This window comes from Variovorax sp. YR750 (assembly GCF_900109805.1).
Classification (GTDB): domain Bacteria; phylum Pseudomonadota; class Gammaproteobacteria; order Burkholderiales; family Burkholderiaceae_C; genus Variovorax; species Variovorax gossypii.
The window spans coordinates 506,698-561,597 of record NZ_FOBJ01000003.1 but is presented as its reverse complement, the minus strand read 5'-3'; the positions used below and the strand labels follow the sequence as shown (position 1 = coordinate 561,597).

The following is a 54,900-nucleotide window of genomic DNA, read 5'->3' as shown; positions in this document are numbered from 1 at the left end:
CCGAGCACCGAGAACATGGAGGCCAGCCGGTCGAGCCAGGAGCCGCGGAAGTAGCCAGCGACGAAGCCGAACAGGCTGCCCAGCACGAAGCCGATGAAGGTGGCCACCACCGCGAGCCGCAGCGTGTTGCCCACGGCGGTGAATACCTCCGAGGCCACCGCGCGGTTGCTGGCGATCGACACGCCCAGGTCACCGTGCAGCGCGCGCCACAGCCACATCGCGAACTGCTCGGGCAGCGAACGGTTGAAGCCGTACAGCTCGCGCAGCTGCGCCTGGAGCTCGGCGGAGGCGTCGGGCGGCAGTATCGACACCAGCGGATCGCCGGGTGCGATGTGCACGAGCAGGAAGCACACGAGGGCCACGCCGATCATGATCGGCACGGCGTAGATCACGCGGCGCAGGAGGTAGGCGAGCATGGATGGCTAGCTGGCTGATGGGCTGGCTGGGAGAACGGTCAGTCCATCGTCATGGTCGCGATGTCGATGAACCAGCTCTTGGGCTGCACCACGTTCTTGACCTTGGCCGACATGGCGCGCGGGCCCACGTCGTGCGCGATCCACACGAAGGGCGCGTCGTCCACGATGTGGGTGTGCAGCTTCGCGAGCGCGGCGTCGCGCGCCTTGTCGTCGAAGCTGGTGCGCGCATCGGCCACCAGCTTGTCGACCTCGGCGTTGCCGTAATAGCCCCAGTTGTTGGACACCGGCGGAACGGTCTTGGTGCTCACGAAGCGCACCATCGCGAAGAACGGGTCCATGGCCGCGAAGCTGATGTTGACAGCGTTCGCGCCGTTGGCCGACGGGTCTTTCGCGCCCTTGCGCCAGTTGGTGAACAGCGTGTTCCATTCGATCACGTCGAACTGCACGTCGAAGTAGCACTGCTTGAGCGACTGCTGCGCGAACTCGTTCATCGGCAGCGGCTGCATCTGGCCCGAGCCCGAGGCCGAGATCTGCACCTTCACCTTGATCGGCTTGGCGGCCGAGTAGCCGGCCTGCGTCATCAGCGCCTGCGCGGCCTTCACGTCGTAGCGGATGTCGAAGGTGGGCTTGCCGAACCACGGGTGGCCCGGCGGCACCGTGCCCTTGGGCTCGGCCATCATGCCGCCCAGCAGCTGCTTCATGCCGCCGCGGTCGATGCACAGGTTGGCGGCCTGGCGCACGCGCTTGTCGAGCCAGGGCGAGCCTTCGGCGAAGGAAAGCTGCCAGGGCCACACGTGCGGCTGCGCGTTCGAATAGATCTTGAAGCCGCGCTGCGTGATCTGCGCCATCGCGTCGGGCGCGGGCGCCTCGATCCAGTCGACCTGGCCGCCCAGCAGGGCGGCGGTGCGCGCGTTGGCCTCGGGCATCGGCAGCAGCACGACCTTGTCGATCTTCGGCACGCGCTTCGCGTCCCAGTAGCCCTTGTTGGCAGCCAGCTCGAGCCGCTCGCGCGCCACGAAGCGCGTGACCTTGAACGGGCCCGAGCCCGACGGGTCGGCGGCGAAGGCGGTCCAGGCGGCCTTGGCCTTGTCTGCGGGCGTGGCGCCGGCGGCCGCGTCGAACTTCTTCTGCCAGTGCGCGGGCGAGGCCATGAACAGGTTCGTGAGGTTGATCGGCAGGAAGGCGTCGGGCTCGCTGGTGGTGAGCTCGACCGTCGTGTCGTCGATCTTGCGCGCCGACTTGAGCGTGGGCATGCGCGAGGCCGTCACGCCGACCTGGCTGGGGTCGAACTGCACGGCGTCCTTGTCGAGCACCTTCTGCACGTTCCACACCACGGCGTCGGCGTTGAAGGCCGAGCCGTCGTGGAACTTCACGCCGGGGCGCAGCTTGAAGACCCACTTGGTCTTGTCCTTGGCGTCGACCGCCCACGAGGCGGCGAGGCCGGGAATCAGCACGCTCGGCGCATCGGCCTTGGACAGGTCCCACTGCGTGAGCGAGTCGTAGATCGGAATGCCGGTGAAGCGGTTGCCCTCGAAACCCTGGTCGGGCTGGCCCAGCGTGCGCGGAATGTCGGCCGCCGTCATGGCGATGCGCAGCGTTTTTTCCTGCGCCATCGCTTGGGGCGCGGCGAGCACCAGGGTGGCGAGCGCCGCGCAGGCGGCCAGGGGTTTCAGGAACAGGGCAGGGGCAGCACGCTTCACATGGAACTCCGTTAGGGTGGAATGGAGAAAAGGACGAAAAAACTGTCAAGCACGACACATGCCAGCGGTGGTGTCCCTTGTCGGGCTAGGGCCATGACAGCGCGAGCTCGCGTCGCGCGCAGCGCAGGTCCATCTCGACTTCCATGTCCACGATCGGCGGCCTTGCCATGTGCCACGTCAGGCCGGTGGTGAGGCCGCCGCGCTGCACGATCTCGTCGAACACCAGTGCGCCGATGTCGTGCACCGTGTAGGCCTGCACCGCCGCGGCATCGCGCCAGCCGAAGCCCAGCACCGCGAGGCGGCGCTCCATTTCCGTCATCACGTAGCCGAGCTTGGCGCGCAGGCCTTCGGGGCTGGTGTCGCCCAGGCGGACCATCACCTCGCGGTAGCTGGCATGGCCGTCGGGCGCCTCGCCGCCGCCGGAGACCACGAAGCTCGGCGGCGCTGCATCGTCGTCGGCCGGCACCGTGTACGAGAAGGCCTGGAAGGCCGGCGTGGCCGGGGCGCCGATGCGCGGGCACACGTTGGTGCGCGCCACCGGGTTGCGCTCGCCGCGCACCAGGCCCCAGCGCTCGAGCGTGCCGGCGTAGACGCGGTTGAAGTCGAGGAATCCGCGCTCGGAGAACGGCGCGGGCGAGCGCAGTTCGCAGGCGCACAGCGCGGCCAGCGGCCGGCCGATGGCGCCCAGGTGCGCCGCGATGACGTCGAAGCCTTCTTCCAGCGGAATGGGCTGCTGGAAACGCACCCGCTCGATGGCGAAGCCGGGCAGTGCCGCCACGCCCGCGGAATACTGGAACACGCCTCTCGCGTAGCGATAGCCGCCTTCGGGGAAGGCAATGGTCTGGTCGGTGCCTGTGGTTGTCATGCCGTGTTCTTTCCTCGTCGGCGCCCAATGTAGGGAGCGGCGAGGCCGGCGGGAAGGCTCATTTCCGCACGCGCGTGTTGCCGGAATCAGAACGCGGCGCCGCACCCGCGCCCGTGCTCGCACCGTATCGCCCCATGCTGGTGGCCAGCATCTCGAGCAGCGCGCGCGTCGCCGGCGACTGGCGCCGCCCCGGCATGGTGAGCAGGCTGGCCGCGGTGGCGGCGAAGTCGCGCTCCTGCAGCGGCACGGCGCACAGGTCGCCGTTCGACACCTCGTGCAGCGCCGCATAGCGCGGCAGGAAGGTGATGAGATCGCTGTTGCGCACCAGGCCCTTGGCCATGTCGAGCGTGCCGGTCTCGATCGCCAGCTCGAGCGACACCTGCGTCTTCGAGGCGATGCGGTCGACCAGGTGGCGGATCTGGAACGAGCGGTCGGGCAGCGCCACGCGGCGGCCTTCGAGCTCGCTGAAAGACACGCTGCGCCGCCGCGCGAGCGGATGCGTGGGCGCGACGATGGCGCACAGCGGCTGCTCCAGCCGCGCATGCTCGCGGAAGGCGTGGCGCTCGGGCAGGTTGAAGGCCAGCGCGATGTCGATGCGGCCTTCCTGCAGCGCATCGAGCACCGCGCGCGAGCCCACCACCGAGGCCTGCAGCTTCACCTGCGGATGCCTCTTCTGGAAGCGCGCCAGGTTGTTCGCGAGGAAGTGCCCGACCATGCCCTCGATGCTGCCGATGCGCACCGTGCCGGCGGGCTCGCCGCTCAGCTCCTGCAACGCGCCGCGAAGCGCCTCGCTGCTCTGCAGGGCCTGTTCGGCATGCGCCAGCACCAGCTCGCCGGCGGGCGTGAGGGTGGTGCGGTTGGCGCGGCGGTCGAGCAGGGCGGCCTGCAGCTCGCCTTCGAGCTTGGCGATCTGGCGGCTGATGGCGCTCGGCGCCACGCCGAGCTGCTCGGCGGCGCGGCGCAGCGAGCCGGCCCTGGCGGTCTCGCGAAAGTAAAGCATTGCCGTGGACAGCATGTCGGTTTCCGGTGTGTGCGGTGGTGTGTGGGGGTGGTTTGCGCGGGACCGGACCTTCGGCCGATCGGCGCGGCACGTCAAGCAACGGGCGTGCCCCCGGGGGGCGCGCGGCCCGCCATCCCGGCTATGCCGTCCGACAAATGGACGCGGCGACAAGGGCTTTCCACAATGCAGCCGGCTCATGCCGAGGGTCAGGGCATCTGTTGGCGAGGGACAGGAACCGATGACGACACTGACACAGGGTTCGCGCGGCGCCGACGTCCGCAGGCTGCAGGAGGCGCTGAACCACAAGCTCCAGCCCGGCCCCGAGCTCGCGCTGGATGGCGACTACGGCCCCGTCACCCGGATGGCGGTGCGCCGCCTGCAGGCCGCCCACTGGCTCGCCGAGGACGGCGAGGCCGGCCCCTGCACGCAGAACCTGGTGTTCGGCAACGAGTGCCATGCGCCGATCCTGCATCCCGTCGCGCTGATTCCCCAGCCCACGCCCGGCCTGTGCTGGGCCGCCTGCACGGCCATGATCACGCGCTCCAACGTGCAGGCGGTGGTGGCGCGCACGCCGCCCGGGCTCATCGCCGATGACGGTGGGTTGCGCAGCTTTCCGGACGGCGAGGAGGCCACGGCGGCCGATGCGCTCTTCGCGTCCGCGCACGGGCTGTCGGTGCGCCCGCCTGCGCCCTGGTCGGTTGCCCAGTTGCGTGCCGCGCTGCAGGGCGGGCCGCTGATCTTCGACCTGCCATGGGGCGCCAAGGGATACGCCGCGGGCGTCGGGCGTCCCGGCCACATGGTGCTGGTCGTGGGGATCCGCGGGGACGACGACCCCAGCGGGCGCGGCACCACGCTGCGCATCTTCGATCCGTGGCCGCCGGGCAAGGGCGCGCGCTGCTCCGTCAACTTCCACAAGTGGATGCAGGCGGCGGACCCGGGCAGTTGCCGCGTGCTCCTGCCGTAGCGGGCGTTTTCCGCCGGCGTGGAAAAATTTGCGGTTCCCGCGAACCGTCCGGCGGGTTCGACGCCTCTTGGTGTCCGAGGGTCTTCCTCATGCACCATCAAGAAGGATCGAAGGAACCGCCATGCTCTACGCAAAGAATCTTCCCGGCTGGGAGCGCGCACTGCGCATCGTCGTCGGCCTCGCGGCCCTGGCTTTCGCCGCCATCGGCTGGAGCACCGCCGGCCTCGGGCTGGGCGTGGCCGTCGCGCTCATGGGCGCGACGCTCGCGCTGACGGGCCTGTTCGGCTTCTGCCCGATGTGCGCGATGGTCGGGCGCAAGCTCGACGGAAAGGGGCGTTGAAGCGTGACCGCGGGCATCGACCGATCCAGCCTGATCCTCGCCGCGCAGACCGGCGACCCGGCCGCGATCGCGAGCCTGCTCGCGGCCTGCCAGTCCGATGCGCGCCGCTACGCCTGGCGGCACTGCCAGGCCAGCGACGTCGACGACGCCGTGCAGGAGTCGCTGCTGGTCGTCGCGCGCAAGCTCCGGGGGCTGAAGGCCGTGGCGGCCTTCTCGTCGTGGCTCTTCACCGTCATCAGGCGCGAATGCCTGCGGCTGCAGCGGGCGATGTTCAGGCACGAGCCGCTCGACGAAGAAACGGCCGAGCGCCAGCTGCTCGCCCGCGACGACGCTGCCCTGCGGCTGGACCTGACCCACGCGCTGGAGTCGCTGCCCGCGCACTACCTCGAAGTGGTGCTGCTGCGCGACTTCGAGGAGCTGACCATAGCGGAGATCGCCGAACGGCTCGGCGAACCGCCGGGCGCCGTCAAGAGCCGGCTGCACCGGGCGCGCTCGCTGGTGCGCGAGTACCTGCTGGGCTGAAAACCGGCTCGCTCCTTTCGGGGGACACCGCGGAACCGGCTCCGCCGGGCCGCCGGTGTCGGCTCCGGCGAGGGGGAGGGCGAAGCGACGCGAAGTGCGCGAAGCCCGGGGGAGTCCCGCTCCAGGGGGCGATGCGACAATCGGCCAGCCATGACAGACACCCTCACGATCACCCGCCCGGACGACTGGCACCTGCACGTGCGCGATGGCGCCGCCCTCGAAGCCGTCGTTCCCCACAGCGCCCGCCAGTTCGGCCGCGCGCTGATCATGCCCAACCTCCGTCCCCCCGTGACCACCGCCGCGCAGGCCGTGGCGTATCGCGACCGCATCCGCGCTGCCGTGCCCGAGGGCAGCGGCTTCGAGCCGGTGATGTCGCTCTATCTCACCGACAAGCTGCCGCCCGAGGAAATCGCGCTGGCCGCCGAGGCCGGCGTGCGCGCGCTCAAGCTCTATCCGGCCGGCGCCACCACCAACAGCGATGCCGGCGTGACCGACATCCGCAAGACTTACAAGACCCTGGAGGCCATGCAGAAGCACGGCCTGCTGCTGCTGGTGCACGGCGAGGTGACCGACCCGGCCATCGACCTGTTCGACCGCGAGGCCGTGTTCGTCGACCGCGTGATGATTCCGCTGCGCCGCGACTTCCCCGAACTGAAGGTGGTGTTCGAGCACCTGACCACCAAGGAAGGCGCCCACTACGTGCGCGACGCCGATCGTTTCACGGCAGCCACCATCACGGCGCACCACCTGCTCTACAACCGCAACGCCATCTTCACCGGCGGCATCCGCCCGCACTATTACTGCCTGCCCGTGCTCAAGCGCGAGACGCACCGCGTGGCGCTGGTCGAGGCGGCCACCAGCGGCAGCGACCGCTTCTTCCTGGGCACCGACAGCGCGCCGCACCCGGCGCACCTGAAGGAGCATGCGCTCGGCTGTGCCGGCTGCTACACCGCGCTCACCGCCATCGAGCTTTATGCCGAGGCCTTCGACAACGCGGGCGCACTCGACAAGCTCGAAGGCTTCGCGAGCTTCAACGGCCCCGACTTCTACGACCTGCCGCGCCACACCGACACCATCACGCTCAAGCGCGAGAGCTGGACGGTGCCGGAGACCGTGCCCTACGGCGATGCCACGCTCAAGCCGCTGCGCGGCGGCGAGACCGTCAACTGGAAGCTCGCATGACGGTCTCTTCGCTGCGCGTGATGCTGCTGATCGACGCCGACAACGTCTCGGCGGACGTGATCGAACAGGCCGTGCAGCGCACCATGGACGAATACGGCGCCATCCACGTGCGCCGCGCGTACTGCAACGCCGAGATGGCGGTGAACCGGCAGGCGCTCTTCAAGCGGCTGTCGGTGCGCCCGATGGTGAACCTGTCGGCCGGCAAGAACAGCACCGACATCGCGCTGTCGGTCGATGCGATCGACCTTGCCATTGCCGAGCGGCCCGACGTGGTGGTGCTGGTGTCCTCCGACTCCGACTTCGCGCCGCTCGTGATCCGGCTGCGCGAGAAGGGCTGCCGCGTCTGCGGCATCGGCCAGCAGGGCAAGACTGGCGAGGAGACGGTCGGCATCTACGACGCCTTCACGGACATCGCGCACAACGCCGTCACCAAGCCCGCGGCCCGCACCGCGCCGGCGAAGAAGACGGCCGCTGCGAAGACCACGCGTGCCAAGGCCGCGCCCGCCGCGAAGAAGACTGCGGCGAAGACGGCGGCGCGCAAGACGACGGCGAAGGCCGCCAGCAAGCCCGAGCCTCAGCAGCAACCGCAGCAGCCGCAGCAGCCGCAGCCTTCGGAAGCCGCCGAATTCATCCTGCAGGCCGCTCCGGCCCTGCGCGGCGGCAAGGACGTGCCGCTCAACGACGTGGCCAAGGCCCTGCGCACGGCCGGGCTGCTCGGCAAGAACAGCAGTTCGCTCAAGCTCTTCGAGAAGCTCACGGCGGAGTTCGTGCTGATGCAGCACCCGGACCGCATCCGCTGGACGGGCGCGCCCGCGCCTTGACCCTGCCGGCGATCGACTGGGCGCAGCCATGGCTCGCGCCCTATCGCGCCGATGGCGAAGCGGCAATGCAGGCCGTCGCGCATGGCGATGGCGGCGTGGCAGCCGCACTCAAGGGCATCAGGCACGCGTCGGCGCCCGATTTCGTGGGCCAGGACGCGCTGCCCGCCGGGCATGCCTACGAGGCTCACGTCTTCCGGACTCGCACGGTCCCGACCCGCGACAACCTCCACGACTTCTTCAACGGCCTGGTCTGGCTCGCCTTTCCGCGGACGAAGCGACGCCTGAACGAGCTGCAGGCCGGCGAGATCGCCCGAGACGGCGTTGGCGCCACGCGCGGGCCGCTGCGGGATGCGCTCACGCTGTTCGACGAGAACGGCGCCCTGCTCGATGCGCCGCCGGCGCTGTGGCACGCGCTGGTCGCGCGCGACTGGCACACGCTCTTCGTCAGCAGGCGTGGGTTGTGGAGCGAAGCGCGGCTGCTGCTCTTCGGCCATGCGCTGCTGGAGAAGCTGGTCACGCCGCGCAAGCCGATCACGGCGCACGTGTCGCTGCTGCCGGCGCAGGGCGAGAACGGGTCAGCGGCGCTCGACGACGCGCTGGTGGCGGGCTCGCTCGACCCGCAGCTGCTCGAACGCAAGCCCTTCGTGCCGCTGCCGGTGCTCGGCGTACCGGGCTGGTGGGGCGCCAACGAGGCCGCGGGCTTCTATGACGATCCGACGGTCTTCAGGCCCTCGCCGGGGCGGGGAATACCGGGGCCCTAGAACTTTTGCTCCTATCATGGCTCTACCGGCTGCCGCCGACCGGAGCGCCCAGAACACCTAAAACGCCCAGGGCTTCCAGGCCGCAAACTGCTCGAATACGGCTTGAAGAGGGCCCCGGGGCCCTCATCTGGGTGGCAGATTTCCCCACGGAGAATTCAACTTGAAACGTATCCTTCTGTTTGTCCTGACCAACGTGATGGTCGTCGCTGTGCTCGGCGTGGTCGCCAGCCTGCTCGGCGTCAATCGCTTCCTCACGGCCAACGGGCTCAACCTGACGGCGCTGCTCGGCTTCGCGCTGGTGATGGGTTTCGGCGGCGCGATCATCTCGCTGCTCATCAGCAAGCCGATGGCCAAGTGGACCACCGGCCTGCACATGATCGACAACCCCCAGACGCCCGACGAGGCCTGGATCGTCGGCACGGTGCGCAAGTTCGCCGACAAGGCCGGCATCGGCATGCCCGAGGTCGGCATCTTCGAAGGCGAGCCCAATGCCTTCGCGACGGGCGCGTTCAAGAACTCGTCGCTGGTGGCGGTGTCCACCGGCCTGCTGCAGAACATGACGCGCGAAGAAGTCGAGGCCGTCATCGGCCACGAGGTGGCGCACATCGCCAACGGCGACATGGTCACCATGACGCTGATCCAGGGCGTGATGAACACCTTCGTCGTGTTCCTGTCGCGCGTGATCGGCTACGCGGTCGACAGCTTCCTGCGCCGCGGCGACGACCGCAGCTCGGGCCCCGGCATCGGCTACTACGTGAGCACCATCGTGCTCGACATCGTTCTCGGCTTTGCCGCCGCGATGGTGGTGGCTTGGTTCTCGCGCCAGCGCGAGTTCCGCGCCGACGCCGGCGCCGCCGCGCTGATGGGCCAGAAGCAGCCGATGATCAACGCGCTCGCGCGCTTGGGCGGCCTGCCGGCCGGCGAACTGCCTAAGGCGGTGGAAGCCATGGGCATCACGGGCAGCATCGGCAAGCTGTTTGCCACGCACCCGCCGATCGAGGAGCGCATTGCCGCACTGCAGAGCGCACAGCGCTGAAGACGGGGCCAGCCTCGCCCATCAACAGAAAAGCCGCCACGTTGCCGTGGCGGCTTTTTTCTTTTCACCTTTCTCTTTTCACCTGTCGTCCGCCGGAGCCGATCCAGCATGCCCTCGACACCCACCAGGCTCATGTCCAGCGCCCTCAAGTCGGTGCTCGTGCCGGAACTGAAGGCAGCAGGTTTCGCGGGCAGCTTTCCCGATTTCCGCCGCGACCGGGCGGACGTGATCCATTTCGTGTCCGTGCAGTACGACAAGCCGGGCACGGCCTTCTTCCTGGAATGCGGTGCGCATCCGCCGGGCGAAAAAACTACCAGCTGGGGCGATGTGGTCGCGCAGGCCGATCTGCGGCTGGAGTACGTTCCGCTCACCGAGCGCGCGCGGCTGCAGGGCCGTGGCGGGGCGGGCGGATCCAGCCTGGCGGAGGACTGGTTCTCGTACGAGGGTTTCGGCGACAGCCCGGAGCCGTATCGGCTGCTCGCGGCTTCGGTTGCAAGCATGCTGCCGCAGATAGAGGGCTGGCTGGCCGCGCGCGAGCGCGGGCCGAATCTCTCGACGATGGCGGCATAGCTGCCGCCGCCGTCCCGGTCTATCAGTCGGCCGACGGGGCGGCGGGCGCTTCCGGCGTTTCGGTCGTCGCGACCGGAGCCGCGGCGGCCGCGGCACGGTCGGTACGCGCGCGTTGCAGCGTGCGCGCGACCTCGCCCTGCGCCATGCCGTACATCTCCGCAAACTCCTTCTCGCTGCGACCACTCGCCTCGAAGGCACGCAGCAGCGCCTCGCGCTTGGCGGCCTGCTCGGCCAGCTGGGCGAGGGCTTCGTCGAGCACGGCGTTGTTGTTCGCGTCGCGCGAGCGCACCAGCACGGCGTAAGCCTCGCGGTCGAGGCCGGAGGCTTCGACGGCGCGGGCCAGGCGCGCCACGAGTTGCGGGCGCAGGTCTTCGCCGGTGCGCTGCGAGCGGCGGCGGTGCAGTTCGAGGATGGCGTGGTGCACGTGCTCTGGCGCCACCGGCTCGGCGACGTTGCCGTCGAGGTCGTGGCGCGGATGGCCGGCGGCCACGCTTTCGAGGTAGCGCGTGGAGCGCGCGTGCAGGCCCATGGCCACCTTGAGGTCTTCGGCCTTGAAGTCGTCGGGGTGGCGGGCAATCAGCTCTTCGTACACGCCGAGCTTCAGCGGCAGGAAGCGCGCGCCGAAGAGGTTCGGGTACAGCTCGAACAGGCGCTCGAGCGCCGGGTGCACCTTGCGTTGCGGGCGCGCCGGCTGCTGCGGTTGCTGCTTCTGCTGCGATTGCTGCTGCTGGGACTGCGCCTGCTGCGGCCTCTTCGGCTTGCGCTGCTGATGCTGTTGCTGCGGCCGCTTCGCCTGCGCGGGAGCGGAGGGCGTGCCGGCCGTGGCTTCGGAAGCCGTCGTCGAGCCTTCCGTGCCGGCTCGCAGTGCCTGCAGCTGCTGGGCCATGTCCAGGCGCTCGCCACGGGGGCGGCGCGACTTGTTGTTCGGGTTGGCGGTGGTTGCTTCGGTCATTCTGGAAATTCGGCTCGGGGGCGCGAAGAAGGCAGGAAGGAATTCAGTAGTGGAGTGCGCTCGCGCATGCGGCGCGGCGGGCGGGATGTCGTATTGGGCGCATTGTCGTTTCTGTCGTCATCGTCATCGTCATCGTCGTCGCCGGTTCAGGTCAGGGCCGAAGCCTGCGCGGCCTGCCGGCCGATCAGCAGCCGGAACGGCAGCAGCATCAGCACGCCCACGGCGAGCTTCACGCCGAGGTCGCCCAACGCCCAGGTGAACCACGGGCCCTCGGTGCCTGCGAAGGCGATGCCCCAGAACACGATGCTGTCGAGCACCGCGGCGATCACGGTGGCCACCAGCGGCGCGCGCCACCAGAGGCCGCGGCGCAGGCGGTCGAAGACGCCGATGTCCAGCAGTTGCGAGGCGATGAAGGCAAGCCCCGAGGCCGCGGCGATGCGCACCGGCGCGAGCAGCAGCGACACGCCCACCGCCACCGCGAAGCCCACCCACGCCACGCGACGCGCCATGCCGGGGCCGAAGCGCCGGTTGACGAGATCGCTCACGAGGTAGGCCACCGGATAGGTGAAGGCGCCCCAGGTCAGCCAGTCGTTGATTGCGAACTGCACGAGGATGTTGGAGGCGAGCACCACGGCCGCCATCGCCAGCGTGGCGACGATCAGGTGGCCCAGGGTGGGGCGCTCGAAGAACGTGGCGGAATGCTGCATGGCCTGCATCAGACGTTCGCGGTGCGTTCGCGTTCCGACTCGGCCTGCACGCTGCGTGCCACGGCCTCGGCCACCTTGATGCCGTCCACGCCGGCCGACAGGATGCCGCCCGCGTAGCTCGCGCCTTCACCGGCCGGGTACAGGCCGCGCACGTTGAGGCTCTGGAAGTCGTCGCCGCGCGTGATCTTGATGGGCGAGGAGGTACGCGTCTCGACGCCGGTGAGCACCGCGTCGTGGGTGTCGAAGCCCTTGATCTTGCGGCCGAAGGCGGGGAAGGCCTCGCGCATCGCCTCGATGGCGTAGGCGGGCAGGGCCTTGTGCAGGTCGGTCGGCGTCACGCCCGGCTTGTACGACGGCATCACGCTGCCGAGCGCGGTGGAGGGCTTGCCTGCGATGAAGTCGCCCACCAGCTGGCCGGGCGCGCGGTAGTCGCCGCCGCCGAGCACGAAGGCGTTGCTCTCCAGCTCGCGCTGCAGCGCGATGCCCGCGAGCGCGTCACCCGGGTAGTCGCGCGGGTCGATGCCCACCACGATGCCCGCGTTGGCATTGCGCTCGTTGCGCGAGTACTGGCTCATGCCGTTGGTGACCACGCGGCCGGGCTCGCTGGTGGCCGCGACCACGGTGCCGCCCGGGCACATGCAGAAGCTGTAGACCGAGCGGCCGTTGCTCGCGTGGTGCACCAGCTTGTAGTCGGCCGCGCCCAGCAGCGGGTGGCCCGCATGGCGGCCCCAGCGCGCGCGGTCGATCAGGCCCTGCGGATGCTCCACGCGGAAACCGATGGAAAAGGGCTTGGCCTCGATGTGCACGCCGCGCGCATGCAGCATCGCGAAGGTGTCGCGCGAGCTGTGGCCCAGCGCCATCACGACATGGTCGGCACGCAGCTCGCTGCTCTGGCCTGTGGCCTGGTCGAGCACGGTGAGGCCGCGAAGATGACCGTTCTCGATGTGCACGTCGGTCACGCGCTGCTCGAAGCGGATCTCTCCGCCCAGCGCCACGATCTGCTCGCGGATGTTCTCGACCACCTTCACCAGCTTGAAGGTGCCGATGTGCGGATGCGCGACGTAGAGGATCTCCGGCGGCGCGCCGGCCTTCACGAACTCTTCCATCACCTTGCGGCCGAGGAAGCGCGGATCCTTGATCTGGCTGTAGAGCTTGCCGTCGGAAAAGGTGCCGGCGCCGCCTTCGCCGAACTGCACGTTCGACTCGGGGTTGAGTTCGCTCCTGCGCCACAGGCCCCAGGTGTCGCGGGTGCGCTGTCGCACGGTCTTGCCGCGCTCGAGCACGATGGGCCTGAAGCCCATCTTCGCGAGCATCAGCGCCGCGAAGATGCCGCAGGGGCCGAAGCCGATCACCACGGGCCGCGTCGGCAAGGCATCGGGCGCGCTGGCCGGCGGCGTGTAGCGCATGTCGGGCGCGCTCTGGATGTGGGGATGCCCCGCGTGCTTCGCGAGCAGGGCGGCTTCGAGCTTCGCGTCCGCCAGCTGCACGTCGCAGATGTAGACCGTGAGCAGGTCGGCCTTGCGCGCATCGAAGCTGCGCTTGTAGACGTTGTGGGAGACGATCGCCTCGGAGGGGACGCCGAGCGTCTTGGCGATCAGTGCGACCAGCGCCTCGGGCGCGTGGTCGAGCGGGAGTTTGAGTTCGGAGATTCTCAGCATGGCGTAGGGCTTGTGACTATCAAGCAGGCGGCCATTTTAGCTTTGCTGTTTGTGGAACACCGCGGAACCGGCTTTGCCGGGCCGCAGGTGTTGCCCCCGGAAGGGGGTTGGCGCAGCGACACGAAGTGCGCGCAGCCTGGGGGTGAACCAGTTCAGGCCGGCAGGAAGCCTTCGACCGACAGGTAACGCTCGCCCGTGTCGTAGTTGAAGCCCAGCACCACCGCGTCGGGCGGCAGCGAGGGCAGCTTCTGGGCGATGGCCGCGAGCGTGGCGCCCGAGGAGATGCCGACCAGCACGCCTTCCTCGCGCGCGCAGCGGCGGGCCATTTCGCGGGCGGGTTCCGCGTCCACCTGCAGCACGCCGTCGAGCAGCGAGGTGTCGAGGTTCTTCGGGATGAAGCCCGCGCCGATGCCCTGGATCGGGTGCGGCGAAGGCTGGCCGCCCGAGATGACGGGCGAGGCCACCGGCTCCACCGCGAACACCTGCAGCTTGGGCCACTTCTTCTTGAGCACCTTCGCCACGCCGGTGATGTGGCCGCCGGTGCCCACGCCGGTGATCAGCACGTCGATGCCGTCGGGGAAGTCGGCTGCGATTTCCTCGGCCGTGGTGCGCACGTGCACGTCGACGTTGGCGGGGTTGTTGAACTGCTGCGGCATCCATGCGCCGGGCGTGCCGGCGACGATTTCCTCGGCGCGGGCGATGGAGCCCTTCATGCCGTTGGCGCGCGGCGTCAGGTCGAAGGTGGCGCCGTAGGCCAGCATCAGGCGGCGGCGCTCCACCGACATGCTGTCGGGCATCACCAGGATCAGCTTGTAGCCCTTGACGGCCGCCACCATCGCCAGGCCGATGCCGGTGTTGCCCGAAGTGGGCTCGACGATGGTGCCGCCGGGCTTGAGCGCGCCGCTCTTCTCGGCGTCTTCCACCATCGACAGCGCGATGCGGTCCTTGATCGAGCCGCCGGGGTTGGCGCGCTCGGACTTGATCCAGACCTGCTGCTTCGCATTGCCGAACAGGCGGTTGATGCGGATGTGCGGCGTGTTGCCGATGGTCTGGAGGATGTTCTCAGCCTTCATGGGATCTCCTTGGGTCGATGCGTTTGTCGGACGGACAACGCGCATTGTGAGACCAGCCCATGACCCCTCGTCCGCTGCTCCCTATGCCGGCCCGGACGTGAACTTCATCGCCACGCCGTTCATGCAGTAGCGCAGGCCGGTGGGCTTCGGGCCATCGTCGAACACATGGCCCAGGTGGCCGCCGCAGCGGCGGCAGTGCACCTCGGTGCGCGCCATGCCGAAAGACCGGTCCTGCCGTTCGCCCACGGCCTTGTCCAGCGGCTGCCAGAAGCTGGGCCAGCCGGTGCGGCTGTCGAACTTGGTCTTCGACGAGAACAGGTCGAGCGCGCAGCCGGCGCAGCTGAAGCGCCCGGCCCGGTGCTCGTCGTTGAGCGGGCTGGTGTAGGGCCGCTCGGTGCCTTCCTGGCGCAGCACCGCGAACTGGTTGGGCGTGAGCAGCTTGCGCCATTCGGCCTCGGTGCGCGTGACCTCGAATTTCTCGTTCTCCGCCGCCTGCGCTTGGCGTGAGCCCCAGCCGAAGAACTGGGCAATGGCCAGCCCCAGCGCGGAGGTTCCGGCGGCAATGGCGAAGCGGCGTCCTGTGTCTTGCGTCATATCTGGCTTTCAGCTGTTGGTGGAGCGGAATATCGCTTTCGATATGTTTTATGGAATACAACGATGTACATTCGCCAGTCGGCTGCGAGAGGGCAGTCGAAAGACCGACGGCAGCGTTGCTCCCCTTAGTTCGGGCCGGGCAGGCACTGGGTTACAGCCGGAAGAACGCATTTCGCTATGTCGGGTTGAATACATTGAGGATGGAGACTTGGGTATGGATTGGTCCAGAGGCTGGGTGTCGGGCGCGGTCGCGCTGCTGCTCGCGGGTTGCGGTGGAGGGGGCGACAACAACGGCGGTGTTTTCTTTCCGATCGTGCCGGCCCCCGCGCCTGCACCGACACCGGCTCCACCGCCTCCACCCGCGCCATCGCCGGCTCCGGCTCCTGCACCGGCGGTCCAGCTGGGTGGCGCCGTCGACCGCCCGGGCGCCTTCACCGAGGCAGATCTGGCGGCGCGCACTCCCATCACGCAGACCGTCAATTTTTCCAGCGGCAGCGGGCCGCAGACCCACACCTACACGGGCGCGGGCCTCTGGCCGCTGCTGAGCGACGCGGGCATCCAGCTCGACGGCGCGATCAAGAACGACGTGCTGAGCCGCTACCTGCTGGCCACTGGCGCCGACGGCTACAAGGTTGTATTCGCGCTCGGCGAGCTGAGCCCCGATTTCGGCAACAAGCCGAGCGTGGTCGCGTACGCCGAGAACATGTCGGGCACCTCGGCCCCGCTGGGCACGGCCGACGGCCCGTTCCGCGTGACGGCGCCGGGCGACGTGAAGGGCGGGCGCTACGTGTCGAACCTCGTGCGGCTCGACGTGATGGCCGCGCCCGCGACGGCGGCCGGCGTGGGCGGCGGCACCTCCACCTCGTTCGCCGTCTCGGGCAAGGTCGGTACTTCAATGAGCTTCGACGCCACCGCGCTCAAGGGATTGACGCCCGCGCCCGACCTGACCATCGGCGCCAACGTGTACCACGGGGTCAGCCTCTGGACGCTGCTGAGCGGGCTGGGGCTGCCCACCACGCCGAAGAACGCGACGCTGGGCATGTTCGCGGTGGTCACCGGCAGCGACGGCTACCGGGCCACGCTCTCGCTGGGCGAGATCGATCCGAACTTCGGCGGCAAGGCGGCCATGGTCGCCTACCAGATGAACGGCGCGGACCTCACCACCACCGGCTTCGCGCGCCTCGTGGTGCCGGGCGAGGTGAAGCAGGGGCGCTCGGTGTCGAACCTGATCGCGATCGAGGTGTTCTCCACCCTCGGCCCCTGACCGAGATCAGCCGGCCAGCGCGCGTCGCTGCCGCAGCGGCGCCTTCCACAGCTCCGCCAGCAGCACGCCCGCCACCGTGAGCACGCCGCCCACCGCGTGGTAGGCCGCCAGCGATTCGCCGATGACCACGGCCGCGATCATCACGGTGAACAGCGGAATCAGGTTGAAGAACATGCTCGCGCGGCTCGGGCCGATGTGGGCCACGGTGTGCATCCACATCAGCGGCGCGAGCATCGAGGCGCCGAGGCCCGCGAAGCCGACCAGCGGCAGGTTGGCGGCCGACAGGCCCATCTTCGGCATCAGCAGGTACATCGGCAGCAGGGCGATCACCGTGAACACGATCTGCAGGTAGAGCAGCTGCAGCGCGGGCACTTCCTTCATGCCCCAGCGCTTGAGCAGGATCACGTAGACGGCATAGGCCAGCATGGCCAGCAGCATCAGGCCGTCGCCCATGTTGGCGCCGCTCTTCAGCAGCGTGCCGAGGTCGCCCGAAGACACCACCACCGCCACGCCGGCGATGGACACCAGCGAGCCCGCCACCGCGCCGGCCGTGAGCCGCTGGCCCAGCAGCAGGATCGACAGCGCCAGCACCATCATCGGCGTGAGCGAGCCGATGATGCCCATGTGCGTGGCCGTGGTGAGGTAGGCCGCGTAGTAGGCCAGGCTCTGGTAGGCCACCATGCCCAGCAGGCCGAGCACCGCGATGCGGCCCAGCTGCGGGCGCACGGCGCGCCAGTTGCGCAGCACCGGGCGCAGCGCCAGCGGCGTGAAGAGCACGGCGGCCAGCAGCCAGCGGTAGAAGCTGATCTCGGTCGGCGCGATGGTGCCGGCCGCCATCTTGCTGACGACGGTGTTGCCCGACCAGATGACGACGGCGAGCAGCGGGAAAGCGTATTGCCACATGAAGACAGTCCTTGGAGTACGGGGCTATCATCGATTTGTCCGTCCTGCGACATATAGCTCGATCAGGACAATCCGTCCGTCATTCCGGACTCTCTTTCGCAAAGGAGCCGAACCGCATGGCCGACAAGCTGCGCCTCCTGGCCATCCAGGACGTGGAGGGCATGGAAGGCCCGTTCTACTTCCGCTACGACGACATCGGCGCCGACACGCATGCCGCGTCGCACAGCCACAGCTGGGGCCACCTGAACTACGCCGCCCACGGCACCATGCAGATGGACACCGAGGGCATGCGCTTTCTTTCGCCGCCGCAGTACGCGGTGTGGATTCCGCCGAAGGTGGTGCACAGCTGCACGGCGCGGCACGCCATCGTCTACCGCTCGATCTACATCGCGCCCGACCTGTGCGGGCGCCTGCCCGCCGAGCCCTGCACCGTGCACATCAGCCCGATCATCAAGAGCGTGCTGGCCGACTTCGCCGCGCGCGACCTGCACGTGCCGCAGACGGAGGCCGACCTGCGCCTTGCGCACGTGGTGGTCGACCAGCTCGAGCTGGCCGAGGTGCAGCGCTGCTACCTGCCGGCGGCGGCGTCGCCGGCGCTCGTCTCGGTGCTCGACGCCCTGCAGGCCGAGCCCGGCGACCACCGCCCGCTGGCCGACTGGGCCGACAGCGTGCACATGACGGAGCGCACGCTCGCGCGCCAGTGCCAGCGCGAGCTGGGCATGTCATTCGGCGACTGGCGCCAGCGGCTGCGCTTTCTGCGCGCCATCGACGCGCTGGAGGCTGGGCGCACGGTGCAGGAGATCGCGTTCGACCTCGGCTACAGCACCGCGTCGGCCTTCATCGCGATGTTCCAGCGCGAGGCCGGCACCACGCCGGAGCAGTACCGGCGCGAGTTCTGTGGGGTCGCCTGAAGGCCGGGCGATAATCCACCCCGTGAAGCACGCCAGACCGCCGCTGGTGCAAGTGCCGAAAGGCCGCACTGGAGGAACGTCCGGACTGCAAAGGACAGCGCAGGAGTTAACGACTCTCCACCGTGAGGTGAGGATCAGAGCAACAGAGACGAGCCGATTAAGTTCGGGTGAAACGGGCAATCTCTGCGCGCAGCAACACCAAGTAGGCCAGTATTGAGGTGGTTCCGCTGAGCTGGCGGGTAGGTGGCATCGAGCCGTCTGGTGACAGGCGGCCCAGAGTAATGGCGGTCACGCCGCAGGTTCCGCAAGGGGCCTGCGGTGCACAGAATCCGGCTTATCGGCGGGCTTCACACTTTTCTTCTTTCCCCCTTTCCGGTTTTCCGCGCCCTTCGGCTTGAAGGCGGGCGCAAGCCTTGCCGCCTGCAAGGATTGGTAGTTACCCGTACAATCGATAGCATGCTAATTAATAGGCGGCTATCGTGAACGACAGACCAAACCCCCAACCGACGCGCGAACAGGCGCTGATGCGGCTCGGCACGTCGCTCGCGGTGCTGCAGCGCGGCTACCGCGCCGCGGCGGACAAGGCGGTGGCTCACGTGGGCGTGTCGCAGACGCTGGCCTATCCGATCGTGATGCTCGGCCGCATGAACGGCGAGGTGCGCCAGGGCGTGCTGGCCGAGGCGCTGGGCATCGAGGGGCCGTCGCTGGTGCGCTCGGTCGACCAGCTGGTGGAAGCCGGCCTCGTCGAACGCCGCGAAGACCCGGCCGACCGCCGCGCCAAGACCCTCCATCTCACCGAGGCCGGCCAGGCCGTCTGCGAGCCCATCGAGGCCGCGCTGACGCTGATGCGGGTTTCGCTCTTCGAGGGCGTGTCCGACGAGGACGTCGCGGCCTGCCTGCGCGTGTTCGCCGTGCTCGAGGAGCGCATGGGCGTTCGCGCCGTGCAGAGCCTGCCGCCGCCGCCATCGCAGGAAGGGCGCAGGTAGCCCGATGGCCGCGTTCAGCCTGCCGCGCTTCAGCCGCGCGGAGATCCTCTTTTCCGCCAAGAGCTTCGCCGCGGCCATGCTGGCGATGTACCTCGCCAGCCGCGCAGGCCTGCCGCGCCCGTTCTGGGCGCTCATGACCACCTACGTCGTCGCCCATCCGCTGGCCGGCGCCGTGCGCTCGAAGGCGGTCTACCGTTTTCTCGGCACGCTCATCGGCAGCACCGCCACCGTGCTGCTGGTGCCGGCGCTGTCCAACGCGCCCGAGCTGCTCACGCTGGTGCTCGCGCTGTGGGTGGGGCTGTGCCTGTGCATCTCGCTCTTCGACCGCACGCCGCGTTCCTACGTGTTCATGCTCGCGGGCTACACGGCGGCGCTGATCGGCTTTCCCTCGGTGCAGACGCCGCTCGCGCTGTTCGACACCGCCGTCGCCCGCGTGGAAGAGATCGGCCTGGGCATCTTCTGCGCCACGCTCGTCCACAGCCTCGTGCTGCCCGCGGGGCTCGCGCCGACCGTGCTGGGCCTGCTCGACCGCACGCTGCACGACGCGCGCAAGTGGCTCGGCGATCTCTTCCAGCCCGCAAGCCGCAGCGGCAGCAACGGCGGCGACCCGAAGCGCCTCGACGACGACCGCCGCCGCCTCGCCGGCGACATTACGCAGTTGCGCCTGCTCTCCACCCACGTTCCCTTCGACACCACGCACCTGCGCTGGACCGCCGGTGCCATCCGCGCGATGCAGGACCGCGTTGCCGCGCTCACGCCCGCGCTCTCCGCCGTCGAAGACCGCCTTCTGGCGCTGGAGCAGGCCGAAGGCGCGATCGCGCCCGACGTGGCCGCCGTGCTTGCGCAGGCTGCACGGTGGCTGCGCGAAGAAGCCGAACCCGTCGGCGATGCCGCGGCGCGCGCCGAGCGCCTGCAAGCCCTGCGCCGCGCCATCGACGCACTCAGCGCCACGCCCGCGAACGCCGAACAACAAACCCAATGGGGCCGCGCCCTGCGCATCGGCCTTGCAGGCCGACTCGAGGAACTGGTCGACGGCTGGACCGCCTGCGCCCAGCTTCGCCAGGACATCGACGAGGGCCTGAAGGGGGCAGCACCGCTGCGCCGCACGGCAGCGCTCGGCAGCCGCGTGCTGCACCGCGACTACGGCATGGCGCTGCTGTCGGCGCTCGCCGCCGTCATCGCCATCTGCCTGTGCGGTGCCTTCTGGATCATCACCGGCTGGCCCATGGGCTCGGCCGCGACCATGATGGCCGCCGTCTTCTGCTGCTTCTTCGCCACCATGGACGACCCCGTGCCGGCGATCCACGGCTTCCTGAAGTGGACGCTGTGGTCCGTTCCGATCTCGGCCGTCTACGTGCTGGTGCTCATGCCCACGGTGCAGGACTTCGGCATGCTGGTGCTCATCTGCGCGCCGCTGTTGCTGCTGCTGGGTTTCTACCTGCCGCGCCCGACGCACTTCATGCCCGCGATGGCGCTGGTCTTCGGCGTGTGCGGCACGCTCGCGCTGCACGACACCGCCAGCTCCGACCTGGTGAGCTTCATCAACAGCATGATCGGCCAGATCGTCGGCGTGGTGGTCGCGGCGCGCGTCACGCGGCTGGTGCGTTCGGTGGGCGCCGACTGGAGCGCACGCCGCATCCAGCGCGCCACCTGGCGCGAGCTGGGCGACATGGCTGCCTCCTCGCAGCCGCAGTACGCGCAGAGTGACGCATATGCCGTGCGCATGCTCGACCGCATCGGCCTGCTCGCGCCGCGCATCGCGCAGGCCGGCGGCACCGTCGAGGGCGTGGCCGCCAACGACGCGCTGCGCGACCTGCGCATGGGCGCCGACATCGCCGTGCTGCAGCGCGTGCGCGGCCAGCTGCCGCTGGCCACTTCGGCCGCGCTGCTCGGCGGCATCTCGCGCTTCTTCCGCCAGCGCGCAGAAGGCCGCATGAATCCGCGACCGCCGGGCCTGCTGCCGCAGATCGACGAGGCGCTCGGCGCCGTGCTCGATGCGCGCGACGCCGCTTCTTCCTCCGCCTCGCGCTCGGCCGTCACCGCACTGGTGGGCCTGCGCCGCAACCTCTTTCCCGACGCGCCGCCCGTGCTGGCGAGCGTGGCCATCAACAACAGCAAAGGAGCTTCCGCATGATCGGTGAAGCCAGCTTCTACGGCCTGTACCTGCCCTGGATCATGGTGCTCGCGCTCGCGGCACTGCTCGCGCTGTGGGGCGTGCGCCGCCTGCTCGCGGCCACCGGCGCCTATCGCTGGGTGTGGCATCCGGCGCTCTTCGACATGGCGCTCTACCTGCTGCTGCTGTACGCGCTGAGCCGCGCCAGCGCCTACCTCCAATGACAACAACGAGATTCCCATGAAAGCCGCCCGAACTCCAACCGACAGCAATCCGTGGGCCCAGCGCCTGGGCCGCATCCTCATCACCCTGGTCGTGGTGGCCGCCGCCGTGTGGGCCGGCCTGCGCCTGTGGGACCACTACGAGCTCGCGCCGTGGACGCGCGACGGCCGCGTGCGCGCCAACGTCGTGCAGATCGCGCCCGACGTGTCGGGCCTCGTCACCGCCGTGCCGATCCACGACAACCAGCCGGTGGCCGCCGGCACGCTGCTGTTCGAGGTGGACCGCGCGCGCTACGACCTCGCCGTGCGCCAGGCCCAGGCCGCGCTCGCCGCGCAGCGCGCCATGAGCGCCCAGGCCCAGCGCGAGAACGCGCGCAATACCGGCCTCGACGAACTGGTGTCGAAGGAGTCGCGCGAACAGACCCGCTCGCGCGTCGAGCAGATGCAGGCGGCGGTCGCGCAGGCCGAGGTGGCGCTCGACTCGGCGCGCCTCAACCTGCAGCGCGCCGAAGTGCGCGCGCCCACCGGTGGCCTCGTCACCAACCTCGACCTGCGCCAGGGCAGCTATGCCGCGGCGGGCCGGCCGGTGCTCGCGCTGGTCGATGCGCAGTCCTTCTACGTCGAAGGCTATTTCGAGGAAACCAAGCTGCCGCGCATCCACCTCGGCGACCGCGTGCGCGTCACGCCCATGGGCGGCGGCGCGGTGCTCGAAGGCGCGGTCGAGAGCGTGGCAGCCGGCATTGCCGACCACGACCGTTCCACCAGCGCCAACCTGCTGCCCAGCGTGAACCCGACCTTCAACTGGGTGCGGCTCGCGCAGCGCATTCCGGTGCGCATCAAGCTCGATCCGCTGCCGCAGGGCGCGAGGCTCGTCGCGGGCCAGACGGTCACGGTGCAGGTGCTTGAGAACAAGCCTGTGCAGAAGACGGCGGCGACCACCTCCGCGCCACAGAAGGGATGAACGACATGACCAGCTTCGCATTCCGCCTCGCATCGCTGGCCGCCGCCGCCGCGCTCGCGGCCTGCGCGGCGGTCGGCCCCGACTACAAGCAGCCGCCCGAGGCGCTCGCCAGCCAGGCCGCCGCCGGCAAGCCCTTCGCCGAAGCGCCTGCCAACGCCGCGCCGCTGCCCGCGCACTGGTGGCGCCTGTATCACGATCCGCTGCTCGACAAGCTGGTCGAGCAGGCTCTCGCGCACAACACCGACCTGCGCCAGGCCGTCGCGAATCTCGAGCGCGAACGCGCCATCGAAGACGAAACCTCCGGTGCCAAGTACCCGACCATCGGCGTCAATGGCGGCCCTTCGTTCGGCCACGTCTCGGGCCTGTCGTTGCTGCAGAAGGGCTACGAGCCGCCGAGCACCTTCAACTACAGCGTGGGCGCCTCGCTGTCCTACCAGGTCGACCTGTTCGGCCAGATCCGCCGCGCCATCGAGGCCTCGCAGGCCAGCACGCAGGCCGCCGAAGCCGCGCTCGACCTCGTGCGCGTGAACGTCGCGGCCGGCACCGCGCGCGCGTACGCCGAAGCCTGTTCCACCGGCCTGCGGCTGCAGATCGCGCAGAAGTCCGTCGCGCTGCAGCAGGATGCCGTCAACGTCACCGATCGCCTGCAACGTGCGGGCCGCGCAGGCGCCATCGACGCGAATCGCGCGCGTGCGCAGTTGCAGCAGCTCAACGCAGCGCTGCCGCCGCTGAAGGCCGAGCGCCAGGGCGCGCTGTACCGCCTCGCCACTCTCACAGGCGCACTGCCGCAGGACTTTCCGCGCGAGGTGGCCGATTGCACCGTGCCGCCGCGCGTCGCCGGCGTGCTGCCGGTGGGTGACGGCGCCGCGCTGCTGCGCCGCCGCCCCGACATCCGCCAGGCAGAACGCAGCCTCGCCGCATCGACCGCGCGCATCGGCGTGGCGACGGCCGAGCTCTATCCGAAGGTCACGCTGGGCCTCTCGGGCTCCTCGGTGGGCCATGCCGATGGCTTCGGTCGCAAGGACACCTTCGCCTGGAGCCTCGGCCCGCTGATCTCGTGGACCATTCCGAACACCGGCGTGGCGCAGTCGCGCATCGCGCAGGCCGAGGCCGGTACGCGCGCCGCGCTCGCCAAGTTCGACGGCACCGTGCTCACCGCGCTGCGCGAGACCGAAACCGCGCTCGCCACCTACGCACGCGAGCTCGACCGCCGCGCCGCGCTGCAGGCCTCGCGCGACGAGAGCGCCAAGGTCGCCGCGCAGGCGCGCCAGCTCTACCAGAACGGTCGCACCGGCTACCTCGATTCGCTCGATGCCGAACGCTCGCTGGCCGCCAGCGAGGCCGCGCTCGCGGCCAGCGAGGCGCAGTTGGCCGACGACCAGGTGGTGCTGTTCATGGCGCTCGGCGGCGGCTGGGAGCCCGACGATGCCCATCTCGCGCAGAGGTCGACACCGGCCAACGCCGGGCAATGATGCCGACCACCACCACGTCCGCGCAGCCGCAGCGCCGCCCGCACGCGCCGCTGTGGCTGCTCGCGCTGGTCACCTTCAGCGGCACGCTGGCCATGCACATCTTCGTGCCCGCGCTGCCCATCGCCGCGAAGAGCCTCGGTGCCGGCATCGGCGCGATGCAGATGACGGTGAGCCTCTACATCCTCGGCCTCGCGGTGGGCCAGCTGATGTATGGCCCGCTGGCCGATCGCTACGGAAGGCGGCCGGTGCTGCTGCTCGGGCTGGGGCTCTATTGCGTGGCGGGCCTCGCCGCCGCGCTGGCGCCCGAGGTGCATTCGCTGATCGCGGCGCGCCTGTTCCAGGCGGTGGGCGGCTGCGCGGGCCTCGTGCTCGGCCGCAGCATCGTGCGCGACACGGCCGAGCCGCAGGAGGCCACGCGCCGCCTCGCGCTGATGAACCTGATGGTCACCATCGGCCCGAGCCTCGCGCCGCTGGTCGGCGGTGCGCTTGCCACCGCGCTCGGCTGGCGCTCGATCTTCTACGCGCTCTTCGGGCTGGGCGTGGTCGGCTTCCTCTTCACCTGGCGTCTGCTGCCCGAGACCGGCACGCCGGGCGCGGTCGTCAATGCGCGCGACCTGGCGCGCAACTACGGCAAGCTGCTGGCCTCGCCGGCCTTCCTCGGTTTCTCGATCGGCGGCGGCTGCGCCACCACCTCGATGTACGCCTTCATCGCGTCGGCGCCCTTCATCTTCGTGGACCAGCTGCACCGGCCGGCGCACGAGGCGGGCATCTACCTCGCCATCCTGGTGTCGGGCGTGTGGCTCGGCAGCTTCCTCACCAGCCACCTGATCTCGCGCGTGAGAGTCGACCGCTTGATGATCCGCTCGAACGCGCTGAGCGTGGCCGCGGCCTTCGTGCTGCTCGGCGCGGCGCTGACCGGCCATCTTTCCGTGCCGCTCATCGTCGCCTGCATGTTCCTGTACACCGTGGGTGCCGGCATGGCCTCGCCGGCCGCCCTCACGCAGGCGATCAGCGTGAATCCGCAGGTCATCGGCTCGGCCTCGGGCCTCTACGGCTTCACGCAGATGGCCGTGGGCGCGCTGTGCACCGCGCTCGCGGGCATGGGGCACAGCAACCCCGCGCTGGCATCGGCCATCGTGCTGGCGGGAGCGGGCATAGTGGCGCAGCTGTCGTTCGCGGTGGCGCTGCGCACGCAGAAGTGTGCAGCCGCCGCAGCGAAGCTCAGCGCGTGAACAGCCAGCCGCCCTTCGGCTGGCGCACCAGCTCGTGGCGCTTGACGGCGCGTTCCTCGCCGTCGTCGCCCACGTAGACCACCTCGAAGCGCAGCAGCTTCGGCGAGACCATCTTCCAGTTCTGGATGCGCTTCACGGTCACGCAGGCGGTCTTGTCGTGGTACTGCATCTCCGACATCGGGCCGCCCTGGAAGCCGCTGCCGTCGAACAGGCGGCCGGGTGCGGCGAAGGGGTTGAGCACGGCGCCGTTGCGCGCGGTGATGCAGCCTTCGGTGCGCACGAAGGACTCGATGGTCGGCGAGGCGCTGCGCACCACCTTGCCCACGGCAGGGCTCGGCGGCTTGCTGGCGATGGCCTCGCGGATGCGCTCGACCTGCTCCTCGGTGATGGGCGCGAGGCCGTCCTTCGAGACCACGGGCGGCGGCGCTGCCGGCGGTGCGGGCGGCGGCGGGGGCGCGAGAAGCGTGCAGCCCGTCGCGAGTGCCAGCGGCACGGTGCAGGCGAGGGCGGTGCCCGGTGTTCCGAACTTCATGACTCAGTCTCTCCCTGAGGGCTTGCGGCCCCTGGAGGCCGCGGGCTGAAAATTGCGGGCCGCGAACATGCGGTGCATCGTCGTTGTCGTCCTCTGTCTTCTCTTCTCGACTCTTCTTCTTTGTTCTTGCTTGTTGTTGTCAGAAGCGTTCGTGGGGTGCAAGGTAGCGCCACTGCCCGGGCTGCAGCCCCGCCAGCGGCACGCGGCCGATGCGGATGCGCCGCATCGCCACGATGCGCAGGCCGACGCCGTCGCAGATGTGGGCGATCTGTCCGGGCCGCGCGCCCTTGAGCGCGAAGCGCAGTCCCGTCTGCTCGTCGGTCTGCCGCCCGATGCTCACGCGTGCGGGCGAGCGTTCCAGCCGCGCCAGCGCCTCGGGGCTCACCGCGCCGGCCACGTCGACCATCACTTCGTGCTCGAGGATGCCGGCGTCTTCCTGCAGCTTGCGTTCGATGCGGAATTCCTGCGTGTACGCGACCAGCCCGCTGGCTCCGGTCTCGAGTGGCGTCATGCAGCGCTGCGCCTTCGCATGCGCCGGCAGAAAGCGCAGCCCCGCGCGCTCGGGCTCGTGATGGTTCGCGGCAATCAGCAGGCGGTGCGCGGTGTCGGTAGCCATGCCGGCAGGCTTGTACAGAAGCAATGTGACAGGCAGCACGGGCTCGGGCCTGGCGCCGGCCTCGATCTCGACCTTCTGCTGCGGCAGCACGCGCGACTGCGGCAGCATCTGCGGCACGCCGTCCACGCGCACCGCGCCGTTCTCTATCAGCAGCTCGGCTTCGCGGCGCGATACGCCGGCCAGCGCCGCCACGCGCTTGGCGAGGCGGATGCCTTCATCTTCGGCGGGAGCATTCATGTTCATCGGGCCGCCGCCAGCTGGCGGATGCGCGCCACGTGCGCGGCCAGCGAACGCGCCGCCACCGGCCACATGCGCTCGGGCACGTCGTCGTAGGCCAGCGGAAGCCATTGCTCGGGCGTGCCTTCGGGCAGCGTCTGCATCGCGGCGGCGATCTTGGCCTCGCGCTTCAGGCGGTGCGCCTTCAGCATGCCGATGGCGATGCGGGCGAAGCCGATCACGTAGCCGTGCGCGGGCAGGATGAACTCGATACCGCCGGCCTCGCAGGCCTTGTCGAGCGCATCGAGCGAATCGAGGTACGCGCTCATGTCGCCGTCGGGCGGATCGATCACCGTGGTGCTGCCGTTGAGGATGTGGTCGCCCGAGAAGAGCAGGCCGTCTTCCTCCAGCACCAGGCACAGGTGGTTGGCCGCGTGGCCGGGCGTGTGGACCACGCGCAGCGTGTGCGTGACGGCCTCGCCGGCGTCGTTGGTGCCCGAGAGCACCAGGCGTTCGCCGTCTTCCAGTTCGCGCTCGGGCGCGAAGCGCGCGGTGGCGCGTGCGGTCGGCTTCGAGGCCAGCCCGAGGATCGGTGGCTTGCTGCCGTTCTTGCACAGCGCTTGCAGCGGCGCCGCGCCCGGCGAGTGGTCGGCATGCGAGTGCGTGCAGACGATCATGCGGATGTCGCCGCGCGTGGCGCGCCAGAGCCGGCCGATGTGGTCGAAGTCGTTCGGGCCCGGGTCGATCACGATGTAGCCCGTGGCCGCGTCGCCGACGATGTAGCTGTTGGTGCCAGGGCCGGTCATGATGCTGGCGTTGGGCGCGGTCAGGCGCATCACGTTCTTCAGCAGCGGCACCGGGATCTCGCTCTGCCAGTCGAGCGCGTGCAGCACCTGGCCGTCGGGGCAGACCAGCGCGAGCTCGCCGTAGGGCGACTCGTGCTCCATGTAGCGCGCGTCCTCGCCCTTGAGCAGGCCGGCGCGCGGGCAGCTGGTCCACAGCGGAACCTCGCCGGCGCAGGCCGCGAGCAGGGCGTCGACCGTTGCGTAGGTGGCCATGCGCTGCAGCGTGCGCACGGTCGGGAAGATCATGAAGAAGGTGCCGGCTTCGTGGCGCGCCAGCGCATCGGCGGGGCGCACCCAGCAGGGCTCGAACTGCTCGTTCTCGTCGGCCGTGGGCGTCTGGCCTTCGGGCATGCGTGCCACCAGGAAAGGCACGTCGAAGCGACGGGGCAGGTCGCGGTCGGTCATCCAGTGCGCGAAGGTGAAGACGCGGTCGGAATCGAGCACCAGGCCGCGCGCGGCGCACTGGTCGGCGAAGGCGGTGCCGGCGGTGTCGCCACGGTCCATCGCGGCGATGTCCTCAGCCGTGACGGCGCTGCCGTCGGCGTGGTGCGCGAGCAGGATGCCCAGTTCCTCGAAAGCCTCGCGGATGGCCGCGATGGCCTGCGTGCGCTGTACGCGGCTCTGCGTGGGGCGGCGCGTGGCGATGCGCTTGGCCGCCTCGTCGGCTTCGTCGATGTGGCCGCCGGGAAACACGTACGCGCCGGGCGCGAAGCTGGCGGTGGCGGAACGGCGGGTCATGAGCACTTCGATGCCGGCGGCGCTGTCGCGCAGCAGCAGCACCGTGGCGGCCGGGCGCAGGGGCGCGGGCTCGCGTGGGATATGTAGTTGTTGGGAGGAACGGACCATGGGCCAATTATGGAGAGCGGGCGCGGTACGTGCATGTCGCGCATAAGCTCATATGGAATCGGGCATCAGCCGCGCGCCACAATGCGCGCCTGCACTGTCTGCATTGAAGACAAAAGACTGACCGACCGAAAGACTGTAATGGCTCATTCTCCACTCACCCGTCTTGCCAGATTCGCCCGATTCACCGGACTCGCCCGCCGCGGGCTGCTGCTGGCCACGGCATCGCTCGCCGTGCCCGCCGCCTTCGCCCAGCACGCCGCGCACGACTGGCCGCAACAACCCGTCACGCTCATCATGGGCTTTCCGGCCGGCTCGGGCGTGGACGTGGTGGCCCGCGCCATCCAGGAGCCGCTGGCGAAGCAGCTCGGCAAGCCGGTCATCATCGACTACAAGTCGGGCGCCGCCGGCAACATCGCCAGCGACTACGTGGCCCACTCCAAGCCCGACGGCTACACGCTCTCGTTCGGCACCGCCGCCACGCACGGCAGCAACGCCGCGCTCTACAAGAAGCTGCCGTTCGACGTGGAGGCCGACTTCGTGCCGGTGGCCCCGGTGCTCGACGTGTCGAACGTGCTCACCATCAATCCCGACGTGATCAACGTCAAGACCTTGAAGGAATTCGTCGAGCTGGTCAAGGCCAACCCCGGCAAGTACAACTATGCGTCTACAGGCAACGGCGCCGGCACGCACATGGCCTTTGCCGAGTTCAACTCGCGCCTGGGCCTGAACATGGTGCACGTGCCTTACAAGGGCGGCCCCGAGGCCATCACGTCGGTGGTGCGCGGCGAAACGTGCTGCATCATGAACCAGGTGCAGACCGTGCTACCGCACTACAAGGCCGGCAAGGTGCGCCTGCTGGGCGTGACCACCGCCTCGGCCGTGCCAGCGGTGAAGGAGGTGCCCACCATCGCGTCGAGCGGCCTGCCTGGCACCAGGGGCTTCGACAGCTCGATCTGGTTCGGCATCTTCGCGCCCAAGGGCACCGACCCGCAGATCGTCGACAAGCTCAACGCGGCAGTGAAGGCGGTGCTCGAGACCCCCGAGATCCGCGAGCGCTTCGAGAGCCAGGGCAACACCGTGCGCATCGAGTCGCCGGCGCAGTTCAAGAAGACCGTGCACGACAACCGCGTGAAGTGGGCCGAGGTCGCCAAGGCGGCGAACATCAGCATCGATTGAACGCTGTGTTCCGGGGCGTGTGCACAGGCCGCCGGGTACTCCCCTCCGCGAATGTCCCCCGGCCTTCGGCCTCCTCCTCTATTTCGCTGCGGGGAGCACCCGACGCCCTGTGCACGAGGCACGCTGTCGGGGCGCTGCCGGCATGAGCGCACTGCCGATCAAAGCGTCTTGGTCAGCGTGAGGATGAAGCGGGCCTTGTTCGGCGAGTAGGTCTGCTTGCCGAAGGCGCCGAAGCCCAGGTCGACACCCGGATTGCTCACGGAAAGATACGAGCTCTGCTTGTTGGCTCCCTGCACCGAGCCGGCCAGCGACAGGCCGTTGCCGAAGTCGTAGCTCGCGCCCACGTTGTAGTCGACGTAGCTCTTGTAGCCCAGGCTGCGGATGTCGTTCGACATGTTCGTGTAGCCCACGGCCGCCTTCAGAGTGAGCTTGGGCAGGATCTCCTTGCTGTACGACAGGTTCAGGTAGCCGGTGTTGGTGCCCTTCAGGCCCGAGCCGGCCTTGTTGCCGGCGTAGCCGAAATAGTCCTTCGACACCGTGTGCGAGTACTTCAGCGTGAACGAGCCGATGGTTTCGTCGGTGTAGCCCGCGCTGCCATAGAGCTCCGTCGTGTTGCCCGACGAGTTGCCCGGATAGATGTACGTGAGCGCACCCACGTCCATGTCGAAGGGGCCGGCCTTGAACTTGTAGCCGCCGTAGATGTCGCTCTCGATGCTGTTGCCCTTGAGCCAGTTGACGCTCGAATTCCAGTTGCCCACGTAGAAGCCGCTGTCGCCGAAGGCGTAGTCGAAGCCGCCCTGGATGGCGGGCTTGAACGCGCTGGTCTTGGCGTAGTCGTTCCTGCCGAGCATATCCTGGTCCTGCCCGCGGAACTTGTAGTTGGTGGTGAGCGCCACATTACCCGTGAGCTGCGCGCTTGCGAGCATCGGAAGAGCGGAAAGAACAGGAAGGGCGAGCACCGGCAGGGCGGTGCGAAGGATGTTTTTCATCGAAAGAATCGCTGACGTATGGAGGAGCCGTCAGCGTAGGAGCGGCCGTCTAAACGCCGCGTAAAAACTGAGCTCAGCGGCGCAAAAGTTTCGTCTCGGGCATCGTCATCGCCACCACGCCCGCCACGACACAGGCCAGTCCGAGCCATGCCGTGGCCGCCAGCGTCTCACCGAGGAACACCACGCCGATCGTCACGCCGATGGGCACGCGCAGATAGGCCTGGGCGGCGGTCGACATCGGCCCCAGCGTCTTGATGAGCCGGAAGTAGATCGTGAAGGCCAGCGCGGTCGAGAGCACCGCCAGCGCCAGCACCGCCATCATCGATGCGGCCGACGGCGAAAGCGTCCACGGCCTGTCGACCACGAGGCTCGCGGGCAGCAGCATCGCCGCACCGCTGACGAGCGAACCCGCGGCCGGCACCATCGGGTCCAGCCCCTTGAACACGCGGCCGAACATCGCGGCGCAGCCGTAGCAGACGGCGGCGGCCACCAGCCCGAGCTGAGCGAGCAGCGAATGCCCGAGCCCGTTCAGCGCCTCGAAGCCGACGATCAGGCAGATGCCCGCGAGGCCCGCGCCCACGCCGAACATGCGCCGCGGCGTCGGCTTGTCGGAGCCGCCGAGGCCCAGCCCCAGCAGGAAGATGAAGATCGGCGAGGTCGAGTTGAGGATGGTCGCCAGCCCCGCATCGACGCTGCGCTCGGCCCATGCGATGAGCGTGAAGGGCAGCACGCTGTTCAGGCAGGCCTGCAGCGCGAAGCGGCCCCACATCGCCGGCTCCTTCGGCAGCTTCACGCCGCGCACGCGCAGCACGGCGAGCAGCAGCGCTCCGGCAATGAACGTTCGCGCCGCGATCAGCGTGACCGGCGGAATGGTCGCGACGCCGATCTTGATGAAGGTGTACGAGGCGCCCCAGCAGGTGGCGAGCAGCGCGAGCAGTGCCCATTCGAGGGCGAGGCTGGCGTGGGGCTTGTCGATGGAGGAGGGTGTTGATGCGTGCATGGTGCGCCGATCATTCCCCCACCGGCGCGGCCACACTTCGGCCGAGAACGAAGCGTGGATGCCTCAGTGGTCGTGCGCGTGCGGCTTGCTGTTCATGCCGCCGTTCAGCAGCGTCGCCAGGTCGACTTCCTGCTCGGCCGCAGCCCCGGCGATCACGCGTTGCTCCAGCTCGTCCAGATGCTCCAGCGCCACGGCCAGCGCCTGGTCGAGCGACTTGCCCGTGGTCAGGGCCTCGATGATCTGCTCATGCTCGCGCGGCGCGCAGCTCGCGGCCTCGGCGGAGTCGTACAGCGCCTTGTAGAGCTCGGTGTTCGAAATGAGCCGCTTGATGTACGACAGCAGCTCCTCGCTGTCCGCCATCTGCGCCAGCAGCAGATGGAAGTCGCCCGCCAGCTTGATCGCGTCCTCGCGCCGGCCTTCCTTGAAGGCCTTCTGCTCCGCCTGCACGTGCTTGCGCAGCGCGGCCACCTGTTCGCGCGAGAGGTTGCCGAACAGCGTGGTCACCAGTCCGGCCTCGACGATGCGGCGCGCGCGGTAGATGCCGCGCATGTCTTCGATGGAGGGGTTGGGCACGAAGGCGCCGCGGTTGTGCTCCAGCACCAGCCGCTTTTCCGACCCCAGCCGCGCCAGCACCTTGCGCACCGCGCCGCGCGTGCAGCCCAGCGCTTCGGCCAGCGCGCGTTCGCGCAGCGGGGTTCCGGGCCGCAGCTTGCCGCTGAGCAGTGCCTTCGACACGGCGGCGTAGACGCGTTCGTCCACGTTCGCGTCGTCGGCTTCCGTGAGTTCGGGGGAGGGGGCGGTCGCTGGGGTCTTGCGGGCGGCGGAGGGCATAGGCAGTCGGATTATTGCTTGTGCGATGTCGCCCCCGGGTAAGCCCTTGGATTGACTCGCCCGGTCGTGCTCCGTACCATTCGCGCCGTTTGGTTAACCAAAATAAATTGTATGGTTAACCAAAATCAGAGAAAATCCCAACCAGAGACATGAATCGAGGCTCTCCATGAAATCCGCCAAATGGCTTGCCGCACTGCCGGTCGCCGCCTTCTTCAGCGGGGGATGGCTGTCCTCCATTGCGCCCACCTTCGTGCTCGGCATGCCCTTCCTGATGGTGTGGAACGTCAGCTGGCTGGTGCTGACCTCGCTGATCATGGTGGTCATCGACCGCGCAGAAGGCGACATCGACGCGCCTTCGGCCAACGGAGACGCGCGATGAACGCCGCGCTCGGAGTCATCGCCCTGTTCGTCGTCGGCGCGCTGGGCCTCGCGGTGCTCGCGCGGCGCGGCCGCACCATGAACCTCGAGCAATGGGCGCTCGGCGGGCGCGGGCTGGGCGCCATCATGGTGTTCCTGCTGATGGCGGGCGAGTCTTTCTCGACCTTCACCTTCCTGGGCGCGAGCGGCTGGTCTTACAGCAAGGGCACGCCGGCCTTCTACATCCTGGCCTACGGCGGGCTGGCCTACCTCATGGCCTTCTGGATGCTGCCGGCCGTCTGGCGCTACGCCACCACGCACAAGCTGGTGTCTTTCTCGGACTTCTTCGCGCACAAGTACGACAGCCGCCCGCTCGGCGTGCTGGTGTCGGTCGTGGCGCTCATGGGCATGGTCGCGCTGCTGACCATCCAGTTGCGCGGGCTCGGCATCATCGTGTCGGAGGCCTCGTACGGCTCCATCGCGCCGCAGGTGGCGATCTGGATCGGCACGCTGGTGATGGTGAGCTACATCCTGTTCTCGGGCATCCACGGCTCGGCCAGCATCGCGATCGTGAAGGACATCCTGATCCTCGCGCTCGCCGTGTTCCTCGGCATCTACCTGCCGTGGCACTACTACGGCGGCGTCGCGCCGATGTTCACCGCCATCCACGCCGCCAACCCCGGCTTCTTCGAGTTCCCGAAGGAAGGCCTGAACCTCACCTGGTACAACTCGACCATCCTGCTGACGGCGCTGGGCTACTACCTCTACCCGTTCAACCTCACCTCGGTGTACGCGGCAAAGAGCGCGAGCGCCGTGCGGCGCAACACCATCCTGATGCCGCTGTACCAGGTGGTCATCGCCTTCCTGTTCCTGGTCGGCTTCGCGGCCATCCTGCAGGTGCCGGGGCTCAAGGGCTCCGACGTGGACCTGGCCCTCTTCGGCCTCGTCAAGCACACCTTCGACCCGTGGTTCGTCGGCGTGATCGGCGGCACGGGCGTGCTCACCGCGCTGGTGCCTGGCTCGATGATCCTGCTCACGGCCTCCACCGTGATCGGCAAGAACGTCTACAAGGAAGGCTTCGCGCCCCACGCCACCGACAAACAGGTCTCGCGCGTGGCGCGCGGCGTGCTGCCGGTGTTCGCGCTGGTGGCGGTGTACTTCGTGCTGCGCGGCGGCACCACCATCGTGGCTGTTGCCATCTTCGCCTCCAGCCTGCTCACGCAGCTGCTGCCCTCGCTGCTCTTCAGCCTCAAGAAAAAGCCCTTCGGCAACAAGCACGCCGCCTTCGCGGGCATCCTGGCCGGCGGCGCGGTGCTGGCCTTCATGATGACCACGGGCTCGAACCTGGGTACGCTGTTCCCGGCCGCGCCGGTGGTCTTCAAGTCGCTCAACACCGGGCTCGTGGCTCTGGCGACCAACGCGCTGGTGTTCGTGATCGTCGCGCTCGTCACCCCGCGCACGACGCCGCGCGCCGCCATCGCGCAGCCGGCCTGATGAAGATTTTTTCGAGAAACGGATTCCCACCATGTCATCGCTCCTGATCCGCAACGTTCGCCCCATGGGCGCTTCCCCGGTCGACGTGCGGGTGCAGGACGGGCGCATCGCCGAGCTCGGCACCGCGCTCGCCGCGCCGGCCGGCGCCGTCGTCGAGGAAGGCCACGGAGCCTTGCTGCTGCCCGGCCTCGTCGAAGGCCACACCCACCTCGACAAGACCATGTGGGGCATGGATTGGTACCGCAACGAAGTCGGGACGAACCTCACCGACAAGATCGAGAACGAGCGCGCCTTCCGCCATGTCAGCGGGCATGACGCAGCCACGCAGTCGCTGGTGCTCGCCAAGGCATTCCTGGCGCTCGGCACCACGCGGCTGCGCACGCACGTCGATGTCGACACGCAGGCCGGCCTGCGCCACCTCGAAGGTACCCTGCGCACGCGCGAGACGCTGCGCGAGGTGCAGCAGATCCAGGTCGTCGCCTTCCCGCAATCGGGCCTGCTGGGCCGGCCCGGCACCGCCGAGCTGCTCGACCAGTCGCTGGCGATGGGCGCCGACGTGCTCGGTGGTCTCGACCCGTGCGCCATCGACGGCGATCCGGTGAGGTCGCTCGACGTGCTTTTCAACATCGCCCACAGGCACCAGCGCCCTGTCGACATCCACCTGCACGAGCCCGGCGCCATGGGGGCCTTCTCGCTCGACCTGATCCTGCAGCGCACCGAGGCGTTGGGCATGCAGGGCAAGGTCGCCATCAGCCACGGCTTCTGCCTCGGTGATGTAGGCGCGGGGGTGAGCGAACGCGAGCGCGATGCATTGCTCGCCCGCATGGCGAAGCTGGGCGTGGTGCTCGTCACCAGCGCGCCGCCCTCGCGCACCGTGCCGCCGCTCATGGTGTGCCGGCAGGCCGGCGTGACAGTGCTCGGCGGCAACGACGGCATCCGCGACACCTGGTCGCCCTACGGCAACCCCGACATGCTCGAGCGCGCCATGATCATCGGCCTGCGCTACAACCTGCGCCGCGACGACGAGATCGAAGTGGCGCTCGACACCGTCACCCACTCCGGCGCGCGCGGCTGCGGCTTCGAGAACTACGGCCTCGTGCCCGGCAACCGCGCCGACCTCGTGCTGGTCGATGCGCAGACCGTCGCGCACGCCGTCGTCTCGCGGCCGGTGCGCAAGCTGGTGGTGGCAGGTGGGCGCGTGGTCGCGCGCAACAGCATGCTGAGCGCAGACCTGGCGGCCTTGTGAAGGCAGGGGGCAAGCACGACGGAGGCATCGCCTTCGCGATCGTCATCGTGCTGGTGGCGCTGAACCTGCGCGCCTTTCTCACGTCGAGCAGCCCGCTGCTCGAACCCATCCGCATGGCGACCGGCATCGGCTTCCACGCGGTGGCGCTGCTGACGGTGCTGCCGATGTTCGCGATGGGCGCCACCTCGCTCTTCGGCGCGGCCGTCGGCCAGCGCATCGGCGCGCGCGGCGGCGTCGCGCTCGGGCTCGTGGCCATCGCCGTGGCTTGCGCCAGCCGCTACGTGGCCGGCGGCGCTGCGGCGCTGCTGTGGAGCGCCGCGCTCGCGGGCGCGGGCGTGGGCCTTGTGCAGGCGCTGATGCCCGGCGTGGTGAAGCAGGCCTACCCGGCGCGCATCGGCGTGATGACGGGGCTGTATTCCGCCGCCATCATGGGCGGCGGCGGGCTCGGCGCCATGGCCAGCCCGTGGGTCGCGCATGCACTGGGCGGCGACAAGGGACCGGACTGGCACGCCGGCCTCGCGATCTGGGCCCTGCTCGCGACCTTCGCGCTGCTGTACTGGCTCAACATGCGGCGCATCGAATCCACTTCCATCGCCGAGGCGCCGGGTCTTCGCGGCCTCTCGTGGCTGCGCTGTTTCTCGAGCGGCCGCGCGTGGCTGCTGGCCGCGTGCTTCGGCCTCATCAACGGCGGCTACACCAGCCTCGTCGCCTGGCTGCCGCACTTCTATGCGCAGCAGGGCTGGACCGCGCAGCAGGGCGGCTCCGTGCTCGCGCTGATGACCGCCGCGCAGGTGGTCTCCGCGCTCGCCATGCCCGCCATCGCACGCAGCCGGGGGCGCGACCTGCGGCCCTGGCTGGTGCTCACGCTCGTCGCTCAACTCGCGGGCTTCTGCGCGCTGACCTTCGACGCGCCCGTGCCGGCAGTCGCCATCGCGGTCGCGCTGGGCTTCGGCCTCGGCGGTGCGTTCTCGCTGTGCATGGTGCTCGCGCTCGACCATTTGCCCAACCCCGCGCAGGCCGGTGCCCTCGCGGGCTTCATGCAGGGTGTCGGCTTCATGATCGCGGCGCTCGCGCCCTTCGTCACCGGCTGGGTGCGCGAACAGACCGGCGGCTTCACGCTCGCGTGGGCCTATCTCGCAGCGGTCGTGGTGATGCTGCTGCCGCTCATGCTGCGCTTCGATCCGCGCCGCTATGCCGCCGCCACGGCGGGCCTCTTCGTTGCGCGCGGCACCCAAGCCGGCGCACCATCCATCACCGCGCTCGACAGCGCGGCTACCAGAAAGGTCTGAACACGATGTACCAGGAACAGTTCATGCGGCGGGCGATCGCTCTCTCCGCACAAGCGCTGAGCGAGCCCGGCACCGAACCCTTCGGTGCCGTCGTCGTGAAAGACGGCGTGATCGTCGGCGAAGGCTTCAACCATTCCGTCGCGCACCACGACCCGACATCGCATGGCGAAGTCGAAGCGATCCGCGATGCATGCCGCAAGCTCGGCACCGTCAACCTGCAGGGCTGCGAGCTCTACACCTCATGCGAGCCTTGCGCCATGTGCGTGGCGGCGATGCATATCGCGGGCATCGCGAAGCTGTACTACGCGGCCTCGCTCGCGCAGTCTGGCAAGGCCTTCGATGGCGTGACGGTGGCGGCTCGGCATCCGATCGATGTGGATGCGCTGCGCGCCGAGGCTGGTGCGCCGTTTGAGCGGCGCAGCTTGCCCGCCGAGCAGAAGATGGATGGCGAAGCCGTGCGGATCCTGTCGGCGTGGGCCGCGCCACGCAAGGCCGCCTGACGCACCTGTGGCACCTATGTCTTGAGCGCTTTCACGACAGCATCGAAGAAAGGAACCGCCGGAATGCCGGTCGCCGTCGGGTTGGTCTGCGCTCCCCAGATGACGATCACGACCTTTTCCTTGCGGTTGATGTAGATCTGCTGGCCCATGATCCCGACCGCGAAGAATGCGCCGTCCACCGCGGACTGGCTGCTCTTGTTGGTGGGGATCCACCACATGTAGCCGTAGTCCGATGCGGTGCCGGTGCTCAGTACCTTGGGAGAGCCCGCGTCCGTGACCCATCCCGTGGGCAGCAGTTGCTGCCCGCCGGCAAAGCCGTCGTTCATGACGAACATGCCGAAGCGACCATAGTCGCGCAAGGTCGCGCTGATGCCGCCGGCCGCGAACTCGATGCCGTCCGGCGAGTCCAGCCACCAGTTGGCCTGTGCTTCCATGCCGAGCTTCGACCAGACCTTCTCGGACAGGTACTGCGCCAGCGGCTTCTTGACCGCGTTGTAGACGATCTCGCCGGCCACCCGCGCCTCACCGGTGCTGTAGTTGTACACGGAGCCCGGCGCGGCCACGCGAGGCAGCTTGCTCATGAGGTCCATGGCCGAACCCGGCTTCTGGCTGAGCTGTGCTTCCAGCAACTGACGGCGATCGGATGTGGGGTCGGTGTAGGTCTCGTTCCATTTCACGCCCGAGGCCATCATCAGCACATTGCGCACCGTGACGCCGTCGTAGGCGGTCCCCGCCAACCGAGGCACGTACTTGACCACCTGGTCGTCGAGGCTGGCGATGTAGCCGTCCTTTACCGCCAGGCCGACCAGTGTCGACGTGATCGACTTGGCCACCGACATGGACATCCAGCGGGTCTTCTGCGTGTTGCCGTACTGGTAGGTTTCGTTGGCGATCTTGCCGTCCTTCAGGATCAGCAAGCCGGCCACGCGGTTGGCGGCCATGAAGTCGGCCATGCTGTAGGTCGCGCCGCCAGTCGAGAAGCTCAGCTGGGTCAACTGGGAGGCGGCCGCGGGCAGCGCGTAGGGCGTGCCGCCGGGCTCGATCGTCCGTGTCGGGAACAGCCGGTCGGTGTTGCGGTACGTGTTGACGGCGAGGTCAGGAGACAGGGCGCCGTCGTAGATCTGGCGGACCGTGCCGATGGGCTCCGAGGCATGCGGATAGCCGCTGCCGCTGCCCGGATTGCCGCCGCCACTGGCAGGGGGAGGTGCCGCGACGATGGGCAGGACCGCACCGCCTCCACCACCACCTCCGCCGCCTCCACCACCACAGGCCGCCAGCAGCACTGCGGCTGCAATCAGCGAAACCGACAACGCGGCACGCACCGGGCGCACAACGACAAACACCCTCCGGACACCTTGATCCACGCGAATCTCCTCGTCTGTTTGTTGGTGATGGCACCTGCGCGCCACGGGCAAGGCATTGCACCTTGCCGCCGCGGATGATCGCACTCATGCGCTCCGGAACCAAATCCGCCGTCGGAATTCACGACGATGTTGTTACTCACCACTCTGCCCAGCCCTGAATAGAGTGACCTCACGGCGCCACTCGAAGCGCGCCAAGAGGAGTTGGCAATGTTCATCACCAGAAGCAGCGATAGCGGCAGCGCGACCAAGCCGTCTTCAGCTCGCGTCGCGCGTGCGCTCGAAATCCATCGAAGCGTCGTGGCGTGCAACGCGCACATCGCGCGCAGCAGCGACAGCACCCACGCACTCACCGCAGCGCTGATGCTGCCTTGCTACAAGGCCGAATTCCGCAACCTCGTACTCGTATTGACCTCGGACGAAGAGCGCGAACTTAGGTACGCGCTCGATGTGCTTTGCGATTGCGCCGCATGAAGAAGAGAACCTTCGCGCCAATTTCCGGCGCTCGAGGTTTCATTCCGAATGCTTGCGCGGCTTGCGGAATTACAGAGTTGGATTGAACGGGATTTCACTCGTAGCGGCAAACATGCCGAGCGCCCAGACTCCGCTTCCCCGGCCGGGAAGTCATTTCATGGAAGTCATTTCTCTTGAAAGGAGTTGGCAATGGCGGAAAAGCAGAAATTCACCATCCTCTCGTTCGTTGGCGGTGGCATACGGGGCCTGATGTCGGTCACCATCCTGAACAAGCTGTACACGAAGTACCCGCAGATCATCGACAACACCGACCTCATCGCCGGATGCTCGACGGGCTCGATCATCACCAGCGAACTGCTCGCGGGAACGAAGCCGCAGGACCTCATTACCTTCTTCACCACGAAGGAGATCGACTTCTACAACAAGATGAACTCGGACCCGAACGTGCCCGCGTACTCGATCGACGAGGTCTTCGCCTCGCAGCTCAAGTTGCACCCCACGGCGAAGGTGTCCGACCTCGGGCGCTGCGCGCTGTTCGTGTCGTTCAACGTCGGCGGTGCCGCGCTGAAGGACGGCGTGAAAACGCCGACGCCGTGGGAGCCGGTCATGTACACGAACATGATCGCGGACCACGGCGACGTGCTGGTCGCGAAGGCGGCCACGTCCAGCGGCGCGATGCCGGGGCAACTGGGCTCGTACGAAGGCAACATCGACGGCGCCTTCTTCAACCACGATCCGACGGTTGCCGCCATCGCGCTGGCCGTGAAGGCCGGGTACGCGCTGGAGGACATCACGGCCATCACCATCGGCACCGGCCTCATGTACGACTGGATCGCGAGCGACACCCACAACTGGGGCGCCAACCAGTGGATGACCGGTACGCCCAATCCGTTCAACGTCACGCCGCCCTTTCTCATGAACCAGTCCACGCCTGGGCCGGTGCTCGACGCGAGCCTCAGCGGCACGTCGGCACAGATCATGCCCATGCTCGCCGGATTCCTGCTGGGCGACCGCTACGCGAACGTGAACCCGACGCTGCCGTTCTTCATTCCGGAGAACACCACCTACCCGCAGGCCATCGATCTGCTGCAGGCCAAGGGCAAGTCGGCCGACACCGCGAAGGCCGAAGCGCTGCTCCAGGCCTACTGGGTGAACCACTCGCTCGGTCCCGTCACGCCCCCCGCAAACGCCTCCGCCAATCGCGCGTGAGCGGCACCCCCGAACGCATTCCTGAAACAGGAGGAACGATGTCGATCACTGAAGAGAACACTGCCGAAGCAGCCGCCGGCGTCCTGGACTCGCAGGACCTCGGCCCGCATGTCATCCAGCAATTGCTGCCCACCCGCTACGTGCTCGATGTGGACGGCGGCAGCACGAAAGAAGGCACCGCGGTCATCTCATGGACGCGCAAGTCGGACAAGGGCAGCACCAACCAGCAATGGATGTTCGTTCCCGCGGGAGGGAACAACCCGGGATGGTGGTATCTGCAGACGAACATGGGCACGGGCCTCGTGATGACCGTGGTGCCCAAAGGCATTGTCCCGGTGCCTCCACCCACACCCATCGTGATGATGAGGAAGGGTGCTGTTGCCGACAGCAGCCTGCAGCTCTGGTGCCTGCTGCCCACCGAAAAACTCGGCTACTGGTACATCCAGAACAAGAGCGGTGCGAGCAACTCGGCGACGCCGATGATCCTCACGCTCGACGGCGACAAGACCGCTGCGCGTGCAGTGCTTGGCGCCATCAGCTTCACCGGGTTTGAAACCCAGGCCTGGGGGTTTGCACCGGCGTAGTGGAAGTCAGTCCCAGGCCGGCGACAGACCGGCCGGGTCTGTCAGGCGCTCATTGCGGTCGAGCGCTGCGATCTGCGCCATTTCGGCTTCCGTCAGCTTCAGCTGCAGCGCCTTCAGGTTGCCCTCGAGGTTCGTGCGCTTGGTGGACGACGGAATCACCGCGTAGCCCAGCTGCATCGCCCATGCCAGCACCACCTGCGCGGTGGTTGCGCCGTGCGCCTTGGCAATCGCCTCGATCACCGGGTCGTTGATGACCTTGCCGTAGGCCAGCGTCATGTAAGAAGTGATGTGGATGCCGGCGCTCTTCGCGAATTCAGCCACCTTGCGGTTCTGCAGGTAGGGGTGCAGCTCGATCTGGTTGGTGGCGATGTTCTGCGCGCCCACGGCGGCGATGGCTTCCTTCATCAGCGCGATGTTGAAGTTCGACACGCCGATGTGCTTGGTGAGCCCCTGCGCCCTGGCTTCGGCCAGCGCGCCCATGAACTCGGCCACCGGCACCGCGTTGCCGGGCGAGGGCCAGTGGATCAGCGTCAGGTCCACATGGTCGGTGCGCAGCTTCGCGAGGCTGTCCTTCAGGCTGGGCACCAGCTTGCTCTTGGCGTAGTTGTCGGTCCAGATCTTGGTGGTGATGAAGAGGCTCTCGCGGGCCACGCCGCTTTCGGCAATCGCCTGGCCCACCTCGGCCTCGTTGCCGTAGATCTGCGCCGTGTCGATGGTGCGGTAGCCCACGTCGAGGCCGTTCTTCACCGAGTCGATGACCACCTGGCCCTTCAGGCGGAAGGTGCCGAGGCCGAAGGCGGGAATGGGGCTCTGCGTGACGTTCGTGTTCATGGCGTTGTCCTTGTGCGTTGAAAAGAGAAGAAGAAAGAGAAAAGAGGAAGGGAAGCTCAGTGCCCGACCGGCACCGGTCCAGAAGCCCGCACCGGAATGCCGGCACGGCGGTCGAGCGTTCCGCTCCATTGCGTGAGGGCCAGCGACACCAGCACCACCAGCGCACCGATCCACGGCGTGTGCATCAGCCCCAGGTGCGTCACGATCAGCCCGCCGGCCCAGGCCGCGCCGGCAATGCCCAGGTTGAAGGCCGCGATGTTCAGGCCCGAGGCCACGTCCACCGCCTGCGGCGTGAAGCGCTCGGCCTGCTTCACCACGTACACCTGCAGCCCCGGCACGTTGCCGAAAGCCACCGCGCCCCACATCAGCACGGCGAGCAGGGCCAGCCACTTGTGCGGCGCCGCGAAGTTGAAGAGCAGCAGCACCGCGGCCAGCAGCGCGAAGATGATCTTCAGCGCCGGAATCGGGCCCTTGCGGTCGGCCAGCTTGCCGCCCCAGATGTTGCCCACCGCCACCGACACGCCGTAAACCAGCATCACCCAGCCCACGGCGCCGGCGCTGAAGCCAGACACTTCGGTGAGGATCGGCGCGAGGAACGTGAACGGAATGAACGAGCCGCCATAGCCGATGGCCGTCTTCGCATACACCAGCAGCAGGCGCGGCTCGGCCAGCACCTTGGCTTGCTGCGCCAGCGAGGCCGGCGGCGTGTGGCGGATGTTGCCGGGCACGAAGACCCAGCTGCCGATGAAGGCGATAACGCCCAGCGCAGACACGGCCAGGAAAGTCTCGCGCCAGCCGAAGTGCTGCCCGATGAACGTGCCCAGCGGCACGCCCGTGACCAGCGCCACCGTGAGGCCCGTGAACATGAGCGCGATGGCGCTCGCCGCCTTTTCCTTTGGCACCAGGCCGGTGGCGATCGTCGAGCCGATGGAGAAGAACACCCCGTGCGCCAGCCCCGTGAGCACGCGGGCGGCAATCAGCGATTCATAGCTCGGCGCCTTCCACGCCAGCAGATTGCCGAGCGTGAACAGCGCCATCAGCCCGAGCAGCAGCGCCTTGCGCGGCAGCTTGCCCGTGAGCGCGGTAAGCACCGGCGCGCCGATGGCGACGCCCAGCGCATAGAGGCTGACCAGCAGGCCGGCGGAGGGGAGGCCGATGTTGAGGTCGGCAGCGACTGTGGGGATGAGGCCAACGATGACGAACTCTGTCGTTCCGATGGCGAAGGCGCTGAGGGTTAGCGCCAGTAGGGCGATTGGCATGGGGGCACTCCTTCTTGGATGTAGAGGAGTGTCTTGCGATTACCTTTGCTGATAAATGAGGTTTAGAGAAGAAGATAGTTGCATTGCAGTCAATAGTCGTTTCATCACCGATATCCCGAATGAGACCTCGCATGCTCCAGCCTGGAAGGCGCGTCGTTCCTGCGATTCGTGAGTTGACGGCTACATCTGATGTGATCGCGCGCAGGCTCTCTTCACAGCAGTTTGGAGGGGAGAGCTTCGCTGAGCACGAACTGCAGGTTTTCTTTTTGAAACGACCGCTCGTACGTGACGGTAGATACGACTAGATCCTCCTCGGCACCCAAAACCATGGGGCCGTAGTCGCTTGTTGGAGAGTCGGTTTCAGGCAGATGAAAATGCGCAATCAATCCATCGAAATAGAACCGAAATATCTTCTTCACCTGATGTCGCAAGCCAATCACAGGATTGCGTATGTCCTTGTACTGGGCGATCGGCGGCATGTTATGAATCACGCCTTTTGTCGAAAGCTGCGTGAGCTGAACACCATAAAAAGATGCAGGGGACGCGTCCCCATCCACGAGCATTTTTCGGAGACGCTCGAGTTCTACATCTGGCATCGTGACTTCCGAAAACTCCGGACGCGACGTGGCGGCGGCGCGCCACAGGAGGCTTAAGAAGAAGAGCCGTAGCCTATGGGTGTCAAGTCCATTAATTCTCCGGATACCCCATGGCGTCCCATGAATTGGCGAAAAGTGTCCTTCGAGTGTGAGAGCACTAGCCCATCCACTCCAAACAAGCCTGTGCGCACGCATCTGTCGAATAGCCCAAGTATCAAGGTCCGTAAGCAACGTTTCACCGCTAATCGTTACGAGCCGATCGTCATACCAACTGTCCCATCGACGTGTAGGCATCTTGCCGCTCGCAATCTGGATGAGTGGACGGCCCGGTACGCTTGGCTTCGTAAGTGCTTTGGGGATGAGATGAGCCGCGATGAATTCGCCCTCTTTCAAAGTTAATGCGCAATTTCCTCTCACTCCACACCTCTCAAGCGATATTTGGCAGACGCCACTACTAGGGAACTTTAAAGGGCTTCGAAGTCAATGCCGAACCATTCAGTCTCAACTCGTCGAAGGCTAAATGTAGTTGGTTGAAGGGGTAGTTGATTATCGGAGCGTACTTGTACATCGATGGAAATCCTCTCGTAGATATACTGCCCATCGTCGCGCTAGGTGGTGCGGCCGGGTTTGGAAGCCTGATGAAGCCCCTGCGAATCTTGGAGTCCATTTCATGGCTGAATCCGCTCGCACCCGCGCGCAATCTCGCAATCCTTCCGCTTCTATCAACCCCGCGTCATTTGATCTCGACGACCTCGCCCTACAAGCCTGCGACGACGCCGAAAACCTCAACGACGTGATGCGTGCCTACGCCGCGCTCAGGAAGCTCGTAGACACCAGCGCCCTGAACGACAGCGAGGAACTCACCCCCAGCCGCACCGAACTGAGCGCCTTGCTCGGTGTGCTCAACGACGCACTGACGGCGCGCATCGACGCCATCAACCTCGCGGCCGGCGCAGTGCGCGAAGCGCTGCAAGGGCGCGAGCCGGGCCTCGCGTGAGGTAGCGGCGAAGAGGCGGTCAATCAACGAGTCGGCCCCACCACGCCGCACTCGAGACAGATCGACCTCAGCCGCAAGACCATGACGCATGATGGCGGGCCACCCCGATAACCCCCCAGTCATGCAACGAACCTTGATGCGCGCATTGGCGCTCTGCTGCGCTTGCGCCGCCTTGATGGTGGCGGGCGCGTGCACCTCGACGCTCGAGAGGCCGCCCGCCGCCGCGGAAGCGGCCACCTATCCGGCCGCTTCGTGGCAAGCCATTCCCGCATCGTCCCTGAGCGATGCGTGTCAGCGCGACCTCGATGCGGCGCGTGACTACCTGCATACGCTGGACTCCACCGCCCTCATGGCTGTGCAGGACGGCCGCGTGCTGTTCAGCTACGGCCCCGTGCAGACGGTCAGCATCGTGTTCTCCGCGCGCAAGAGCGTGTTGTCGATGATGTACGGCAAGTACGTGGCGAACGGCACGATCGATCTCGACCGCTCTCTCGCCGACCTGGGCGTCGACGACATCGGCGGCCTGTTGCCGGTCGAGCGCCAGGCGCGCGTGCGCGACCTGCTTTCGGCGCGCTCCGGTGTCTATCACTCGGCAGCCAACGGCGGCGACGATGCGTCCGCCGCACCGGCACGCGGGTCACAGAAGCCTGGAAGCTACTTCCTCTACAACAACTGGGACTTCAACACGGCCGGCACGGTGTTCGAGCAGTTGACCGGACGCAGCATCTACCGGTCGTTCGCGGACGACCTCGCGACGCCCCTTGCGCTCGAAGACTTCGACCTGGCCCGCCACAAGCGAAGCGGAAACGCCAGGCTGTCACAGCACCTGGCCTACCCCTTCTTCCTGTCCACCCGCGACATGGCGCGGCTGGGCTACCTGATGCTGAAAGAGGGCAACTGGCGCGGTCAGCAACTGATTCCGGCCGACTGGGTCAGGCAGATGACGCAGCAGCGAACGCCCTCCACGGACATGCATCCGCCGCACACGGCGCGCCGGGGCTTCGGGTATGGCTACCTCTGGTGGCTGCTGGAAGAGCCTCCGGACTCGCCGCTGAGCGGTGCCTACATGGCCTGGGGCGTCCATGGCCAGTACATCCTCGTGATTCCGAAACGGCAGATGGTGGTTGCGCACAAGCGCGAGGTGCCGGTGGCGGGCAACTGGAATGTGAGCCGGGTCGCGCCGAAGGACTTTCTACGCGTGGTCCGCATGATTGCGGATGCTCCTTGTCGCTGAGTGAGGCAGGGTGAGGGCTGAGGCGCCGGGCGTTTCGAATCACGGTGAAGCTTGGATGTGCACGGGCCCTTCGAAGTCGTTCCCCGGTGCGGCACCGGCGGGTGTGGCCGCTAAGCGCAGTGGATCGCCAGCATGACCCAGAAGGTCACCCACAGTGCGCCTGCTCCAAGCAGATACATCCCCAGCAGAAAAGCGGCCAGATAGCCGATTCGTTGCCAGATTCGAGGGGCGCTCGGAACGAAGCGCCAATAGATCCAGGCCGCCCATACAAGAAGGATCGCGGCGGTGATCGGAACGATGTTCTCGAAGAGTGGTTGGAATTTGCGCTGGTCCAGCGCCCCCACAGCCACGAACATTGCCGGCATCACGAGGAACCACGCCAGGACGTTGAGAAGAAGACGTGCCCAGACCTTGATCATCGAATTGCGTCTCCCCTGAAGAAATGCTCCGGCACTGTTGTTTCCCGGCTTGGAGCTCGATATGGAGGCGTCGAGGTTGAGGGCATGCAGCCTGGGCAGCTTCAAACGCGCAACGCTCACTGCTGCTTGGGCGACGCGGTGGGGCCTTCAATCCACTTGCAGCATGAAAGTGTCTTGGCGCACGTTGGTTGAACTGTGGCTTGCAGCCTGTCCAGGCGCTCGGGTCGTTTCGTCGGTGGGCTCTCTAGTTCATCGACATGGGTTTCCACTTCGAAAGAAGACCCGTTGCTGAGCGTCCTCAGAAGTCCGGCGACTTCCGCAAGTCGGCGATGTGCCTTTTCCGAAGAATCGGCATCGCCCTTGATTGCAAAAGCAAAGATGTCGGCGCGGTATATGCCGTGTGTCGCTCTGCTTGTGTCCTTCTGCTCGATGAACCAGTTTGTCAGAGAAATGATCTGTTCCGACCCGAGGTGCGTGCTTGTCGATGGGAACCGCACATCGCGCTGGAGCCCGGCGAAAGAGCAGGCCGTGGTCCATGCAGGCGCAAGCCCCAAGGCGAGAGGGATGATGGCGTGGAGATATTTCATGCTGCTGTGTCTTGATCAATGCCCAGGATGTATGCGGCGATGCTGTCTGCGTTCACCCTTGCCTTGGCTCGATTCCTTGCGTTCATGGCGTTCAGTTTCGAGATCATTGTTCCGTACCACTCGTCGTTGGAGCTGAATGTGTCATCGAAGTGAGTGATCTCATGGATCAGCGTCAGCAGCTTCGAATCACCGTTCATGACTTCACCTGTTTCGAAGTGGGTCTTGTTGTCCCACTCGAAGGTGCAAAAGGGCAGGGCAATTGCGATGGTATGAGTGGCAGTGTCCGGTTTGCATACTGCTGCGACGGTTCCTGCGGAACTCCCCATGACGCAGGTTGCAAGCCTTCCGCTCTCGGTGAAACGGACAAAATTCTTGGGTTCCAGGCCTTTCAGCGTGCGAACGCATCCAGCCAAGCCTTTGCGCAGATATTCACGCGTTTCGTGATCCGCGACGCCAAACCATGTCTTCACATGAGCTTGTGCTCTTTTGTCCCAGCGTTCGAGTTCGGGTAGTCGTTTCTTTGTGATGTAGTCGATCGCCGTATCGCGCAGCCTCATCATCAGGGCCGCGAACTCCTTGTTTGTCATGTTCGGACAGATGTTTTCGGTCTGTTCGGCCTCCGGCGGATGCGTGACACCCTCATCGACAATTTTCTTGAAGGCTGCCATTTCCAAACCAGAGGTGGTGTCCTCCGTAGGAGCCATGGTTGGCATGGTTCCACTCGCACGCCATGCCTCATCGTCATATTCCGCCGACTGCCGCAACCCGGAAAGCAGCGGCTGCGGCACTGGGCAGTGGCACACCACCACGTCCCCCTCCAGCGCTATCTCCGATATGAACTGCGGCCGCCGCGGCCCTCCTGCCTTCGCAATGATGCCGACGCTGTTGCATCCTTCGCAGTACGCCCTGCCACCGATCAGCGCGGGCCGATGGCCGAAGAAATCGACCATCGGGCCATCGTAGGGCAGCACCCTCCCACCAGCGGCCGATAGATCACCGACCAAGACAACTCTGCGCATCATCCTGAAACCTCCCTTGTTGAGTCGGGGAGTTGTAGAAGGATGCGCGTGTTGACACTGTGGACTAACGTCAACCGGCTACATATTTTTCACGCTGGCTGGAGTTTTTGGGTTCGAAGATGCGCCGCGTGCTGACGCGGTTCAAATCTTCCCTTCGAGCAGGTGGTGTTCGAGCTGGCCAGGATCGTCAGGCGGCCGCCCCGTCTGGCTGGCCCTCGCCACGATCTTTCATCTCCCCCAGCAGCCACTCCCGAAACGCCACGACCCGCGCGTCCTCGCTGCTCTCCTGCGGGCACACCAGGTAGTACGCATACGGCTGCGCCATGCGCACGCCGACGTCGAACAGCCGCACCAGCCGCCCCTGCGCCAGGTCGCCCGCGATCATGTCCAGGTCGGCCAGCCCCACGGCGCCGCTTTCGAGCACGGCCTGCACCACGAAGCTCGAATCGGTAAAACCCACGAGGCGGCTGTCGTCGATGTCGTTGCTGTCCACGCCGGCCGCGGCCATCCACATGCGCCAGTCGGGCCAGGTCATGGTGTCGGTCTTCCAGTCGACAAAGCAGAGCGTGAGGTTGTGGCGCAGCAGGTCGCGCGGCTCGTTCAGCGGCGGCCCGGTCTCGATGAGCCTGGGGCTGCACACGGGCACGATGAGGGTGTCGAACAGCCGGTCGGCGCGCGCGCCTTCATAGCTGCCGATGCCGAAGCGGATGGCAATGTCGATGTCGTCGGCCTCGAAGTCACGCAGCTCGTCGGTGATGTCGAAGCTCAGTTCCAGGCCCGGGTTGGCGGCCCTGAACTTCGGCAGCCTCGGCAGCAGCCAGTTGGTGGCGAAGCGCGCGCTGAGCGACACGCGCAGGTGCGCCGCGCTGCGCGTGAGCTTGCGCGCGCGGCCGGCGGCGCGGTGCAGGCTGTCGAGCGCGTCGGCGGTGGCCTCGAACATCACGGCGCCGGCGGGCGTGAGCTGGATGCTGCGGCTGGTGCGCGTGAAGAGCACCACGCCGAGCTGGTCTTCGATTTCCTTGATCTGGTAGCTCACGGCCGCGGGCGTCAGCCCCACCTCGTCGGCCGCGCGCGTGAAGTTCAGGTGCCGCGCGGCCGCCTCGAAGGTGCGCAGGGCGCGGGTGCCGGGGAGCATGCGGCTGTTGCCGTTGCTGCTATTGCTGCTGCTGTTGTTCGTCATCGGCGTGGATGCCATCGATCTTCAAGCTCCGTTTGACGGTTTGTTGAGAACTACTCGTTTCTCATCGCGGGGCGGGCGCGGGACGATCGGGCCAATCAAGAAACCATGGATTGATTGGAGCAATCGGATGTCTGCCAGCCTGAACCCGTGCGACGCGCGCCCTGACGATGGAGGCGTTGTTGATGTTGTTGTTGACGCCGCGACGGAGAAAAACAAGGACCCCCTGCATTGGCCCGCGCGCATGTGGATCGCGCTGCTCATCTTCAGCGGCGTGATTCTGCTCGATGGGCTCGACATCTCGATGATCGCGGTGGCAATCCCCGAGATCCAGCATGCCTTCGGCATCGGCGCGGCCACAGCGCAGTGGCTGGTCAGCGCGTACATCCTGGCCTTCGGCGGTTTTCTGCTGCTGGGCGGGCGCTGCGCCGACCTGTTCGGCCGAAGGCGCGTGCTGGTGACGGGGCTGGCGGTGTTCGCGCTGGTGTCGGTGGGCGGCGCCTTCGCCACCGACGCGGGGTTGCTGATCGTCTCGCGTTTCGTCAAAGGCATGGCGGCGGGCTTCACCGGGCCGGCCGCGATGTCGCTGCTGACCACCACCTTTGCCGAAGGGCCGGCGCGCAACAAGGCCTTCGGCATCTTCAATCTGTTCGAGGCCTCGGGGTACTCGTCGGGCCTGCTCATCGGCGGGCTGCTGGCGGCGCTGAACTGGCGCTACATCTTCGTGCTGCCGATTCCGGTCGCGGTGCTGCTGTTGCTGGCCGCGCTGCGCTACCTGCCGCCCGATGCGCCGCGCGGGAAAGGGCAGCAGCGGCCGCGCCTCGACATCGGCGGCGCCGTCACGCTGGTGGCGGGCATGCTGCTGATGGTGTTCACCGTGGTGTCGGTGGAAGAGGCGGGCTGGTCGTCACCGCGCACCGTCATCGGCTTCGCGGTGGCCGCGGCGCTGCTGGTGGCCTTCGTCGTCATCGAACGCACGGTGAAAGAGCCGCTGGTGCGGCTGGGCATCTTTCGCAACCGCGGACTGGTGGCCGCCAACATCAGCGCCGCGCTGCTGTACGGCGGCGCGATGGGCTTCCAGTTTCTGATCGCGCTGTACCTGCAGAACATCCAGGGCTGGAAGCCGTGGCAGATGGCGCTGGTGCTGTTGCCGGCGGGCCTGATGGTGGTGGTGATCGGCCCGAAGATCGGCGCGCTCATCAGCCGCTTCGGCGTAACGCGCGTGCTGATGGTCGGCCTGCTGGCATTCGTGCCGTGCTACCTGCTGATGCTGCGCATCGGGCCCGAGCCCGACCTGTGGGGCGTGCTGCTGCCGGCTTCGGTGCTGTGGGGCCTGGGGTTCGCGCTGAGCATCTCGGCGCTGATGGTGGCGGGGACGAACGGCGTGGCCGACGATGAGCAGGGGCTGGCGGCTGGGCTGCTGAACAGCTCGCTGCAGGTGGGTGGGGCTTGCGGGTTGGCGGTGCTGACTGCGGCGATTGGGCCTGGGACGGAGTTGGGGATGCTCTATGCGGGGGTGTGGGTGATTCTCGGGTTTGCTGTGTTGACGTTGGTGGCACAGGGGGTGGGCCTCAAGCGGAGTTAGTCGACCTGCAGGGCAGGTCGACCCGTCTTGCATCAGCGCTCCAAACCATCCGGTCGGCCGGGATTGCACCCTGGCAGCTTCGAGGTCTTGAGGTTCGGATAAAGCTGTATCGCCGCGAAGTCGTTGACCTCAGAGTCTGTACTCTTTCTCTCTCGGTAGCTATGCGAAAACTGCTCGACCTTGATGGGCACGGGAAAGAGGCCCGTCAACGCACGCGTCGTGTTGTCGGCTCGCACTCTTGCGAGCCGCATCGCGTCTTCCGATGTTCTGCTCGGCAACTTGACAGTCGCTCCAGCTTCTACGCCGGCACTTTCATAAATTGCGAACATCGCGTCGGCACGACTGACCCAACCCATCAGCCGTTCGATCTGGGCCTGATCGAGTTCAGCAGAACCATCTGCAAACGTCAAAGTGATCTGAATGATTCGCTGACATGCCGCGACGTGGCTGCAAGCTGCGACCAGAGTCAGTATCAGAAGCCACTTAGCTCGCATAGAAGACCTCACCCCACACAACATAGCCGGCAATACTGTCCGCGTTTCTTTTCATTCCCGCTGGGTCGCGTCTTGCTGCCGCACGAGATTGGCTCAAGTGATAAAGCGTATCGAGGCTGCTAAAAGTGTCGTCGAAGTGCGTTACTTCGTGGATGAGCGTCGAGAGCTGTGAATCATGAGTTGCGGAAAGGTCTCGCAGATCGCAAAACGGGATATTGATTGCGATGGTTCGCGTTGCAAGATCCGGCTTGCAAACCATTGCAATCGTCTCATCGTCATACTTGGGCACGATGCAGCTGAGCCCTTTCCCTTCAGGCGTAAGCCGAATGAAGTTCTTGCAGGTCATCCCTTTCAGCACGCTTTCGCACGATGCCAAGCCTTTCCGTAGGTATTCCCGCATTGAGTGGTCTGCGACACCAAACCACTCTTCTACCCTCGAAATGTCATCGCCATTCCAGCGTTCCAACTCGGGGAGGCGCTTCTGCGCAATGAGATAGATTGCCTTGTCTCGCAATTCCAGCATCTTGTCGCAGAACTGCTTGTTGGTCATGTTGGGGCAGATTTTTTCCGTCTGCTCGGCTTCGCGAGGATGCTTGACGACGGCATCAACCAGCTTCTTGCTTGCAGCAACCGTCTCGGGATCTCCAGAAAACCATCCTGGCGATGCGATCAGATTGCTGTTCAAACCCGCGTGCGCGGTGTGAGCGCCGTCGTCGTACTCTGCTGAATGCGGCTGCGCGGAGATGATCGGTTGGGGGGCCGGGCATTGGCACACGACTACGTCGCCCTCCAGTGCTATCTCCGCTATGAACTGCGGACGCCGTGGCCCTCCGGCCTTGGCGATGATGCCAATGCCGTTGCAGCCTTCGCAGTAGGCCCTGCCTCCGATCAAGGCGACTCGATGGCCGTGCATATCGATCATCGGGCCGTCGTAAGGCAACACTCGGCCGCCGGTAGTCGGCGGATCGCCGACTACGAGAAATTTGCGCATCATCCTGAAACCTCCCTGTTGTGTCCGGGAGTTGTAGAAGGATGTCAGTGTTGACACTGTGGACTAGTGTCAGCCGCCTAGAAATTTTTCACGGGCATCGGCGTTTTGATTGGAAGAACGCGTCTCTCTATGTAGCGCTTTTTCCTCATCGCGGCGAAGGCGGCTTGTAAAGCGGGTCGTCCCTTTGACAAGGGCATTCGTGCGGACATGCCGGCAGGAATTCGACGTCCACGCCAAGCACGCTTTGCTGCTTCTCTCCTCTCAGGTTCTTTGACGAAGAAGGCGCGACCACATGGGACCGCTCAGGGAGCCGGACCTTCGCCTCTTCAAGTCCAAGGTTGTCCCTGAGAACACGGGCGACGTTGTGTGCACGTTCCATTCCCAGGCTATTGGATGGATGCTCCCCGGGCTCGGTCATCGCGTGGAGGGTGATGGACCCATGGTTCGGATACATCACCCGAAGATCCGTCATCCAGTGCGCCAGTTTCGACACCCGTGCGGCGGACACAGAGGCGGAGTTCTTTTCGAAGTACACGTAGGCGGCCTTGATCGGGCTGCATGCGTGAGCGAAGGAAGCGGCCGACATCGCGAGGGCGACAGTCAAAAGCCGCAAGCCGGGTTTGCACGCTGCAAAACGGTGCCTGCGACTCATGCCGTGAAGTTCTCGATCCATTCAGTACCCCTGTTGAGTTGATGACCCGAGAGGTGTACGCGCCAACGCCGGAAATCACTGTTGTCTATCGTCAATCCTCCGCTCGTATTTCACGGCCCGACTCGCATTCGATTTGTGCGGGCCTTACCCCCACAACAAAAAGGTGAAATCCCCCCGCTGCATCCGAACCCCTCTCCAGTGCGTAAACGCCCCAGCAGCGAGGAGCTGCTGCCGTCCGTCTACCCATCTACAACCAGGAGAACCCTCATGCACACCACCCGTCTCATCGCCGCGCTCGGCGTCGTCCCGGCCGCTGCCGTGCTCGTAACCGCATGCGGCTCGATGTCTTCAGGCTCCATGGCCCCAGCGTTCAACCAGTCGAGCCTTCCGCCGACGATCCAGGTGCCGGCCGGCAACAAGGTCGCCATGGAAACCGTGGGCAAGGGCGACATCACCTACGAGTGCCGCGACAAGGCCAATGCGCCCGGCCAGACCGAATGGGTGTTCGTCGGCCCCGACGCCAAGCTGTGGGACCGCGGCGGCAAGCAGGTCGGCAAGTACTACGGCCCGCCGGCCACCTGGGAGTCGAACGATGGCTCGAAGCTCACGGCCACGCAGCTGGCGGTGGCGCCTTCGGGGCCAACGAGCCTGCCGTTCCAGCTCGTCAAGGCGAATCCGGCCGTGGGCACCGGTGCGATGACGGGCGTGACCTACATCCAGCGCGTGGCATTGCAGGGCGGTGTGGCGCCGGCGAACGTGCCGTGCACGCCGGCCACCAAGGGCCAGAAACAGGTCGTGCAGTACCAGGCCGACTACATCTTCTGGAAGGCGTCCTGAGTGGAAAGGCGGTCAGGCCTGCGTGGCGCCGGTCTTCCTGCGGGCGACCACGGCTGAAACAGCACCGATCGCCCCCACCAGCAAGCACACCGCAAAGATCACCCCGCGCGTCTGCGTCGCATCCGCGAACGCGCCGACGATCAGCCCGGCCAGCGGCTGTGTCAGGTTGTTCAGCAGCACGATCACGCCGGTGGTCTTGCCGTAGTCCTGCGCCGGAATGATCCGCTGGCGGTGGATGCGGATGTAGATGCTGAACATCTTGTCGAAGCCGATCACCAGCAGGAAGCCGGCCGCATAGCCCCAGTGGCTGGTGCTCGCGGCGGTGAGCAGGCCGCCGGCCAGTATCAACGCGTAGGCGGTGACGCCCATGCGCCTGAGCGGAATCGATCCCCGGATGATCGCCAGCAGGATCGCGATGGTGGCGACGGCCCCGAGCGTCTGCAGCCCGGCGTAGTAGGTGGCCGAGCGCTGGTGCAGGCCGGTGACCATCGCGGCGGCGGATGCCAGCGTGGTGCCGAGCATCAGGTTGACGCCGGAGGTGAGCATGGTCAGGCGCAGCAGCCCTGGCAGGCGCAGCACGTGGCCGAGGGCCGTCACGATGGGCTGCAGGAAGTGGCCCGGCGCGCCCTGCGGCTGGTGCAGCTGCACGGAGTTGCCTCGGCGCCAGTACGAAGTGGCGACGTCGGCCAGCAGGAAGAAACCTGCGGCCGCGCCGACCACCGCCTGCCACGGCCACAGCGCGAACAGGGCCGCTGCCACCAGCGGGCCGAGCACGGTGCCGGTCTGCTCGGCGGTCTGCGCATAGGCCAGCACTTTGTCGAAGCCGTGCTGCGTGGCGATCTGCGGCAGCATCACTTCGCGGGCCATCACGCCCTGGGTGGTGAGCACGCCGCACACCGCCGAGAGGCCGACCAGCCAGCCGATGCCGCCGATGGCCTCGTTGGCCAGCACGCCGAGCACGCAGATCAGCGCGCGAAGAATCTGGCTGCCGCGCAGCAGCTTCAGGGGCGACACCCGGTCGCACAGCGCGCCGCAGACGGGAAACGACAGAAAGCGCGGCAGCGTCTCGGCAGCGAAGGCGTAGCCGGACCACGCCACGTCCTGCGTCACCTGGAACACCACCAGCGGCACCAGGAACAGCAGGATCTGGTCGGCGAGCCGGGAGAGGAACAGCGAGAAAAGAAAGGCCGGGAACTTCATCGCGCCGTCATGTCCCGCGCAGACCCCGAGGGGAGAAGGGTGGAAGGCGCGGCGAGGGCGGGCATGCGCTGAAGATAATCGAAACATGATCGCGCTCGACTGCTACTACAGCCTCTCCTCCCCCTGGGCCTACCTCGGCGGCCCGCAACTTCAAGACATCGTGCGCCGCCACCACGTGCGGCTCACGCTCAAGCCCTACGACTTCCAGGCCGTGGTGCCGCAGACCGGCGGCA

Annotated in this window: 58 protein-coding genes and 1 other RNA gene (2 of these 59 cut by a window edge); 31 read left to right on the top strand and 28 right to left on the bottom strand. The window is 67.2% G+C overall.

Annotated elements, in window-relative coordinates; translation table 11 throughout:
* The 4 genes from BMY35_RS09105 to BMY35_RS09090 all read right to left on the bottom strand — a co-directional run.
* Positions 1-416, bottom strand: the 5' portion of a protein-coding gene (locus tag BMY35_RS09105) for an ABC transporter permease (RefSeq protein ID WP_093197130.1). It extends 538 nt beyond the left edge of the window; only the first 416 of its 954 coding nucleotides appear in the window; its start codon is at positions 414-416; the stop codon falls past the left edge of the window.
* Positions 417-454: 38 nt separating this feature from the next.
* Entirely contained in the window at positions 455-2,116 is a 1,662-nt protein-coding gene (locus BMY35_RS09100) for an ABC transporter substrate-binding protein (protein WP_093197127.1), read from the bottom strand.
* Positions 2,117-2,201: 85 nt separating this feature from the next.
* A complete protein-coding gene (locus BMY35_RS09095) occupies positions 2,202-2,981 on the bottom strand; it encodes a 2-amino-5-chloromuconate deaminase CnbZ (protein ID WP_093197125.1) in 780 nt (259 codons plus the stop codon).
* A 58-nt stretch (positions 2,982-3,039) separates the two neighbouring features.
* A complete protein-coding gene (locus tag BMY35_RS09090) occupies positions 3,040-3,996 on the bottom strand; it encodes a LysR family transcriptional regulator (RefSeq protein WP_177213591.1) in 957 nt (318 codons plus the stop codon).
* Positions 3,997-4,219: 223 nt separating this feature from the next.
* Here BMY35_RS09090 and BMY35_RS37620 point away from each other — a divergent pair, with 223 nt between their 5' ends.
* From BMY35_RS37620 to BMY35_RS09045, 8 genes are all read left to right on the top strand, one after another.
* Positions 4,220-4,945, top strand: coding sequence for a peptidoglycan-binding protein (locus tag BMY35_RS37620; protein ID WP_177213590.1), 726 nt, complete (start codon positions 4,220-4,222; stop codon positions 4,943-4,945).
* Positions 4,946-5,066: 121 nt separating this feature from the next.
* Positions 5,067-5,285, top strand: a complete 219-nt coding sequence (locus tag BMY35_RS09075; protein WP_093197118.1) for a YgaP family membrane protein — start codon at positions 5,067-5,069, stop codon at positions 5,283-5,285.
* Positions 5,286-5,288: 3 nt separating this feature from the next.
* Complete coding sequence (locus tag BMY35_RS09070; protein WP_093197115.1) at positions 5,289-5,807, top strand: RNA polymerase sigma factor; 519 nt, start codon at positions 5,289-5,291, stop codon at positions 5,805-5,807.
* 150 nt (positions 5,808-5,957) lie between these two features.
* Entirely contained in the window at positions 5,958-6,989 is a 1,032-nt protein-coding gene (gene pyrC, locus BMY35_RS09065) for a dihydroorotase (protein WP_093197113.1), read from the top strand.
* Positions 6,986-7,810, top strand: a complete 825-nt coding sequence (locus BMY35_RS09060) for an NYN domain-containing protein (protein ID WP_093197109.1) — start codon at positions 6,986-6,988, stop codon at positions 7,808-7,810. The genes pyrC and BMY35_RS09060 overlap by 4 nt, the downstream gene beginning before the upstream one ends.
* Complete coding sequence (locus BMY35_RS09055; RefSeq protein WP_093197106.1) at positions 7,807-8,571, top strand: DUF3025 domain-containing protein; 765 nt, start codon at positions 7,807-7,809, stop codon at positions 8,569-8,571. The genes BMY35_RS09060 and BMY35_RS09055 overlap by 4 nt, the downstream gene beginning before the upstream one ends.
* A 160-nt stretch (positions 8,572-8,731) precedes the next feature.
* Positions 8,732-9,607 (top strand): protease HtpX, encoded by an 876-nt coding sequence (gene htpX, locus BMY35_RS09050; RefSeq protein WP_093197104.1) that lies wholly within the window; start codon positions 8,732-8,734, stop codon positions 9,605-9,607.
* A gap of 108 nt (positions 9,608-9,715) precedes the next feature.
* Positions 9,716-10,177 (top strand): DUF4304 domain-containing protein, encoded by a 462-nt coding sequence (locus BMY35_RS09045; RefSeq protein ID WP_093197101.1) that lies wholly within the window; start codon positions 9,716-9,718, stop codon positions 10,175-10,177.
* A 22-nt stretch (positions 10,178-10,199) separates the two neighbouring features.
* Here BMY35_RS09045 and BMY35_RS09040 read toward each other — a convergent pair whose 3' ends face one another.
* The 5 genes from BMY35_RS09040 to msrB all read right to left on the bottom strand — a co-directional run bounded on the left by BMY35_RS09040 (position 10,200) and on the right by msrB (position 15,161).
* Positions 10,200-11,129, bottom strand: coding sequence for a ProQ/FINO family protein (locus BMY35_RS09040; RefSeq protein ID WP_093197098.1), 930 nt, complete (start codon positions 11,127-11,129; stop codon positions 10,200-10,202).
* Positions 11,130-11,275: 146 nt separating this feature from the next.
* Positions 11,276-11,836, bottom strand: a complete 561-nt coding sequence (locus BMY35_RS09035) for a VUT family protein (protein ID WP_093197268.1) — start codon at positions 11,834-11,836, stop codon at positions 11,276-11,278.
* A gap of 8 nt (positions 11,837-11,844) precedes the next feature.
* Entirely contained in the window at positions 11,845-13,494 is a 1,650-nt protein-coding gene (locus BMY35_RS09030; RefSeq protein ID WP_093197096.1) for an NAD(P)/FAD-dependent oxidoreductase, read from the bottom strand.
* A 152-nt stretch (positions 13,495-13,646) separates the two neighbouring features.
* Positions 13,647-14,567, bottom strand: a complete 921-nt coding sequence (gene cysK / locus BMY35_RS09025; protein ID WP_093197093.1) for a cysteine synthase A — start codon at positions 14,565-14,567, stop codon at positions 13,647-13,649.
* An 81-nt stretch (positions 14,568-14,648) separates the two neighbouring features.
* Positions 14,649-15,161, bottom strand: a complete 513-nt coding sequence (msrB, locus tag BMY35_RS09020) for a peptide-methionine (R)-S-oxide reductase MsrB (RefSeq protein ID WP_093197091.1) — start codon at positions 15,159-15,161, stop codon at positions 14,649-14,651.
* A gap of 214 nt (positions 15,162-15,375) precedes the next feature.
* Here msrB and BMY35_RS09015 point away from each other — a divergent pair, with 214 nt between their 5' ends.
* On the top strand, positions 15,376-16,425 hold the full coding sequence (locus BMY35_RS09015) for a molybdopterin-binding protein (protein ID WP_093197088.1): 1,050 nt from the start codon (positions 15,376-15,378) through the stop codon (positions 16,423-16,425).
* Between the two features lie 6 nt (positions 16,426-16,431).
* On the opposite strand, the gene BMY35_RS09010 is transcribed toward BMY35_RS09015, so the two are convergent.
* Positions 16,432-17,328 carry a DMT family transporter gene (locus tag BMY35_RS09010; RefSeq protein ID WP_093197086.1) on the bottom strand — a complete coding sequence of 299 codons (897 nt, stop codon included), beginning with the start codon at positions 17,326-17,328 and terminating at the stop codon, positions 16,432-16,434.
* 116 nt (positions 17,329-17,444) lie between these two features.
* Between BMY35_RS09010 and BMY35_RS09005 the strand changes: the two genes are divergently transcribed.
* From BMY35_RS09005 to BMY35_RS08970, 8 genes are all read left to right on the top strand, one after another.
* Positions 17,445-18,239 carry an AraC family transcriptional regulator gene (locus tag BMY35_RS09005; RefSeq protein ID WP_093197083.1) on the top strand — a complete coding sequence of 265 codons (795 nt, stop codon included), beginning with the start codon at positions 17,445-17,447 and terminating at the stop codon, positions 18,237-18,239.
* A 24-nt stretch (positions 18,240-18,263) separates the two neighbouring features.
* An RNA gene (gene rnpB, locus BMY35_RS09000) (RNase P RNA component class A) lies at positions 18,264-18,592 on the top strand.
* 171 nt (positions 18,593-18,763) lie between these two features.
* Entirely contained in the window at positions 18,764-19,225 is a 462-nt protein-coding gene (locus tag BMY35_RS08995) for a MarR family winged helix-turn-helix transcriptional regulator (RefSeq protein ID WP_093197081.1), read from the top strand.
* A 4-nt stretch (positions 19,226-19,229) separates the two neighbouring features.
* Positions 19,230-21,359, top strand: a complete 2,130-nt coding sequence (locus BMY35_RS08990) for an FUSC family protein (RefSeq protein ID WP_093197078.1) — start codon at positions 19,230-19,232, stop codon at positions 21,357-21,359.
* Positions 21,356-21,562 (top strand): DUF1656 domain-containing protein, encoded by a 207-nt coding sequence (locus tag BMY35_RS08985; protein WP_093197076.1) that lies wholly within the window; start codon positions 21,356-21,358, stop codon positions 21,560-21,562. The genes BMY35_RS08990 and BMY35_RS08985 overlap by 4 nt, the downstream gene beginning before the upstream one ends.
* A 16-nt stretch (positions 21,563-21,578) precedes the next feature.
* Complete coding sequence (locus BMY35_RS08980; protein WP_093197073.1) at positions 21,579-22,520, top strand: efflux RND transporter periplasmic adaptor subunit; 942 nt, start codon at positions 21,579-21,581, stop codon at positions 22,518-22,520.
* On the top strand, positions 22,517-23,992 hold the full coding sequence (locus tag BMY35_RS08975; protein ID WP_093197071.1) for an efflux transporter outer membrane subunit: 1,476 nt from the start codon (positions 22,517-22,519) through the stop codon (positions 23,990-23,992). The genes BMY35_RS08980 and BMY35_RS08975 overlap by 4 nt, the downstream gene beginning before the upstream one ends.
* A complete protein-coding gene (locus tag BMY35_RS08970) occupies positions 23,992-25,224 on the top strand; it encodes a multidrug effflux MFS transporter (RefSeq protein WP_093197265.1) in 1,233 nt (410 codons plus the stop codon). The genes BMY35_RS08975 and BMY35_RS08970 overlap by 1 nt, the downstream gene beginning before the upstream one ends.
* On the opposite strand, the gene BMY35_RS08965 is transcribed toward BMY35_RS08970, so the two are convergent.
* The 3 genes from BMY35_RS08965 to BMY35_RS08955 all read right to left on the bottom strand — a co-directional run bounded on the left by BMY35_RS08965 (position 25,214) and on the right by BMY35_RS08955 (position 28,279).
* Positions 25,214-25,756 (bottom strand): hypothetical protein, encoded by a 543-nt coding sequence (locus BMY35_RS08965; protein ID WP_093197068.1) that lies wholly within the window; start codon positions 25,754-25,756, stop codon positions 25,214-25,216. The two genes, BMY35_RS08970 and BMY35_RS08965, sit on opposite strands and share 11 nt — an antisense overlap.
* Positions 25,757-25,895: 139 nt before the next feature.
* A complete protein-coding gene (locus tag BMY35_RS08960; protein WP_093197263.1) occupies positions 25,896-26,609 on the bottom strand; it encodes an RNA pseudouridine synthase in 714 nt (237 codons plus the stop codon).
* Between the two features lie 2 nt (positions 26,610-26,611).
* Positions 26,612-28,279, bottom strand: coding sequence for an MBL fold metallo-hydrolase (locus tag BMY35_RS08955; protein WP_093197066.1), 1,668 nt, complete (start codon positions 28,277-28,279; stop codon positions 26,612-26,614).
* Between the two features lie 138 nt (positions 28,280-28,417).
* On the opposite strand from BMY35_RS08955, the gene BMY35_RS08950 reads away from it, so the two are divergent.
* Positions 28,418-29,455: a Bug family tripartite tricarboxylate transporter substrate binding protein gene (locus BMY35_RS08950; RefSeq protein WP_177213589.1), complete on the top strand. Its 1,038-nt coding sequence runs from the start codon at positions 28,418-28,420 to the stop codon at positions 29,453-29,455.
* 158 nt (positions 29,456-29,613) lie between these two features.
* Here BMY35_RS08950 and BMY35_RS08945 read toward each other — a convergent pair whose 3' ends face one another.
* The 3 genes from BMY35_RS08945 to BMY35_RS08935 form a co-directional block, all read right to left on the bottom strand.
* The gene (locus BMY35_RS08945) at positions 29,614-30,444 is read right to left on the bottom strand and encodes a TorF family putative porin (protein ID WP_093197063.1); all 831 of its coding nucleotides are present in this window, start codon (positions 30,442-30,444) and stop codon (positions 29,614-29,616) included.
* Between the two features lie 73 nt (positions 30,445-30,517).
* A complete protein-coding gene (locus BMY35_RS08940) occupies positions 30,518-31,444 on the bottom strand; it encodes a DMT family transporter (RefSeq protein ID WP_093197060.1) in 927 nt (308 codons plus the stop codon).
* Between the two features lie 63 nt (positions 31,445-31,507).
* The gene (locus tag BMY35_RS08935) at positions 31,508-32,275 is read right to left on the bottom strand and encodes a GntR family transcriptional regulator (protein WP_093197057.1); all 768 of its coding nucleotides are present in this window, start codon (positions 32,273-32,275) and stop codon (positions 31,508-31,510) included.
* Between the two features lie 166 nt (positions 32,276-32,441).
* Here BMY35_RS08935 and BMY35_RS08930 point away from each other — a divergent pair, with 166 nt between their 5' ends.
* From BMY35_RS08930 to BMY35_RS08910, 5 genes are read left to right on the top strand one after another with little or no spacing between them, the layout of a single operon-like run.
* The gene (locus tag BMY35_RS08930; protein WP_093197054.1) at positions 32,442-32,654 is read left to right on the top strand and encodes a DUF3311 domain-containing protein; all 213 of its coding nucleotides are present in this window, start codon (positions 32,442-32,444) and stop codon (positions 32,652-32,654) included.
* Positions 32,651-34,126 carry a sodium:solute symporter family protein gene (locus BMY35_RS08925; protein WP_093197052.1) on the top strand — a complete coding sequence of 492 codons (1,476 nt, stop codon included), beginning with the start codon at positions 32,651-32,653 and terminating at the stop codon, positions 34,124-34,126. Before BMY35_RS08930 ends, BMY35_RS08925 begins: the two co-directional genes overlap by 4 nt.
* Before the next feature lie 31 nt (positions 34,127-34,157).
* Complete coding sequence (locus BMY35_RS08920) at positions 34,158-35,372, top strand: amidohydrolase family protein (RefSeq protein ID WP_093197049.1); 1,215 nt, start codon at positions 34,158-34,160, stop codon at positions 35,370-35,372.
* Complete coding sequence (locus BMY35_RS08915) at positions 35,369-36,661, top strand: cyanate transporter (RefSeq protein ID WP_093197047.1); 1,293 nt, start codon at positions 35,369-35,371, stop codon at positions 36,659-36,661. The genes BMY35_RS08920 and BMY35_RS08915 overlap by 4 nt, the downstream gene beginning before the upstream one ends.
* 5 nt (positions 36,662-36,666) lie before the next feature.
* On the top strand, positions 36,667-37,161 hold the full coding sequence (locus tag BMY35_RS08910) for a nucleoside deaminase (protein WP_093197044.1): 495 nt from the start codon (positions 36,667-36,669) through the stop codon (positions 37,159-37,161).
* Positions 37,162-37,175: 14 nt separating this feature from the next.
* Here BMY35_RS08910 and BMY35_RS08905 read toward each other — a convergent pair whose 3' ends face one another.
* Positions 37,176-38,504: a serine hydrolase domain-containing protein gene (locus BMY35_RS08905; RefSeq protein ID WP_256228267.1), complete on the bottom strand. Its 1,329-nt coding sequence runs from the start codon at positions 38,502-38,504 to the stop codon at positions 37,176-37,178.
* A 228-nt stretch (positions 38,505-38,732) separates the two neighbouring features.
* Between BMY35_RS08905 and BMY35_RS08900 the strand changes: the two genes are divergently transcribed.
* The 3 genes from BMY35_RS08900 to BMY35_RS08890 all read left to right on the top strand — a co-directional run bounded on the left by BMY35_RS08900 (position 38,733) and on the right by BMY35_RS08890 (position 40,789).
* Positions 38,733-38,996, top strand: coding sequence for a hypothetical protein (locus BMY35_RS08900; protein ID WP_093197039.1), 264 nt, complete (start codon positions 38,733-38,735; stop codon positions 38,994-38,996).
* Between the two features lie 189 nt (positions 38,997-39,185).
* Positions 39,186-40,205 carry a patatin-like phospholipase family protein gene (locus tag BMY35_RS08895; protein WP_093197036.1) on the top strand — a complete coding sequence of 340 codons (1,020 nt, stop codon included), beginning with the start codon at positions 39,186-39,188 and terminating at the stop codon, positions 40,203-40,205.
* Positions 40,202-40,789: an RICIN domain-containing protein gene (locus tag BMY35_RS08890; RefSeq protein ID WP_126469562.1), complete on the top strand. Its 588-nt coding sequence runs from the start codon at positions 40,202-40,204 to the stop codon at positions 40,787-40,789. Before BMY35_RS08895 ends, BMY35_RS08890 begins: the two co-directional genes overlap by 4 nt.
* A 6-nt stretch (positions 40,790-40,795) precedes the next feature.
* On the opposite strand, the gene dkgB is transcribed toward BMY35_RS08890, so the two are convergent.
* From dkgB to BMY35_RS08875, 3 genes are all read right to left on the bottom strand, one after another.
* Entirely contained in the window at positions 40,796-41,620 is an 825-nt protein-coding gene (gene dkgB, locus BMY35_RS08885) for a 2,5-didehydrogluconate reductase DkgB (protein ID WP_093197030.1), read from the bottom strand.
* A gap of 56 nt (positions 41,621-41,676) precedes the next feature.
* Entirely contained in the window at positions 41,677-42,879 is a 1,203-nt protein-coding gene (locus tag BMY35_RS08880; RefSeq protein WP_093197028.1) for an MFS transporter, read from the bottom strand.
* A gap of 212 nt (positions 42,880-43,091) precedes the next feature.
* Positions 43,092-43,475: a hypothetical protein gene (locus BMY35_RS08875; protein ID WP_143080663.1), complete on the bottom strand. Its 384-nt coding sequence runs from the start codon at positions 43,473-43,475 to the stop codon at positions 43,092-43,094.
* A 670-nt stretch (positions 43,476-44,145) separates the two neighbouring features.
* On the opposite strand from BMY35_RS08875, the gene BMY35_RS08870 reads away from it, so the two are divergent.
* Complete coding sequence (locus tag BMY35_RS08870) at positions 44,146-44,472, top strand: hypothetical protein (RefSeq protein ID WP_093197023.1); 327 nt, start codon at positions 44,146-44,148, stop codon at positions 44,470-44,472.
* A gap of 121 nt (positions 44,473-44,593) precedes the next feature.
* Positions 44,594-45,706 (top strand): serine hydrolase domain-containing protein, encoded by a 1,113-nt coding sequence (locus tag BMY35_RS08865; protein WP_093197020.1) that lies wholly within the window; start codon positions 44,594-44,596, stop codon positions 45,704-45,706.
* 110 nt (positions 45,707-45,816) lie between these two features.
* Here BMY35_RS08865 and BMY35_RS08860 read toward each other — a convergent pair whose 3' ends face one another.
* From BMY35_RS08860 to BMY35_RS08845, 4 genes are all read right to left on the bottom strand, one after another.
* Positions 45,817-46,125, bottom strand: a complete 309-nt coding sequence (locus BMY35_RS08860; RefSeq protein ID WP_093197017.1) for a hypothetical protein — start codon at positions 46,123-46,125, stop codon at positions 45,817-45,819.
* Between the two features lie 116 nt (positions 46,126-46,241).
* On the bottom strand, positions 46,242-46,712 hold the full coding sequence (locus BMY35_RS08855) for a hypothetical protein (RefSeq protein ID WP_093197015.1): 471 nt from the start codon (positions 46,710-46,712) through the stop codon (positions 46,242-46,244).
* Positions 46,709-47,734, bottom strand: coding sequence for a M35 family metalloendopeptidase (locus tag BMY35_RS08850; RefSeq protein WP_093197013.1), 1,026 nt, complete (start codon positions 47,732-47,734; stop codon positions 46,709-46,711). Before BMY35_RS08850 ends, BMY35_RS08855 begins: the two co-directional genes overlap by 4 nt.
* A gap of 184 nt (positions 47,735-47,918) precedes the next feature.
* Positions 47,919-48,911, bottom strand: coding sequence for a LysR substrate-binding domain-containing protein (locus tag BMY35_RS08845; protein WP_093197010.1), 993 nt, complete (start codon positions 48,909-48,911; stop codon positions 47,919-47,921).
* Between BMY35_RS08845 and BMY35_RS08840 the strand changes: the two genes are divergently transcribed.
* Positions 48,865-50,493: an MFS transporter gene (locus tag BMY35_RS08840; RefSeq protein WP_256228266.1), complete on the top strand. Its 1,629-nt coding sequence runs from the start codon at positions 48,865-48,867 to the stop codon at positions 50,491-50,493. The two genes, BMY35_RS08845 and BMY35_RS08840, sit on opposite strands and share 47 nt — an antisense overlap.
* 32 nt (positions 50,494-50,525) lie before the next feature.
* Here the strand turns inward: BMY35_RS08840 and BMY35_RS37610 are convergent, their stop codons facing one another.
* From BMY35_RS37610 to BMY35_RS37605, 3 genes are all read right to left on the bottom strand, one after another.
* Positions 50,526-50,903 carry a hypothetical protein gene (locus tag BMY35_RS37610; RefSeq protein WP_143080662.1) on the bottom strand — a complete coding sequence of 126 codons (378 nt, stop codon included), beginning with the start codon at positions 50,901-50,903 and terminating at the stop codon, positions 50,526-50,528.
* A gap of 73 nt (positions 50,904-50,976) precedes the next feature.
* Positions 50,977-51,981, bottom strand: coding sequence for a M35 family metalloendopeptidase (locus BMY35_RS08835; RefSeq protein WP_093197006.1), 1,005 nt, complete (start codon positions 51,979-51,981; stop codon positions 50,977-50,979).
* 142 nt (positions 51,982-52,123) lie between these two features.
* Entirely contained in the window at positions 52,124-52,651 is a 528-nt protein-coding gene (locus BMY35_RS37605; protein WP_143080661.1) for a hypothetical protein, read from the bottom strand.
* 246 nt (positions 52,652-52,897) lie between these two features.
* Here BMY35_RS37605 and BMY35_RS08830 point away from each other — a divergent pair, with 246 nt between their 5' ends.
* Entirely contained in the window at positions 52,898-53,467 is a 570-nt protein-coding gene (locus BMY35_RS08830) for a DUF3455 domain-containing protein (RefSeq protein WP_093197004.1), read from the top strand.
* A 12-nt stretch (positions 53,468-53,479) separates the two neighbouring features.
* On the opposite strand, the gene BMY35_RS08825 is transcribed toward BMY35_RS08830, so the two are convergent.
* Complete coding sequence (locus tag BMY35_RS08825; RefSeq protein ID WP_093197002.1) at positions 53,480-54,667, bottom strand: MFS transporter; 1,188 nt, start codon at positions 54,665-54,667, stop codon at positions 53,480-53,482.
* 85 nt (positions 54,668-54,752) lie between these two features.
* Here BMY35_RS08825 and BMY35_RS08820 point away from each other — a divergent pair, with 85 nt between their 5' ends.
* A protein-coding gene (locus BMY35_RS08820; protein WP_093197001.1) for a 2-hydroxychromene-2-carboxylate isomerase crosses the window boundary here: on the top strand, positions 54,753-54,900 show its beginning. The gene runs 482 nt beyond the window's last position; only the first 148 of its 630 coding nucleotides appear in the window; the start codon lies at positions 54,753-54,755; the stop codon falls past the right edge of the window.

Coding starts and splice junctions, on each gene's coding strand:
- BMY35_RS09095 (WP_093197125.1), bottom strand. CDS start 2,981: ATGACAACCACAGGCACCGACCAGACCATTGCCTTCCCCGAAGGCGGC.
- BMY35_RS09090 (WP_177213591.1), bottom strand. CDS start 3,996: ATGCTGTCCACGGCAATGCTTTACTTTCGCGAGACCGCCAGGGCCGGC.
- BMY35_RS37620 (WP_177213590.1), top strand. CDS start 4,220: ATGACGACACTGACACAGGGTTCGCGCGGCGCCGACGTCCGCAGGCTG.
- BMY35_RS09075 (WP_093197118.1), top strand. CDS start 5,067: ATGCTCTACGCAAAGAATCTTCCCGGCTGGGAGCGCGCACTGCGCATC.
- pyrC (WP_093197113.1), top strand. CDS start 5,958: ATGACAGACACCCTCACGATCACCCGCCCGGACGACTGGCACCTGCAC.
- BMY35_RS09060 (WP_093197109.1), top strand. CDS start 6,986: ATGACGGTCTCTTCGCTGCGCGTGATGCTGCTGATCGACGCCGACAAC.
- BMY35_RS09045 (WP_093197101.1), top strand. CDS start 9,716: ATGCCCTCGACACCCACCAGGCTCATGTCCAGCGCCCTCAAGTCGGTG.
- BMY35_RS09040 (WP_093197098.1), bottom strand. CDS start 11,129: ATGACCGAAGCAACCACCGCCAACCCGAACAACAAGTCGCGCCGCCCC.
- BMY35_RS09035 (WP_093197268.1), bottom strand. CDS start 11,836: ATGCAGCATTCCGCCACGTTCTTCGAGCGCCCCACCCTGGGCCACCTG.
- BMY35_RS09030 (WP_093197096.1), bottom strand. CDS start 13,494: ATGCTGAGAATCTCCGAACTCAAACTCCCGCTCGACCACGCGCCCGAG.
- cysK (WP_093197093.1), bottom strand. CDS start 14,567: ATGAAGGCTGAGAACATCCTCCAGACCATCGGCAACACGCCGCACATC.
- msrB (WP_093197091.1), bottom strand. CDS start 15,161: ATGACGCAAGACACAGGACGCCGCTTCGCCATTGCCGCCGGAACCTCC.
- BMY35_RS09015 (WP_093197088.1), top strand. CDS start 15,376: ATGGATTGGTCCAGAGGCTGGGTGTCGGGCGCGGTCGCGCTGCTGCTC.
- BMY35_RS09010 (WP_093197086.1), bottom strand. CDS start 17,328: ATGTGGCAATACGCTTTCCCGCTGCTCGCCGTCGTCATCTGGTCGGGC.
- BMY35_RS09005 (WP_093197083.1), top strand. CDS start 17,445: ATGGCCGACAAGCTGCGCCTCCTGGCCATCCAGGACGTGGAGGGCATG.
- BMY35_RS08995 (WP_093197081.1), top strand. CDS start 18,764: ATGCGGCTCGGCACGTCGCTCGCGGTGCTGCAGCGCGGCTACCGCGCC.
- BMY35_RS08990 (WP_093197078.1), top strand. CDS start 19,230: ATGGCCGCGTTCAGCCTGCCGCGCTTCAGCCGCGCGGAGATCCTCTTT.
- BMY35_RS08985 (WP_093197076.1), top strand. CDS start 21,356: ATGATCGGTGAAGCCAGCTTCTACGGCCTGTACCTGCCCTGGATCATG.
- BMY35_RS08980 (WP_093197073.1), top strand. CDS start 21,579: ATGAAAGCCGCCCGAACTCCAACCGACAGCAATCCGTGGGCCCAGCGC.
- BMY35_RS08975 (WP_093197071.1), top strand. CDS start 22,517: ATGAACGACATGACCAGCTTCGCATTCCGCCTCGCATCGCTGGCCGCC.
- BMY35_RS08970 (WP_093197265.1), top strand. CDS start 23,992: ATGCCGACCACCACCACGTCCGCGCAGCCGCAGCGCCGCCCGCACGCG.
- BMY35_RS08965 (WP_093197068.1), bottom strand. CDS start 25,756: ATGAAGTTCGGAACACCGGGCACCGCCCTCGCCTGCACCGTGCCGCTG.
- BMY35_RS08960 (WP_093197263.1), bottom strand. CDS start 26,609: ATGAATGCTCCCGCCGAAGATGAAGGCATCCGCCTCGCCAAGCGCGTG.
- BMY35_RS08955 (WP_093197066.1), bottom strand. CDS start 28,279: ATGGTCCGTTCCTCCCAACAACTACATATCCCACGCGAGCCCGCGCCC.
- BMY35_RS08950 (WP_177213589.1), top strand. CDS start 28,418: ATGGCTCATTCTCCACTCACCCGTCTTGCCAGATTCGCCCGATTCACC.
- BMY35_RS08945 (WP_093197063.1), bottom strand. CDS start 30,444: ATGAAAAACATCCTTCGCACCGCCCTGCCGGTGCTCGCCCTTCCTGTT.
- BMY35_RS08940 (WP_093197060.1), bottom strand. CDS start 31,444: ATGCACGCATCAACACCCTCCTCCATCGACAAGCCCCACGCCAGCCTC.
- BMY35_RS08935 (WP_093197057.1), bottom strand. CDS start 32,275: ATGCCCTCCGCCGCCCGCAAGACCCCAGCGACCGCCCCCTCCCCCGAA.
- BMY35_RS08930 (WP_093197054.1), top strand. CDS start 32,442: ATGAAATCCGCCAAATGGCTTGCCGCACTGCCGGTCGCCGCCTTCTTC.
- BMY35_RS08925 (WP_093197052.1), top strand. CDS start 32,651: ATGAACGCCGCGCTCGGAGTCATCGCCCTGTTCGTCGTCGGCGCGCTG.
- BMY35_RS08920 (WP_093197049.1), top strand. CDS start 34,158: ATGTCATCGCTCCTGATCCGCAACGTTCGCCCCATGGGCGCTTCCCCG.
- BMY35_RS08910 (WP_093197044.1), top strand. CDS start 36,667: ATGTACCAGGAACAGTTCATGCGGCGGGCGATCGCTCTCTCCGCACAA.
- BMY35_RS08900 (WP_093197039.1), top strand. CDS start 38,733: ATGTTCATCACCAGAAGCAGCGATAGCGGCAGCGCGACCAAGCCGTCT.
- BMY35_RS08895 (WP_093197036.1), top strand. CDS start 39,186: ATGGCGGAAAAGCAGAAATTCACCATCCTCTCGTTCGTTGGCGGTGGC.
- dkgB (WP_093197030.1), bottom strand. CDS start 41,620: ATGAACACGAACGTCACGCAGAGCCCCATTCCCGCCTTCGGCCTCGGC.
- BMY35_RS08880 (WP_093197028.1), bottom strand. CDS start 42,879: ATGCCAATCGCCCTACTGGCGCTAACCCTCAGCGCCTTCGCCATCGGA.
- BMY35_RS08875 (WP_143080663.1), bottom strand. CDS start 43,475: ATGCCAGATGTAGAACTCGAGCGTCTCCGAAAAATGCTCGTGGATGGG.
- BMY35_RS08870 (WP_093197023.1), top strand. CDS start 44,146: ATGGCTGAATCCGCTCGCACCCGCGCGCAATCTCGCAATCCTTCCGCT.
- BMY35_RS08865 (WP_093197020.1), top strand. CDS start 44,594: ATGCAACGAACCTTGATGCGCGCATTGGCGCTCTGCTGCGCTTGCGCC.
- BMY35_RS08860 (WP_093197017.1), bottom strand. CDS start 46,125: ATGATCAAGGTCTGGGCACGTCTTCTTCTCAACGTCCTGGCGTGGTTC.
- BMY35_RS08855 (WP_093197015.1), bottom strand. CDS start 46,712: ATGAAATATCTCCACGCCATCATCCCTCTCGCCTTGGGGCTTGCGCCT.
- BMY35_RS08850 (WP_093197013.1), bottom strand. CDS start 47,734: ATGATGCGCAGAGTTGTCTTGGTCGGTGATCTATCGGCCGCTGGTGGG.
- BMY35_RS08840 (WP_256228266.1), top strand. CDS start 48,865: ATGCGGCTGTTGCCGTTGCTGCTATTGCTGCTGCTGTTGTTCGTCATC.
- BMY35_RS08845 (WP_093197010.1), bottom strand. CDS start 48,911: ATGACGAACAACAGCAGCAGCAATAGCAGCAACGGCAACAGCCGCATG.
- BMY35_RS08835 (WP_093197006.1), bottom strand. CDS start 51,981: ATGATGCGCAAATTTCTCGTAGTCGGCGATCCGCCGACTACCGGCGGC.
- BMY35_RS37605 (WP_143080661.1), bottom strand. CDS start 52,651: ATGGATCGAGAACTTCACGGCATGAGTCGCAGGCACCGTTTTGCAGCG.
- BMY35_RS08830 (WP_093197004.1), top strand. CDS start 52,898: ATGCACACCACCCGTCTCATCGCCGCGCTCGGCGTCGTCCCGGCCGCT.
- BMY35_RS08825 (WP_093197002.1), bottom strand. CDS start 54,667: ATGAAGTTCCCGGCCTTTCTTTTCTCGCTGTTCCTCTCCCGGCTCGCC.